Raw genomic sequence first — 54,825 nt, 5'->3', positions numbered from 1 at the left:
TCGCCGCGAACGCGAGCAACGAAACACCAAGCAGGGCGGATATAAATTTCGACATGACCTCAAAACCTCCAGAGGCTATAGCCATATCGGCGAACGGAAAACGCGCGCTGATATGGGTCCCTGTCGCCCTTGAATCGGCATATCGGAAACAACTGCGGCCAAATCATGGTGATGGGGCGACCAAAGATTGAATAAGCTTCCTGCCATCGACCGCTACATCGCGCGGCTCATTTTCTTCCCGATGCTCGGCACGCTGGTGCTGTCGGCAATGTTACTCGTGCTCGAAAAGATGCTGCGGCTGTTCGATTTTGTGGCGACCGAGGGCGGCCCGGTCAGCGTCGTGTGGCGGATGCTCGCCAACCTGATCCCCGAATATCTTTCGCTGGGCATCCCTATCGGGCTGATGCTGGGAATTTTGCTGGCTTTTCGGAAACTTGCGACGACCAGCGAGCTCGACGTGCTGAAGGGCGTGGGGATGAGCTTCGGGCGGCTGATGCGTATCCCCTTTGCCTATGCGATCGCGCTGGCGGCGCTCAATCTGGCGATCGTCGGCTTTATCCAGCCGGTCGCCCGCTACGCTTATGAAGGATTGCAGTTCGAGCTGCGATCGGGTGCGCTCGGCGCGTCGATCAAGGTCGGCGAATTCACCAAATTGGGTGACCGCATGACGCTGCGGATCGAGGAGAGCTACAACGACGGGCGCAGCTTGCGCGGCATTTTCGTCCGCGGCGAGCAGAGGGACGGGCAACGCGTGTCGGCGACCGCGGCGCGCGGGCAGTTTCTGGCGACCGACGATCCGAACACGATCATCCTGCGCCTGTCGCAGGGCGTGCTGATCCATGAATCGCCGAAATTCCCCGTTCCGCGCGTGCTGACTTTTGACAATCACGACCTGCCGATCCCGCTGCCCAAGATCGAGGCGTTTCGCCTGCGCGGCGGTGCCGACCGCGAAATGACGATCCCGGAGCTGTTCGTCGCGGGCAAGGACCAGAACCAGTCGGTGCAGACGCGGCTCGAATCGCGCGCGAATTTTCACTTCCGCATTGTCGAGGTCATGTCGATGTTCCTCATCCCGCTGATCGCGGTCGCGCTGGCGATCCCGCCAAAGCGGTCGACATCGTCGCTCGGCGTCTTCCTGTCGATCGTGCTGCTGGTGACCCAGCACAAGATCAACCAATATGCCGAAGACATGGGCGCGCGCGGCGTTGTCGATCCGCTGATCGCGCTGTGGGTGCCGTTCCTGTTATTCGCGGCGCTGGCGATCTGGATGTATTATGTCGTCGCGCATGTCCCCGGCGGCCAGCCGATCGGCGCTCTAGAGCGCGTCGCGGCCAAGGCGGCGCAGAAGATCCGGGGGATGCTCACGATGTTCCAGCGCAAGCCGCGGACGGCGGAGAGCCTGACCTAAATGCACCAGCTCCACTTTTTCCCGTCGCGGACGATGGCGCTCTATGTCGGCCGCCTGTTCCTCGTCCGCTCCTTTTCGATCCTCTTTGCGCTGGTGCTGATCCTCCAGACGCTCGACCTGTTAGGCGAAAGTGGCAAGATCCTGGCGGTCGCGGGCAACAGCGACTCGGACGTCTGGCGCTATGTCGGGATGCGGCTGCCGCAGATCATCGAGACCTTCCTGCCCTTTTCGGTGCTGCTCGGGACGATCCTGACCCTCATCACGCTCAATCAGAACAGCGAGGTCGTCGCGATGAAGGCGTCGGGCATGTCGGCGCACCAGGTGCTGGCGCCGCTGTTCCTTGCCGCGCTGCTCGTCGCCGGGGTCAGCTTTGCCTTCAACGAACGCATCGTCACACGTTCGACCGCGGCGCTCAGCGCCTGGCAAAAGGTCGAATATAAAAAGGTGCCGAAAGACAGCGGCATCCGTACCAATATCTGGGTCCGCGACGGCGACGACCTGATCAATGCGGCGACGGTCGATACCAGCGGGCCGGTGATCACGCTGGGCTATGTCACCATCTATGAACGCACCGGCGGCGTCTTGTCATCGATGCTGTCGGCCGACAGCGCACGCGCGGTGGCGGGCGGCGGTTGGGAAATGACCAATGCGCGGCGCTTCATCCGCCGGTCGGGGACGCTCGAACCGCTCGGCACGATCGTCGCGGCGAAAAATGTCCGCCCCGACCAGTTCACGCTGGCGCAGGTCGACGGCGACGCGCTGCCTTTTTGGGAGCTGCAATCGGCGATCGCCGATCTCGAGGCAGCGGGGCGTCCGGTCGGCGCGCTGAAGGGCGTGCTGTGGCACAAGATTTCGGGACCGCTGTCGGCGATATTGATGCCGCTGCTCGGCGCCGTCGCCGCGTTCGGCCTCGCTCGATCGGGCAAGCTGTTCATCCGCGCGATCCTCGGCATGGGCCTCGGCTTCGCCTATTTCGTCGCCGACAATTTCGCCCTCGCGATGGGCGATCTGGGGGCGTACTCGCCATTTCTGGCGGCGTGGGGGCCGTTCATATTGTTCGCGCTGATCGGCGAGATGATCTTGATCAGGACCGAGGAATAGCGATCGTTAGCGGCGGCTGGCGACCAGTTGCGGACCTATCCATCCTCGTCACCCCGGACTTGATCCGGGGTCCATGACGACGGTTCAGTTATGGATCCCGGATCAAGTCCGGGATGACGAAAGACAGCCAGCGAACGTCAACTCACCACCCCAAAGCCGCTTATCATCTGTCCGATGTCAGGCCCTCGCGCCTTTTGCCGAACCCGCCACCAGATTCGCGACCAGCTTCGGCAGGCTGTCGTAATTCGCACCATGATATTGCGAATCCGCGGGCAGCGTATCCTTCAACCGGCGATGCGCCTCGGCGAGCGAATGGTACGGCACGCCGGGCAGCAAGTGATGCAGCGCATGGTAGCGTAGCCCCACCGGCGCCCACAGCTCGGGCAGCAGGCCGGGCGGCGGGACGTTGACGCTGTCGAGGAACTGGCCGGTCACGGTCAGCACCGCGCCGTCATTTTCCCAGAGATGCGCAACGAGCGTGCGGACCTGGTTGAGAACCAAGGTCGCGGCGGCAATCGCGCCAAAGATGACGAGCGCGCGCAGCGGCACCCAGCCGAAGACGCCCGCGGCGATCAACAGGCTCGACCACGCCCACGCGCCGCCTTCCTGCCACGCCCATTGGCGGCGGAACTCGCCCTCGGGCGGCTTGCGGCGGAACAGCGGGTTGATGATCATCCCCGAATAGCGTTCGACGACGATCCGGCGCAGCGGCGGGATCAGGAACGACAGCGGGGTCAGCACCGCATAGCGAAACAGCAGCGCCAGCGGCGCGAACGCCGCAGCGATGACGAACAGCGGCACCGTCCACGGCTTCATCAGCGCGAGCGGCAGATATTCGGGATCGTCGACGGTGCCATATTTGGTGCGGTTGTGGTGCAGGCTGTGGATCCCCTCATACATGAACGACGGGATCAGCATCGGCACGCCGACGAGGATGTTCCACGCGAGGCGGAACCCCGGCAGCGCATTTTTGCGAATATGGGTGAGCTCGTGGATGAAGCTGCCCGCGCGATAAAGCGCGACGACGGCCACGACCGCGGCAACCAGCATCCACGCCGTCGAGGGCGCAAGGATCGCCGCCGCGATGCCGGCATAGCCGACAAAGGTCGACGCCAGCATGTCGGTCCAATAGATGCGCGGCGACGGCTGCACGAGATCGCGCGTCAGTTCCGACGCGGCACGGATCATCGCCATATCGTCGGCAATCGCCGACTTGGGCGTCTTGGTTGCCGACGGCGCGAAGGGAGTCGCGACCCGATCGGCGGGGGGATTGATCGTCGTCATAACGGTTCCAAAACCATATTTTCGTGGCAGCAAAATGGCCGAAAGCGGGTCGCCAGCGCCATGTCTATGCCCTAATGCGTCGCCACAAATATAGGTTCGGCATTTCAGGAAACCAGTATGAGCGGACATTCGCACGGCCCGATCACCATCCACCCGGTCAAGGACAAGGCCGATCTGCGCGAATTCGTCGAGCTTGCCTATCGCCTCAATCGCGGCGATCCGGCATGGGTGCCGCCGCTGAAGGGCGAAGTTTACGGCCTGCTGACCCCCGGCAAGAACCCCTGGTTCGAGCATGGCAAGGCCCGGTTTTTCCTGGCGCGCCGCGACGGGCGGACGATTGGGCGCATTTCGGCGCATATCGACGACCTCGCGCTTGCGCAGCCGGCCGAACAGGGCATGGGCCCCGGCACCGGCAACTGGGGCCTGCTGGAGGCGGAGGATGAGGAAAGCGCCCAGGCGCTGTTCGCGGCCGCCGAAGACTGGTTGCGCGCCCAGGGTATGCACCGTTCGCTTGGCCCCCTGTCCATTTCGATCTGGGACGAACCGGGCCTGCTGATCGAAGGCTTCGACAACCGGCCGACGGTGATGATGGGGCACAACAGCCCGCTGTATCGCGGCTGGGTCGAGGGTGCGGGATACCGTCCGGTCAAGCAGCTGCTGAATTATGACGTCGGGATCGTCGATGGCTTTCCGCCGCTGGTCAACCGCATCGTCGCGGCGGGCGAAAAAAATGCTCGCATCCGCATCCGCAAGGTCAACAAACGCCGGTTCGATGCCGAGGCGGCGTTGATCATGGGGCTGCTCAACGATGCATGGTCGGACAATTGGGGTTTCGTGCCGCTCACCGACAGCGAGATTGCCTATGTCGGCAAAAAGCTGAAGGACATCGTGTTCGAGGATCTGATCCGCGTCGCCGAAGTCGATGGCGAGCCCGTTGCCTTCATGATCGTGCTGCCCAACATCAACGAGCTGCTGATCGACATGGACGGGTCGCTGCTGCCCTTCAACTGGGCACGATTGCTGTGGTGGCTGCGCAAACCCAAAAGCCGCATCCTGCGCGTACCGTTGATGGGGGTCGCCAAGAAATTGCAGAACAGCCGCATGGCGAGCACGCTGGCGTTCATGATGATCGAATATATCCGCCGCGATGCGGTGCGCGATTATGGCACCGAGCGCGGCGATATCGGCTGGGTGCTCGACGACAATCAGGGGATGAACGCGGTCGCCGATGCGATCGAGGCCAAGGTCAACCGCGTGTATCAGATTTACGACAAATTGCTCTGACGGCTGGGACAGCTTTGCGACAAATGACCGCCATCGTGCGTTTGGGGCACGGAAAGGCTTTGTCATGGCAGTCCAATATCTTGCCGCCAACCGCTTCGGCCTGGGTCGCCGGTTCGACGATCCGCCGATCGACGACCCCAAGGCGTGGCTGACGCGCCAGATCGGCGATTATGACCCCGCGCCCCCCGCACTCGCGGCGCTGGCCGGGCGCGAGGCGATTGCCACCGCCTATGCCGAATATCGGGACGAACGACAGGCGATGCGGCGCGAGGCCAATGCCGCGGCGATGCGCGACGACGGGGATGCGATGTCCGACCCCATGCCCGACGCGATGCGTCGGATGTCGCGCGCCGGTTTCCGCCGTCATTATGTCGACGCCGCCGGGGCCCGGCTCGCCGCCGCGATTGCGACGCCCACCCCATTTGCCGAACGGCTGGTCCATTTCTGGGCCAATCATTTTGCAATATCCGCGGACAAGCAGACGGTCGTCGGCTTTGCGGGCCATTATGAAAATGCGGCGATCCGCCCGCATGTCATGGGTAAGTTTGCGGACCTGCTGATCGCCGCGGTGCGCCATCCGGCCATGCTGCTCTATCTCGACCAGGCGCAAAGTTTCGGGCCGGACAGCATCTTTGCGACGCGCATCCGCAACCGGGGCAAGCGGCAGGCGCCGGGGCTCAACGAAAATCTGGCGCGCGAGATATTGGAACTGCACACCCTCGGCGTGCGCGCCGGTTACACGCAAGCCGATGTGACGAGCTTTGCCAAGGCGCTGACCGGGCTGACCGTTGCGGGTCTCGGCCGCGGCGCCGGACAACGGCTGATGCCCGCCGACGCGCGGCCCGGCGAGACCTTGTTCGTCGGGCGGCTGCACCAGCCGGGACCGCAGACGATCCTCGGCAAATCCTATGGGCAGCCCGATGAAAAGCAGGCGGAGGCGGTGTTGCGCGACTTGGCCGTGCACCCGGCGACCGCGAAACATGTCGCAATCAAGCTCGCGCGCCATTTCACGGGCGACAATCCCCCGGCGGCGCTGGTCGACCGGCTGTCGGGCGATTTCCTCAGAACCGGCGGCGACCTGCCCTCGCTATACCGCACGCTGATCGCGTCACCCGAACCATGGGCGGCGGCGCCAACAATGTTCAAGTCGCCGTGGGACTGGACGGTGTCGATGTTGCGGGCATTGAAAAACCCCGCGCTCGGCGAGCGGCAGAATATCGCCGCGATGTTCGCCCAGCTCGGCCAGCCGGTGTGGCGCCCCGGATCGCCCAAGGGCTATGACGATATGGTCGCGACCTGGGCCGGGTCGGCGGCCTTGATGCAGCGCGTCGAACTCGCGAGCCGCGTCGCGGGGCGGATCGGCGACCGTGCCGACGCGCGCGTGCTGGCGCCGCTCATCCTCGCCGACGCGCTAACCCCCGAAACCGCCCAAGCCATCGGCCGCGCCGACAGCCCCGGACAGGGCATCGCCATGCTATTCGCCAGCCCGACCTTTCTGCGGAGATAGACGATGATCCTTTCACGCCGCTCGATCATCCTGTCGGGGATCACCGTCGCCGCCGCGGGGGCATTGCCCGGTTTCGCCTATGCCGCCGCGGGCACGCCGAAACGCCTTGTCTTCATCATCCAGCGCGGCGCCGCCGACGGTCTCGCTATCGTCGCACCGACGGGCGACCCCGCGCTGGCCGCCGCACGCCGCGCGATGGCCGACGAAACGGCCGGCGGCGCGAAGCTCGACGGCATGTTCACGCTGCACCCCGCGCTGGCCGCCACCGCGGGACTATATATGGGAAAACAGGCGCATTTCGCCCACGCCATCGCCACCGCCTATCGCGACCGATCGCATTTCGACGGGCAGAATATGCTCGAAGGCGGCGGATCGCGGCCTTATGGCCGCGACGATGGCTGGATCGGACGATTGCTGACCCTTCTCCCCCCCGCCGAACGCGATGCGATTGCGATTGCCCCGGCGGTCCCGCTCGCCCTGCGCGGCTCGGTGCAGGTCGGCACCTATGCGCCAAGCCGCCTGCCGCAGGCCGACGCCGACCTGATCGCGCGCCTCTCCGCGCTATACGCCAATGATCCGCTGCTTCATCCGCTGTGGGACAGCGCGATCAAGACGCAGGAATTGGCGGGCGACATCGGCGGCAACAATGGCCGCAATGGCGCCGACCTCGGCAAGCTGGCGGCATCGCTGATGCTGCCGGCCGATGGCGCGCGCGTGATGATGGTCGAAACCGGGGGCTGGGATACCCACAGCGGCCAGCGAGGCCGGCTGGCGGCGCAACTCCGCGGGCTCGACCAGCTGATCGGCGCGCTCCAAGCCGGGCTGGGGTCCGCGTGGAGCGACACCCTTGTCATCGTGGCGACCGAGTTCGGCCGCACGGTCGAGGTCAACGGCACCGGCGGCACCGACCATGGCACCGCATCGACCGCGATGCTGCTGGGCGGCGGCTTGAACGACGGCGGCAAGGTGTCGGCCGACTGGCCCGGCCTTGGCAACGCAGCGCGGTATGAAGGCCGCGATCTCAAGCCGACGCGCAGCCTCGAAAGCGTGATCGCGGGCGCGGTCGCGCATCATTATGCGCTCGACCCGGGGCGGGTGATGTCGACGCTGTATCCTGAGGCCTGAGGGTTAAAGAATGCCTGAAGGACTCCGTTGAACGAAGCCCTGCCGTGTCCCCGCGAAGGCGGGGACCCATCTCCGGTTGGCTCGATAAAGCACCGACTGGTGATGGGCTGCCGCCTTCGCGGGAGCTCACAGATTTTTCACTCAAAGTTTTGATTTACGCCAGCACCGCCCAGGTCGGCGCGTGGTCGCTGGCCTTCTCGCGACCGCGATGATCCTTGTCGACGCCCGCATCGACCAGCCGGTCGGCAAGCGCAGGGCTCAAAAGCAGGTGATCGATGCGAAAGCCGTGATCGCGCTGCCACCCGCCCGCCTGATAATCCCAGAAGGTCCAGATGCCGCCCGCCGGATGGCGGCTGCGGATCGCGTCGGTCCAGCCGTCACCGAGCAGGCGGAACCAAGCGTCGCGCGATTCGGGCTGCATCAGCGCATCGGTCGCCATCGCACGTGGGTCCCACACATCGTCGTCGTGCGGGATGACATTATAGTCGCCGGTCAGGATCGTCGGGATTTCGCTTTCGAGGAGGAATTTCGCGCGCTCGCGCAGCCGCGCCATCCAGCGCAGCTTATAGTCGAATTTTGGCCCCGGTTGCGGGTTGCCGTTGGGAAGGTAGATCGACGCGACGCGGATGCCATGGACATCGGCCTCCAGATAGCGCGACTGCTCATCCTCGGCTTCGCCCGCCAGCCCGCGCTGCACCTCGACCGGGTCTGCGCCCTTGGCAAGGATGGCGACGCCGTTGAACCCTTTCTGGCCGTGATAGAGGAAACCATAGCCCGCCGCCTCGATCTCCTTGGTCGGCATCGTCTCGTCGCTCGATTTCAGTTCCTGCAAACAGGCGATATCTGGCTGGGTTTCTTCCAGCCATTCGACAAGGCGCGGTAGACGGGCCTTGATCCCGTTGATGTTGAAGGTCGCGATTTTCATCGGCTTGCTATGGCAGCAAGCACGCCGCTGCGAAAGATGTCAGATAGAGAAGCTCGACCCGCACCCGCAGCCCGATGCCGCGTTCGGATTTTCGACCTTGAACGACGATCCGCCGAGCGAATCGACAAAATCGACGATGCAGCCGCGGACCAGGTCGATACTGACCGGGTCGACGACCAGTTTCACCCCGTCGGTTTCGGTCACAATGTCATCGGCGTCGATGTCGTCGGCCAGCCCGAAACGATAGGTGAAGCCCGAACAGCCGCCGCCATCGACGGCGAGGCGCAGCGCCGCGTCGGCGTCGCCCTTTCGGTTGGCGATCCAACGAACGCGCGCGGCGGCGGCGGGCGACAGGGTGATATCGGAAAGCTGCGAGGCCATGAACGCTAGATAGGCGCTTTATTCCAAATGAAAAGGGCGCCGCGACGGTTGACCCGCCTGGCGCCCCTCCTCTCCGACCCGGTTAAGCTTGTTATTCGGGACCGCCCATCGCGACATTCTTGCCCGTGATCGCGGCGATCGCCATCTGGTCCGACCGGACGAACGGCATCGGATTGACCGGCGCGCCTTCGATGCGGACTTCATAATGGAGGTGGTTGCCGGTCGAACGGCCGGTCGAGCCGACGAAACCGAGGACATCGCCCTTCTTCACCGACTGGCCGGGCGTCACGACATAGGACGACATGTGGCCGTAGCGCGTCTGGATGGCATTGCCATGTTCGACTTCGACATAATTGCCATAGCCGCCGAGACGCTGGGCGCGGCCGACGATGCCGTCGGCGGTCGCGTAAATCGGGGTGCCGTGCGGCGCCGGAATGTCGATGCCATTGTGGCGCGCAACCTTGCCGGTAACCGGGTGGACGCGCATGCCATAGGAGGATGAAAGCGACATCTTGTCGATCGGGCGGCGCGACGGCACCGCAACGCCGATCGAGGCGGTCAGGCCGGTGTCGAGGCGCTTCCACGCCTGGAAAATCGCGCGGGCTTCGCTGTCTTCGCCGGCCGACGGAACGCCCGCGGTGAAGCTGTCATCATCGGGTTCATCGGGAGCGATAATGCCGGCGTCGGCACTGGTTTCGGCGGCGTGGACGGCGGGCGTCGCCAGTCCGAAACATGCTGCCGCACAGAGAATCGCGACTTGCTGCAACTTCTGCGTCAGAAGAGTGTTTATCAAAATACGACCCCGCGTTTGCCATGTCGCCAAAGTCCGAAAATGGGCCTTGGTGCCGGTGTTTCTTGGTTTGGATGATTGCTCATCCCCCGCGGAAGCCTGTGTGCTGTTCCAATCCTTACGAAGCAATAACAGCGTAGAATTCTTGCGTTAAACCGGCGTCGTGGCGCGCCGAGTCGTTGAACGGAGGCTTCAACGCGCCGCGAAAACGCGATTTCACAAGGGCGTGCCACGTTTCAACGACATTGAATCCCCTTTCGTCGCACTTCCAGCCGAACCAGTCTGTGCCGGCGCGCACATGGCGAATTTCGTCGTTGTAAATACGCGATAAAATCTTCGCCGATGTCTCGTCGCCCACGGCACGGAAGCGCGCGACGGTTGACGGCGTGACGTCGAGCCCGCGCGCCTCCAGCACCATCGGAACGATCGCAAGGCGCGCCAGCGCATCGTCGGCCGTAACTTCTGCCGATTCCCATAAACCGGCGTGCGCGGGAAGGTCCCCGTAAAAACTGCCAAACTGGCGCAGGCGCCGGTCGAGCAGCGCGAAGTGCATCGCCTCGTCAGCGGCGACCGCGATCCAGTCGTCGACGAATGCGCGCGGAAATTCCGCGCCGAAGCGGCCGATCAGATCGACCGCCAGGTCGATCGCGACAAATTCGATATGCGCGAGTGCGTGGAGCAGCGCGATCCGACCGCGCGCCGAACCACCCTTGCCGCGCCGTGGCATCGCATTGGGGGGCAGCAATTCGGGCGCCGCGGGCCACGCCGGACGGTCGGGCATCGGCGTGTCGCAGCGATGCTCCAGGTCACCGCGCCGCCACGCGCGCGCAAGTCCGCGCGCCGCGCGGCGCTTTTCATGCGGGTCCGGCGTCAGCAGAACCGCGCGTGCGGCATCGCCCAGCGTCGACATGTCAAAGTGCTTTTGCCGCCTCCAGCACAGCGTCGGCATGGCCTTTGACGCGCACCTTGCGCCATTCCTTGGCGAGTTTGCCGTCGGCGCCGAACAGGAAGGTCGACCGATCGATCCCTATGTAGGTCCGCCCGTAATTCTGCTTTTCGACCCAGGTACCGAACGCCTCGCACCCCGTGCCATCCTCGTCGGAGGCAAGGCGCACGGTCAGGCCATATTTGTCGCGAAACTTGCAAAGCTTGGCCGGCGCATCGCGCGATACGGCGAGGACCTGCGCATTCAGATGCGCAAATTCGGGCGCTAGCCGGGTAAAGTCCTGCGCCTCGGTCGTGCAGCCCGGCGTATCCGCCTTGGGATAGAAATAGACAACCAGCGGTGCGCCGTTCATCGCGGCGAGGTCGATCACCGCACCGTCGGCATCGAGAAGCGTGACCGCGGGAATCGCATCGCCTATTTGGGGGCCGCTCATGATCCTGTCTCCTGCTGCGCGGGGGCGGCGGGCCGAATCGAGGCCCACCAGTTGGCAATCTCCTGCCGCGCTGCGTCGTGCGCGGCAAGCAGTTGCGGCCAGCCGGGTTCGCCACATGCGGCAGCGACGAGTTGCCGCGCCGCGGCGGTGGGGGGCTCGCCCTCGGGCGCGGTCAGCCGCAGCATGACAAGCATCCGCGCGAGCAGGCCGTGCGCGTCGCAAACCTCGGGCGGTGCCAGTCCTGCCGCCTTCAGGCACGCCAGCGCGGCCGCGATATTCGGATCATGGCACCGGCCACTGGCAAGCTGCGTCACCTGCATCGCAAATTCGAGGTCTACGAGACCGCCAGGACCACCCTTAATGTCGAGCGCACCCTGCGCAGGTTTATGCGCCGCGATCTTGTCTCGCATCGCCGCGGCGTCGGCGGCCAGCCGATCCACATCGCGCGGCGTGGCGAGCAGCGCGCCGATAATCTGCCGAAACTCCGCCATCGCGGCATCCGAACCATAGACAGGCCGCGCGCGGAGGAGTGCCATATGTTCCCACGTCCACGCCTCTTCGCGCTGGTAGCGTTCAAAGCTGTCGAGCGTAACCACCAGCGGACCCTGCGCGCCCTGCGGCCTCAGCCGCGTGTCGACGTCGTAAAGCTTGCCCGCCGCGGTCGGCACCGACATCGCCGCAGTCACGCGCTGCGCGAGGCGGTTGTAATAGGTCGTCGCGCCGAGCGGCCGCGGTCCGTCCGATTCGGCGAGATGGTCGCCGGTGAACAGGTAGATGAGATCGAGGTCCGACGCATGCGTCAACGCCCGTCCACCGAGCCGGCCAAGCGCGAGCACGACGAGTTCGCTGTCCGGGACACGGCCGTGCGCCTGGACAAATTCGGCGACCGTCGCATCGGCGAGCACTTGCAGCGCGGCTTCGGCCAGGTCGGAATAACCGCACGCGATCGCTAGCGGGTCGGTCGCCCCCGCGATGAGTTGCACGCCATAGGCAAAGCGCCGTTCGCCAACGCGGTCGCGCACCCGGTCGAGCAACCGTTCATAATCGAGCCCCGCCAGGCCCGGCGCCCATTCGGCCCGCAGCTCCGCCTTGTTCGCCGGGGCCTCGAACGCGCGCTTGTCGATCAGCCCTTCGATCAGTTCGACGCGCGCAGCCAAAGCCTCGGCCAGCGTCGGGGCGAGCGAAAGCGTCCGCGTCGCGATTTTAGCGAGGTCGGGTTGCGCCGCGAGCAGGTGGAAAAAGCCCACCGCGCTCGGCAGCCCGCCGACCAGCTTGTCGAAGCGCAGCAGGGTCGCTTGCGGGTCGGGCGCTGCCCCCAGCGCCTTGACCAGTTCGGGCAGCACCGTTTCGAGCGCGCCCTGCGCCGCCGGGCTTCGCAGCGCGCGCAGCTTGCCGCCGCGCCATTCGGCGATCGTGCGCAGCGCGGCATCGGGCGGATCGAATCCCGCCACGATCAATTCGGCCGCCAATCCGCCTTCGTCGCGCGGGAGGCCCCTCGTCGCCGCGCGTTCGGAGACCAGCCGGTCGTAGCAGACGCCGACGTCGGTCACGACGGGTTCGAGCACCGCAAGCAGCCCCGCACCGTCGGCCTCGCCGTCCAGCCGCGCGACGCAATCGAGCGCGGCCGGTTGCGTCGGCAGGCTGTGCGTCTGCTGATCCTCGATCATTTGCAGTCGATGTTCGATGCGGCGCAGCGTCGCGTAATGGCCCGACAGCCGATCGGCGACCTCTGGCTCGATCCGCCCCGCCGCAGCGAGCGCGGCGAGCGCGTCGAGCGTCGCGGGAACGCGCAGCGACGGGTCGCGCCCGCCATAGATCAGCTGGTGAACCTGCGCGAAAAACTCGATCTCGCGAATGCCGCCGCGCCCGCGTTTCAGGTCGAAACCGGGACCGAACGCCTGGCCTTGCGCAAAATGGTCGCGAATCCGGTCGCTCATCGCGCCGATTTCCTTCAATTGCCGGAAATCGAGGCTGCGCCGCCAGATGAACGGCTGGATCGCCGCAAGAAAGCCCTCGCCCAGCGCGCGGTCCCCGGCCGAAGCGCGGCTGCGAATGAAGGCGGCCTGCTCCCACGCGAGCGCTTCGGATTCATAATAGGAAATGGCCGCGCTTTCGGGGAGCACGATCGGCGTCACTTCGGGATGCGGGCGGAGGCGGAGGTCGACGCGCAGCACATGGCCGTCGCCAGTGCGCGCCGACAGGATTTCGGTCATCCGCCGGGCGATCCGCACCGCGGCCTCGCCCGGATCGTCGCGTGCGCGGCGCGGCAGCGTTTCGGGATCGAAGATCAGGATCGGGTCGATGTCCGACGAATAATTGAGTTCGTGGCTGCCCAGTTTGCCGAGCGCGATGACCGACAGGCCGCGCGGCGGCTCGCCCGGCACGCGTTCGGCAAAAGCCGCAGCAAGCGCGGCATCGCACGCACGGTCGGCAAAGTCCGACAAGAGCCGTGTTGTCGTCGGGACATCATGTTCGCCGGACAGGTCACCCAACGCGAGAAGCAGCGCCATGCGGCCGCGCCACTGGCGCAGCGTTCGCATGACGTCGTCGTCGACTGACGGTACGGCGACCGCCGCAAGCGCGGCATCGGTGCCATCTACGAGATATTGCGCCACCTCATCGGGGTATAGTTCGGCGAGCCGCGCAAGGAAGGGCGCGTGCGCGGTGAGCCGGTCGAGCGCCGACTGGCGGCTGGAAGCGTCCACGAGTGTCATCGTCGGCCGCTATCGCCCGGCACCCGCAACGTCGCAACCCCGCCGTTGCAAAAGATGGTTCAGGCCGGGATCGTGCTTTCGTCGAAGAACAGCACCTGCGAAATCGCCGCGCGCAGCGTCGCAGGCTGGTACGGTTTGGTGAGCAGGAAAGCCGGTTCGGGCCGGTCGCCGGTGAGCAGCCGTTCCGGAAAAGCGGTAATGAAGATGACGGGAACCTGGAGGTCGGCCAGGATTTCCTGCACCGCCTCGATCCCCGAGCTGTTGTCGGCAAGCTGGATGTCGGCGAGCACGAGGCCGGGTTGATGCTTTTGCGCCTCGTCAACCGCTTCGCGGTGCGTCGTCGCGACGCCAACGACGTCGTGGCCGAGTTCGCGGACGATCATTTCGATGTCCATAGCGATGATCGGTTCATCCTCGATGATCAGGATGCGCGCGCGCGTCTGGCGGTCGATTTCGTCGGTCGCATCGGCAATCAGCGCGCGCACCGTTTCGACGTCGCGGCCGATGATCCGCCCCGTATCCTCGAAATTGAAACCCTCGACGGCGGTCAGCAGCAAGGCCTGGCGGGCGAGCGAGGGGATACGGCGCAGCCGCGCGTCGGCGATCGCAATTTCGGTCCGCGCACCTTCGTCGCTTGCCGCGGCCTGTTCCGCGATCAGTCCGAAATTGTCATGCACCATGCGATAAAGCTGGATGCGCAAATCGGCACTGGTGTCGACGGCGCCCGGATTCGCGACCAGCGTTTCAAGCAGTCGGGCGACCAGCATATCGCCGCTCTGCTGGCTGCCCGAAATGGACCGGCCATAACGCCGCAGATAAGGAAGATGCGGCGCAACCGACTGACCCAATGACATATTCTACCTCCTGAAAGTGACGAAACAGGGGACGGACCGCCCTGAAAAGGGACATTTTCCCGCGCCTTCCCGCCCGCATCCGATATATTTCGACGTTATGGAACGATTTAGCCGCAAATTGGTTTCATGGGGAAGAAACAAACGCACCATTGCTCTTTGGTTCACGCGCGGTTAGCAAAAGGTCCCATGTCCAGCGGATGCCCCCATAATGTCGTCTAAATCCGGTTCGCCGCGCGGCGAAGCCTTGGGCAAGAACGCGGAAAAAAAATCTCCCGCCAAGGGGCAGGACGTCAACGGCGCCCTGCGCCGCGCCTATGAAACCACGGTGGACGAGACGATTCCGCAATCCTTGCTGGATTTGCTGAGCAAGCTCGACTGACGTCAGCGCCGATATCGCGCATCAAAATCGCGCTGGAACGTTGCAAACATCCCCGCGCCGATCGCACCGCGCATCCCCTGCATCAAGTCCTGATAGAAATGCAGATTGTGCTGCGTCATCAGCATCGCCCCCAGCATTTCGCCCGAACGCACAAGATGGTGCAGATAGGCACGCGACCAGGTCGCGCATACCGGGCAACCGCATGACGCATCGAGCGGTGCCTGATCCTCGGCAAATTTCGCGTTGCGTATGTTCAGCGGACCATCCCAGGTAAAGGCCTGCCCGTTGCGGCCCGAGCGCGTCGGCAGCACGCAATCGAACATATCGACCCCGCGCGCCACCGCGCCGACCAGGTCGTCAGGCTTGCCGACCCCCATCAGATAACGCGGCTTGTCGGCGGGAAGCTGGCCGGGGGCATAATCGAGGACGCCGAACATCGCCGCCTGCCCCTCCCCCACCGCGAGTCCGCCGATCGCATAGCCGTCGAACCCGATGTCGGTCAGCGCCGCCGCCGAGCGCGCGCGCAATTTCTCGTCGAGCGATCCCTGCTGGATGCCGAACAGCGCAGATCGCGCGGCATGGTCGTCGCCCGCGTCGAAACCGGCGCGGCTGCGCGCGGCCCAGCGCATCGAACGCTCCATGCTTTCCTCGGCGCGCTGGGCATCGACGCCGTTCGGCGGGCATTCGTCGAACGCCATCACGATGTCACTGCCGAGCAGGCGCTGGATTTCCATCGAGCGTTCGGGGGTCAGCATATGGCGCGACCCGTCGAGGTGGCTCTTGAACGCCACGCCCTCTTCGCTCTGTTTGGTCAACGCCGACAGGCTCATCACCTGATAGCCGCCGCTGTCGGTCAGGATCGGCCGGTCCCAGCCCATGAAATTATGGAGGCCGCCCAGCCGTGCCATGCGCTCCGCGGTCGGACGCAGCATCAGGTGATAGGTGTTGCCAAGTATGATGTCCGCGCCGGTGGCGCGCACTTCGGCAGGGCGCATCGCCTTGACCGTCGCGGCGGTGCCGACGGGCATGAACGCGGGCGTTCGGATTTCGCCGCGCTGCATCCGGATCACGCCGGTGCGTGCGACGCCATCGGTCGCGGCGATCGAAAAGGCGAATCTGTCGGTCATGGCGCGCGCCTATGACCGCGCGCGGTTCAAAAGTCGAGGTGGGCGATCAGGCCCTGGCTTCCTCACTCGACGGCTCTTCGGCTGCCGCCTTTGCCTTTTCCTTCGGCTTTTCCTTTTCAAAAATCTTGATCAGCTCGCGCTTCTTCGTATCGGACAAGCCCTTTTCGGCCTCCGGGAACATCTCTTCCTCTTCCTCGTCGATGTGATGGAGGTAGCGATCCTTCATCGTGCGAAAGCGGGTCAGCCAGCCCGTCGAGGAGAAGTCCATTTCGTAAAGTTCGGTCAGGAAATCTTCGATCTCCTTATGCTCGGCGACGCTGTGCTGCGCTTCATCGCGCAGGTCCGGGTTCGCCAGCATCGTCGCATAAAGCGACATTTCTTCGGATGCGGCGTGCGCGGTCACCTCCACGCGAAACGTCTCGAACAAATAGCGTCGCTCGTCGCTGTCGCCCTGCGTCGCGTCGATGCGGTCGAGCAGTTCGCGGTGGCGGTCGTGGTCAGCCTTGAGCCGGGCGAAGATTTTTGTTTCGGTCATGTCGGTCTCCGTGGGTGAACGATCGGAGATAATACGATCCAGCGTCGGCAGGGTTCCGGGTCAGGCCGCCTTCCAGTCGGCGGTGGTCGTGAATGACGGCAGCGCGAGCGCGCTCGTCTGCTGCGCCGCGGCCGCGATCAGATAGGGCGACACGCGGTGCCGCGTGCAAAGCCCGCCATTGCCGTCGCTGACCATCGTCTGTTCAAACTCGACGCCCTGCTGATGCTTCATCGACCGGCGGACGGTCGCGGTCACCAGCTGCCCCTCGCCGAAATCAATGACGAAGCGCGTGCCGACGGGAACATCCAATATCCCCTCGATAAAGGCGCCGGTCGCGGACAGGTTGCGGATGACCACGCCGTAACGATGGTTGTCGTGGATTGCCCCGACCTTGCGGAACAACGAGAAACGATCGTTGCGCTGGCGCGCCGGTCCCGTCGGCTTGATCGTCCACGACCCCGCCTCGGCATGTGCCAGCAGCTCATCGTGCGGGACGGCCTTGCTGTAGACATAGCCCTGGACGTGGCTGACGTTCAGCTTGCGAACCAGGTCGAGCTGGTCGAGCGATTCGATGCCTTCGGCGGTCGTTTCCATGTCGAGCGCCTCGGCAAGCGCGACGATCGCGGCGATGATCGCGCCGTTGCGCGACCCCGGAATCGTCGCATCGCGGACAAAGCTCTGGTCGATCTTGATCTTGTCGAAGGGCGCCGATTGCAGATAGCCGAGCGACGAATAGCCCGTTCCGAAATCGTCCAGCGCCAGGCGGACGCCCAGATTCTTCAGCGCGTCGAACATCCGGCTGGTTTCCGCCGAATCGGCAAGGAACACGCTTTCGGTAATTTCCAGTTCCAGCCGGTCAGGCGCCAGTCCGGTCGCTGCCAGTGCGTTCGCAACGACCTTTGGCAGGTCGGGGTTCGCGAACTGGATCGGCGAGACATTGACCGCGACCCGCATATCGCCCGGCCAGCGCGCCGCATCCTCGCACGCCTTGCGAAGCACCCATTCGCCAAGCGGCCAGATCAGATTGGCTTCCTCCGCGATCGGAATGAACACGCCGGGCGAAATCCGTCCGCGTTCGCGGTGCGTCCAGCGCACGAGCGCCTCGACCCCGGTCACCATGTCCGACCGCGAATTGACGACCGGCTGGTAACCAAGCTCGATTTCGCCGCGCGCGAGCGCATCGCGCAGATCTTCTTCGAGCACGCGCCGGTCTTCGGCCGCCTGGTGCAGGTCGCTCGAATAAAAGGCGAAGCGGCCGCGGCCATTCCCCTTTGCGGCATAAAGCGCAAGATCGGCGTTGCGGACCAGATCGTCGCTGCTGAGGCCATCGAACGGCGCGATCGCCACGCCCACCGACGCACCGATGATGCAGCGGCTTCCCTCGACCGAATAGGGCTGCGACAGGCTGGCGATGATATCGGCCGCCATGTCACCCAGCTTGCCGCGATCTTCGATGTCGGGAAGGATGATCTGGAACTCGTCGCCGCCAAGGCGGCTCACCATTTCCTTGTCCCCGACGATCTTCAACAAGCGTTCGGCGACCTGTTTCAACAGCGCATCGCCCGCCGGGTGGCCGAGCGTGTCGTTGACCTGCTTGAAACGGTCGAGGTCGAGCAGCATGATCGCGCACGACCGCTGCTGCTGCGCGAAGGCTGCAAGCGTCGCGTCGAGCTTTTTCGAGATGTGGAAGCGGTTGGCGAGCCCGGTCAGCGAATCATAGAGCGCAAGGCGCGAGGCATCCTCGGCCGATCGGCGCTGCGCGGTGACGTCGGTGCCGCTGCCGCGATAGCCCGTGAACTTGCCCGCCGCGTCGAACTGCGGCCGGCCCGAAATCGCCCACCAACGATCGTCGCCCTCAAAGGCGCTGCGCAGCGGCAGCTGCTCAAACTTGGACTGCCGGGTCAACAGGAATGGCAGCGTGCGCTGGCGTTCGCCATGGCTGTCGACGGGCAGGAACAGGTCGACAAGCGGCGTACCAAGCAGCGCGCCGCTTGTCCGCCCCATCAATCGGGCCACCGAATCGGTGATATAGGTTAGCCGCCCCTTGGCATCGGTCGACCAGAACCATCCCTGGCCGCTTTCCTCATAATTCTGGAGGAGCGCCAATGCTTCGTGGGTGTGCAGGTTCGGCGCGGCGTCGCCGCGCTGTTTGCCGATCCGCGCGCCCAGAACGCCAAAGAAGCCGCGCGGGACGTCTTCGACACTCTCTACCCGGTCGCCGGACTCGATCCGCGATGGCAATTCCATCCAATAAACTCTTCAGCTGATCCCCACAGTCCTGCCGCTATGCCGACAAGGCATTGCGATAGTGTAAATATCTAAGGGTCTGTCCGAACAGGCCATTTTTGAATGGCTTGACCGCGGACAAGGATTGTCGACCCGCGCGCCGCGCAAAGATGGTCAGCCGCGCTTTTCCGGCAGCAACAGGCTCGCGTCACCGTAGCTATAGAAACGATAATGATCCTGGATCGCGTGGGCATAGGCCGACTGCATCACATCAAGCCCCATCAGAGCGCTGACCAGCATGAACAGGGTCGATCGCGGCAGGTGAAAATTGGTCATCAGCCCGTCGATGGCCTTGAAACGATAGCCGGGCGTGATGAAGATCGCCGTATCCCCCGCGAAAGGCGCGATGATACCGTCGTCGCGTGCCGCGCTTTCCAGCAGCCGGAGGCTGGTGGTGCCCACCGCGATCACGCGGCCGCCCGCGGCGCGCACCGCATTGAGCCGGTCCGCGGTATCGGCGTCGATCCGTCCCCACTCGGCATGCATGACATGATCTTCGGTATGGTCGGCTTTTACCGGCAGGAAGGTGCCCGCGCCAACGTGCAGTGTCAGCGTTTGGGTCCCGACGCCGGCCGCGGCCAGCGCGGCCAGCAGCTCGGGCGTGAAGTGCAGCGCCGCGGTGGGCGCCGCGACCGCGCCATCTTCGCGCGCGAACATCGTCTGGTAATCGGCGCGGTCCGCATCGTCGGTCGCGCGTTTGCCGGCGATATAGGGTGGCAGCGGCATCGTCCCTGCGCGTTCGAGCAGCACTTCGACTGGTTCGTCGCCGGCGAAGGCAAGGACGAAGCTGCCGTCGGGCAAGCGTTGTTCGGCCAGCGCCATGACCCCCGCCCCGAAATCGACCGTCTCGCCAACGCGCAGCCGTTTGGCGTTGCGGACGAACGCCTGCCAGCGGCGGAGGTCGATCCGCTTGTGGAGCGTGGCGCCGATTTTGGCGTCGCCGCGACGGCCCTCGAGCTGCGCCGGGATGACACGCGTGTCGTTAAAGACGAGGCAGTCGCCGGGGCGCAGCCATTGCGGCAGGTCGCCGACGCCCGCATCGACGATCCGGTCGCCATCGACGACCAGCATCCGCGCCGAATCGCGCGGGCGGGCCGGACGGAGCGCTATGCGCTCGTTCGGCAATTCAAAATCAAAGGCGTCGACGCGCATGGCTGGGGTCCGATTCCGGCGGGCGCGCCCTCGCGCTTACGGGTTGATCGGGGCGTTGAGTTCGTCGACGGTCGGTGCGGCCGTCGGCGCGGGAACCGCTTCGACCAGCGCCGACGCCGGCGGCACCGGCTTGTTGTCGGCCGCGACCGACACCTGGACCATGCGCGACATCACCGCCGGCGGCTCGCCCTTCTGGATCGCGTCGACATATTGCATCCCCGACACGACACGGCCGAAGGCGGTGTAGCGACGGTCGAGCGCGAAGCGCGGCTGGAGCATGATAAAAAACTGGCTGTTCGCGCTGTCCTCGCTCTCGGCGCGCGCCATCGACAATGTGCCGCGCAGGTGCGGCGTGACGTTGAATTCGGCCTTGAGGTCGGGAAGCTGCGAGCCGCCCTGCCCCGTCGCCGTCGGATCGCCCGTCTGCGCCATGAAGCCGTCGATGACGCGGTGGAATTTCACCCCGTCATAAAAGCCGGCGCGCGCTAGCTGTTTCAGCCGGTCGACATGGTTGGGCGCGACGTTGGGATAGAGCTGGATCACGACCCGCCCGCCCGTCGACAGGTCGATATTGAGCATATATTCGGGATTGCCGATATATTGGTCGGGGGTCATCGCGGGCACCGCAGGGACTTCGGTCGCGGCGGGTGCGTCGGTCGCCGCAGACGCTGCGGGCGGCGCGTCCACCGGCGCCGGGGCCGGGCTTTCCGGCGGCGCGGGCTGGCTTTCTTCGGGGTTCGGCGCGGGCGCGGGCGGCGCCTCCTGCGCGATGGTCGCGCCTGCAAGGCCGAACGCCATCACGGTAAGAACCAAGGGGCGGAAGGATGATTTCATGCTGGATCGGCCTTTAGACTATAAACTGGATTTGCGCCCCGATGGCGCGCCGTAGCCGGAAAAAGCTGAACGCTCAATGATCGCTGTTCGCTTATTCGGCGCGCCGGCGACGTTTCACATATCAACGATCGCCCTGGAGCAGGCCCCGCTCGGCGATGCGCGCGACGACGGCATCGCGCACCGACGGCGTCACGAATTTCTGGATGTCGCCACCAAAGATCGCAATTTCCTTGACCAGCCGCGACGCGATCGGCTGGAGTCCGACGTCGGCCATCAGGAAAACCGTTTCGATCCGGTCGTTCAATTGCTGGTTCATCCCCGCCATCTGATATTCATACTCGAAATCGGCGACGGCGCGCAGTCCGCGGACGATGACGCTCGCGCCCTCGCGCTCCGCAAAGTCCATCAGCAACGAGTTGAAGCCGACGACCCGGATATCGCCGCCCAGCCCGGCGACTTCTGCCTTCACCATTGCGATGCGTTCGTCATCGTCGAACATCGGCGATTTGGTGATGTTCGTCGTTACGCCAATGACCAGCCGGTCGACCAGCTTCGCGCCGCGCCGGATGATGTCCATATGGCCGAGCGTGATCGGATCGAACGTGCCCGGATAAACCCCCACCCGCATCAACGATCCCTTTCCACGACATAGCGCGCGATGGCGCGGAGCAGCGCGGCTTCTGCGCCAAACCCCGCCAGATGCTGGATGGCCTGTTCGACAAGCAACGTCGCCTGTTCGCGCGCGCGTTCCAGTCCCATCAGCGTTACAAAGGTGGCCTTGCCCGCCGCTTCGTCCTTGTGCAGCGCCTTGCCCGCGAGTTGCTCGTCGCCCTCGACATCCATGATGTCGTCAGCGATCTGGAACGCCAGGCCGATGTCGCGGGCATAGCCGCGCAGCGGCGTGCGGCTGTCGGGCGGGATGCGCGCCAGGATCGCGCCTGCCTCGACCGAAAAGGCGATCAGCGCGCCGGTCTTGAGTTGCTGGAGCCGCGTCACCGTCGGCAGGTCGAAATTGGCGGTTTCGGCGGCGAGGTCCATCATCTGCCCGCCCGCCATACCTGCGGGACCGGCGGCGCGCGCAAGTTCGCAGCAAAGCTCACCGCGCACGAACGGATCGGCACTGGTCAGCGGATCGCAAAGCCATTCAAACGCGAGCGCATGGAGCGAATCGCCCGCGAGCACCGCGGTCGCCTCGCCGAACGCCTTGTGCGCCGTCGGCTTGCCGCGGCGCATGTCGTCATCATCCATGCACGGCAGGTCGTCGTGGATCAGCGAATAGACGTGCATCGCCTCCACCGCCGCGCCGACCCGCAGCGTCAGCGCGCGATCGACGTGGAACAGGTCGCCCGCGGCGCGAACCAGCAACGGGCGCAGCCGCTTTCCCCCGGCAATCGCGGCGTAGCGCATCGCTTCGTAAAGCGGACCGCGCGGATCGGCGGGGACGGGCAGCAACTGGTCGAACAGCCGGTCGATCCCCTCGACCACCTCGGCCTGGGTGCTCAGCAGCAATTGCGTTCCGCGCGAAATATCGCTGTCGACGGACGCCATGGCGGATCAGCTTTCGCCGAAGGATGTGGTCCCGGCCGGGCGACCGTCGGCGCCGAAGCTGACCTGCTCGATCCGCGCCTGCGCGGCGGCGAGCCGCGCCTCGCAATGACCGCGCAGCGCGTGACCGCGTTCATAAAGCGCCACCGATTCCTCCAGACTGACGTCGCCGCTTTCAAGCCGCCGCACGATCGTCTCCAGTTCGCCCATCGCGGCTTCAAACGAGAGCGATGCGATGTCAGCGGCGGCGGGGTCGAGGGTGTCCGTCATGCTCCTGCTTTGGCCCCTTCGCCCCCCCGCGGTCAAGTGCGGTCAAGCTTGACGCCAACCCGCGCCGCGATAGGCTGGCGCCATGTTCATCGGCCATTTCGCCCCGGCGCTGATCGCCGCAGCCCGTCCGGGGGCGGCGGGGCTCGGCACCTTGTTCGTTGCCGCGCAGATCGTCGACATCGGTTTTGCGGTGCTGCTGGTCCCGGGGATCGAGGCGATGCGGATCGTCCCCGGCATCACAGCGATGAACCCGATGGACCTTCACGATATGCCCTACACGCACAGCCTGCTCGGGACCTTGATCTGGGCGGCGGCTTTCGGCGCGGTCGTCGGGTTCGCCACCCGGCGAAAAGCTGCGGCGATCGGCGCCGCGCTGGTCGTCGCATCGCACTGGTTTATCGACCTGCTCGTCCATATTCCCGACCTGACCCTCTATGGCGCACCGCCGAAGTTCGGACTCGGCCTGTGGGATCATCCGCTGATAGCGATGCCGCTGGAGATTGTGCTGATCGGCGGCGCCATATTTTATTATGCGCGCCGGACCGATGCGCCGCGGGGCGACGGGCGGCTGTGGGCGCTGGTCGGCTTGCTCCTGCTGGCCCAAGCGGTCGACTGGTTCGGGCCGAAGGCGCCCGTCTATTCGCTCGCGATCCCGGCAACGATGCTGGCCGCCTATGCGCTGATCGCTGTCGCCGCAGCATGGGCGGGCGCCGGTCGTCGCGCCAGCACGACCACCGCCGCCAGAGTTTCGTGATGACCCAGCAATTCGTCGCCAGCTATGCCGCCACCGCGATCATCTTCGGCATCCTCGATGCCCTGTGGCTGCGCATCATGGTGGCAAAAATCTATCGCCCCGAAATCGGGGCGCTGCTGATGGATGGATGGCGTCCGGCGCCTGCCCTCATATTTTATGCGCTCTACATGCTGGGCATCCAGATCTTCGCGATCGCACCCGCGCTGGCGGCGGGCAAATGGCAGGTCGCGGCGCAATGGGGCGCGCTATTCGGTTTCTTCTGCTACATGACCTATGACCTCACCAACCATGCGACGATGAAAATCTGGTCGACCAAGGTAACCTTGCTCGACATCGCCTGGGGCACGTTCGCGACGGGGTTTGCTGCCGGCGCTGCGGCGTGGGCCGTGCTCGCTTGGTGGCCCGAAAGCCGCTGACCCCCATCACGCAGCGCAATCACAATTCCGTTTTTTGCAATTGCTGGCGCTCGCATCGCCAGTCATGCTGCACCGCACAAGAAGAGAGGGGCTCGAAGGCAAGTTTTGTTCAATAGACAAGGACTTGCATCATGAAAAAGATCATTCTTCCCGTCCTCGGCCTGCTCGCGCTGGTGCCGTCGGTAGCGATCGCAAAGGACGCAGCGACCAAGCGTTTCGAGCATGAAGGCGCGACGTACAGCTATACCGTCAAGCAGGTCGGCGACACCCGCGTGATCAGCGGCGTCGAGGAACGCACCGGCAAGCCGTTCACGCTGCGCGTCGGCAGTCACCGCGTCCGCGGCACCGTCGGTTCGCAGCAGGTGAGCTTCACGCTGCGCGACGTCGAGCCGCTCAAGGCCGAGACGACCACGCTCGCTTCGCGCTAATCCCTCGTTTCGACCGCAGACCCCATGATGTTTTCGCATCATGGGGTCTGTTCGTTTTGCGCTGGTGTCGCTAAAGGCGCGCCATGACTCAGCCATCGCCCGCCATCACCCCCGAAATCGTCGCCGAGCATGGGCTTTCGCCCGAGGAATATGATCGCGTCCTCGCCGCGATCGGGCGCGAACCGAACCTTGTCGAACTCGGCATCTTTTCGGTCATGTGGTCCGAACATTGCAGCTATAAAAGCTCGCGCCTTCATTTGAAGAAACTGCCGACCGAGGCGCCTTGGGTGATCTGTGGCCCCGGCGAAAATGCCGGGGTGATCGACATCGGCGAAGGGCCGGACGGCAAGAAGCTCGCCGCGATCTTCAAGATGGAGAGCCACAACCACCCGTCGTATATCGAACCCTATCAGGGCGCGGCGACCGGGGTCGGCGGCATTTTGCGCGACGTGTTCACGATGGGCGCGCGTCCGGTCGCGAACCTCAACGCGCTGCGCTTCGGCCGCCCCGATCATCCGAAGATGAAGCACCTCATCTCGGGCGTCGTCCACGGCATCGGCGGCTATGGCAATTGCGTCGGCGTCCCCACCGTCGGCGGCGAGGTCAATTTCCACAAGGCCTATGACGGCAATATCCTCGTCAACGCGATGACCGTCGGCGTCGCCGAACAGGACAAGATCTTTTATTCGGCTGCATCGGGCGTCGGCAATCCGATCGTCTATGTCGGGTCGAAAACCGGCCGCGACGGCATCCACGGCGCGACGATGGCGAGCGCGGACTTCGGCGAGGATGCCGAGGAAAAACGCCCGACGGTACAGGTCGGCGACCCCTTCACCGAAAAACTGCTGATCGAGGCGTGCCTCGAATTGATGGCGTCCGATGCGATCGTCGCGATCCAGGACATGGGCGCCGCGGGCCTGACCTCCTCGTCGGTCGAAATGGCGTCGAAGGGCGGCGTCGGCCTCCATCTCAAGATGGACGATGTGCCGCAACGCGAAACCGGCATGACAGCCTATGAAATGATGCTGTCCGAATCGCAGGAACGCATGTTGATGGTGCTGAAGCCCGGCCGCGAGGATTTCGCCGCCGCGATCTTCCACAAATGGGAACTCGACTTCGCGGTCATCGGCACCGTCACCGACACCGGGCGCATGGTGCTCGAACATCATGGCGAGATCGTCTGCGACATCCCGCTCGCGCCGCTCGCCGACGATGCGCCGCTCTACGACCGTCCGCACGTTCCGACCCCGAAGCAGCCTGCGCTGACGAACGTCCCCGAAACGCAGGACGTTGCCGCCGACCTCAAGAGGTTGATGGGCACCCCCGACATCGCCAGCCGCCGCTGGATCTGGGAGCAGTACGACAGCCAGGTCGGCGCCGACACGGTGCAGACCGGCGGCGACGCCGCGCTCGTCCGCATCCACGGCACCAACCGCGCGCTCGCCATGTCGACCGACTGCACCCCGCGCTATTGCTACGCCGACCCCGTCGAGGGCGGCAAGCAGGCGGTCGCCGAAACCTGGCGCAACATCACCGCAGTCGGCGCGACCCCGCTCGCGATCACCAATTGCCTGAACTTCGCGAACCCGCAGCGCCCCGAAATCATGGGCCAGATCGTCGGCTGCCTCGATGGGATGGCAGAGGCGTGCATCGCGCTCAACTATCCGATCGTCTCGGGCAACGTCAGCCTCTATAACGAATCCAAGGCGACCGGCGGCGGCAGCGCGATCCTGCCGACCCCCGCAATCGGCGGCGTCGGCGTGATCGAGGATCTGAACAAGGCAGTCGGCATCGGCTTCAAGCGCACCGGCGACATCGTGCTCGCGGTCGGCGAACGCGCAGGTCATCTGGGCCAGTCAGCGTGGTTGCGCGAAATCCACGGCCGCGAAGAAGGTCCGCCGCCCGAGGTGAATCTCCGCTGCGAAAAGCGCACCGGCGATTTCATCCGCCACGCGATCAACTCCGGCTGGATCACCGCCTGCCACGACGTCTCCGACGGCGGCATGGCGGTAACGCTCGCCGAAATGGCGCTGAAATCGAACATCGGCGTGCTAGTGAGCGAGGAACAGCCCTTCGGCGTCGCCGAAAGCTTTTTCGGCGAGGATCAGGGTCTCTACCTCGTCACCGTCTGCGACACCTGCCTCGCCGACTTCCTCGACGCTGCGGGCCGCGCCGACGTGCCGGTCGATCCCGTTGGCCGCACGATCAAGGACCGCATCGTGTTCGAGCTGCCCGATAGCGACCACGAAGTGACGCTCGCGGAACTGCGCGAGGCGCACGAAGGTTTCTTCCCGACGTTGATGGGAGCCGACGCGGCGCTCGCATAAAGGAAAGAGAGGGGCCCATGAGCATCCATATCGGCATCGGCGGCTGGACCTTCGAGCCGTGGCGCGGCCCCTTCTACCCCGCCGGCCTCGCGCAGAAGCGCGAACTCGAATATGCCGGTCAGCATCTGACCGGGATCGAGATCAACGGCACCTATTACGGCAGCCAGAAGCCCGAAAGCTTTGCCAGTTGGGCGGCGGCGGTGCCCGACGGCTTCAAGTTCAGCGTCAAGGCGTCACGCTTTACGACCAACCGCAAAGTCCTGGTGGACGGCGCAGCGTCGATCGAGAAATTCCTGACGCAGGGGCTGACCCGCCTTGGCGACCGGCTCGGCCCGATCCACTGGCAGTTCATGGCGACCAAGAAATTCGTGCCTGACGATTTCGCGGGCTTTCTCGACCTGCTTCCCGAGACGCAGGACGGCCTGCCGCTGCGCCACGCAATCGAGGTGCGGCACGAGAGCTTCCGCGATCCGGCGTTTGTCGAGATGCTGCGCGAGCGGAATATGGCGATCGTCTATGCCGACAGCGATGAATTTCCGTGCATCGACGAGCAGACCGCCGACTTCACCTATGCGCGGTTGCAGCGCAGCGAGGAGGATGTCGAAACGGGCTACGACGCCAAGGCGCTCGACGGGTGGGCAAAGCGGGCGAAAGACTGGGCCAAGGGCGACCGCGACGTCTATCTCTTCTTCATATCGGGCGCGAAGGTCCGCAACCCGGCGGCCGCACAGGCGCTGATCGCGAGGCTAAAATAGAGCCTCCCTGTGGCGAAGCCATGGGGAGGTGGCAGCGCGAAGCGCTGACGGAGGGGCTATGACGCCGCTCCTCCACCACTCGCTTCGCGAGCGGTCCCCCTCCCCATCGCTGCGCGACAGGGAGGATCTAATTCAAGCCGCGACGGCCTGCTGCGCCGCCAGGAAATTATACGGATCAATTCCGCGGCTGCGATAGGCGCGGTGCGCTTCCTGATACAGCGTCGGCTCGCCGATCCCCAGCCGCGCGCGCGCCGCGTCCAGCGGTTCGGCCAGCAGCGCCCGGATATCCTGCTCGATAATCGCTTTCGCGGCCTTGCCGTGGCGCTGGCCCTGACGGATCGCGCCGAACACCGGAGCATCGGCTTTCACACCGCGCTTCACTTCAAAACCACCGGCATAGGCGATGAAGAAATTGCCGTAATTGCCCGTCTGGCCGTAAGTGAAACCGAGCACGCATTGTTCACCGAGCGCGTCGCGGCCATAGCCGGTCAGGATGTGGAACAGGTCGTGCGTGTCGCGCAGGCGATTGGCATACCATTGCACCTGGTCGTCGAACTTGGGGCGGCCCATTTTGTCAGCCTCGGCCACCAGCCCCGCTGCCGACAGCCCCTCGCGCCGCATGAACGTGACATAGGCGTGGCCGACGCTGCCCTCGGGCAGTTCGTCGATCCAGCTGTGATCGTCGAGCAGGTCGGGCAGATAGGGTTCGCTTTCCATCAGCTTCCGTCCGAAATCGCTTGTCACAAAGGCGCGCGCGTCGTCCATGAAACCCTTACGCGGCAGATTTTCAAAGATGTGGAACACCTGTTCGGTGTCTTCCTTGTCCTTGATCAGCTTGCGGAAGTGCTGGAACGCCTTGAACGGGCGGAACTTCTGCGGCTGGCGATCGGGATGGGAGAAGATGGTGGGGATGGTCATGGCGGTTCCCGTGCGAATCACTGATGGTGTCCAGATAGCACTACTGACACAGATGTCAATAATGACTTAACCGCTGGACCCGGGCAATTGCCAGCTGTAATAGGTAAATAATACAGTGGAGGGCCTATGAGCGACGACCGAGAGACTGCGCCGACCCGGCTCCTCACCCTCGACGCGATGCGCGGCTTTGCCGTGATGGGCATATTGGCGATGAACATCGTCGCCTTTGCGATGCCTGAAATGGCCTATGTCTCGCCTAAGGCCTATGGCGGCGAGACATCGTCCGACATCGCCGCCTGGGCGATCGGTTTCCTGTTGTTCGACGGCAAGATGCGCGGCCTCTTTTCGATCCTGTTCGGGGCGAGCATGCTGCTGATCATCGACCGCGCCGAATCCGGCGGGCAGGACCCCAGCACGGTGCATTATCGCCGCATGGCGTGGCTCGCCGTGTTTGGACTTTGCCATTATTTCTTCATCTGGTGGGGCGACATATTGTTCCTTTATGCCGCCGTCGGCTGCATCGCCTTCGGCTTTCGCCATTGGGACGCGCGGCGCCTGATCAAATGGGCAATCGGGCTGTTCACGCTCGGCACGGTGCTGACGTCGCTGTTCTTCGGCGCGCAGCTCGCGGTCGCCAGCGCCGCCGACAACCCCGTGTCGCCGATGGCCGAGGCCGGGCGCGACGTGCGCGACGAATATGCCAAGATCGACGGCGAAGTGACCGAGGAACTCGCGCTCTATCGCGGCCCCTATCTACCGATTCTCAATTCGCGACTCGATACCGCAATCAACCCGTTCATCGGCGTGCTGATGACGATATGGGAAACGCTGCCGCTGATGATGCTGGGCATGGCGCTGTTCCGCAACGGCTTCCTCACCGGGGCGTGGACAGCCGCCGACTATCGCCGGACCGCGCGGCGCTGGTTGCTCCCTGGCGTGCTGCTCACGCTGCCGGTCGGCTGGCTCCAGTGGCGATCGGGCTTCGACTATATCGTTGGCGTCAACGCCTTCATGGGCTGGGCGGGGCCGGGGCGGTTGATGATGACGATCGCTTATGCCGCGCTGCTCATCCTGCTGATCCAGCGCCTCGGCGCCAGCGTCGGAATCGCCCGCGTCGCCGCGACGGGCCGCGCTGCCTTTTCCAACTATCTTGGCACCAGCATCGTGATGACGACGATCTTCTATGGTTATGGGTTAGGCTTCTTCGGCGACGTCGGCCGCTGGACGCTCTATCTCTGGTCCATTGCGATGTGGGCGCTCATGCTGCTGTGGTCGAAACCGTGGCTCGACCGCTATCGCTACGGCCCGCTCGAATGGCTGTGGCGCAGCCTTGCGCGCGGGCAGTTCCAACCGATGCGAAAAAATAGCTTGGGTCAGTAGCCGACGGCGCGGCCGAAACCCGCCGGGCGACGCTGGACGAGCGGGTTCGCTTCGCGCTCCAGCGCACCAAGCGTCTCTTCAAACAAGCGGCGCAGTTCGACGACGCGCGGCAGATATTCCTCGGGGCTGGTCTGGCTTTCGACGCAGCGCCGGGCAAACATTTCGATATCTTCCGACAGCGCGCCGAGTTTCTCTCCCCCGAACTGGCGCGCTTCGCTTTTCAGCGTGTGCGCGGGCATCACCAGGCCGCGCGCATCGCGGGCGCGCATCGCCTCTTCGATCGCGGCCACCGATTTGGTGCCATCTTCGCGAAAATAGCCGAGAATCCGGACAAACGCTGCCCCCAACTGGGTGCGCGTGGCGCGAAACTCATCCCAATCGACCAGGATTTCGTCCAATGCTTTTGTCCCTTGGTGTTCAAATTTGGCCGTGGTCCCAACTGCTCCATGGCGAAGTTGGGTAAAAAAGACGTTACGGTGCCAGCGACGATGCGCAGCGAAACGTCCCGCTTTGGATCAGCGTCGGACGCGCCAGCGCCCCTCGCTTGGGTCCGCGGCTCCGGCTGCAATCCGCCAGCCATGCTCTGCGGCCAGCGCCGCCACTTCGCGCCCCGCCTGCGGATCGTCGGCAATCAGCAGCACGTCGGTCGCGCCTCGCATCGCGCGCGCCAGCCGCAGCGCGGGCCAGGGGCATCGCATACCCCGTGCGTCGACGACCAGCGCACCCGATTCGTCAGCCATCATCACTCGTCATAGGGGTTGCGCGAATTGCGGAAGTTGAGCCGTACGGGTACGCCCTGAAATCCCAATTCCTTGCGCATGCCATTGACCAGATAGCGTTCGTAACTGCCCGGCAGCGCATCGGTGCGAGTGCCGAACACGACGAAGGTCGGCGGCCGCGTCCGCGCCTGCGTGATATAGCGCAGCTTGATGCGCTTGCCGCCGGGGGCCGGCGGCGGGTTGTTTTCCACCGCGCCCTCGAACCAGCGGTTCAACCGCGCGGTCGAAACACGGTTGGTCCAGATCGCGCGCTGTTCAAAGGCGACGCGGACAAGCGTGTCGATCCCCTTGCCCGTCGCGCCCGAGATGGTGAGCACAGGGACGCCCTTGACCTGGCTCAGCCCGTCGTCGAGCGCACCCCGCACGCCATTATACAGCGACGAAGGATCTTCGGCCACGTCCCATTTGTTGAGCGCGACGATCAGCGCGCGTCCTTCCTGAAGAACCCGGTCGGCGATGCGCAGATCCTGCGCCTCCAGCCCCTTGGTGGCGTCGAGCAACAGCACGACGACCTCGGCGAAATCGACCGCGTGGAGTGCGTCGGCGACCGACAATTTCTCCAGCTTGTCGACCACCTTGGCACGTTTGCGCATCCCCGCGGTGTCGAACAGCTGGATCTCGTGAACCTCGCCGTCATTTTCCCACTGCCAGTCGACGCGGATCGAATCGCGCGTAATCCCCGCCTCGGGCCCGGTAATCAGGCGGTCCTCGCCGATCATGCGGTTGATCAGCGTCGACTTGCCCGCATTCGGGCGGCCGACGATCGCCAGTTTCATCGGGCCGAGCGGCGCGTCTTCATCCTCTTCGCCGTCCGAGGGCGGCGGGAAAGCTTCGGCTTCGGCAGCGTCGAACCCCTCGACGATCGGGCGCAGCGCGTCGAACAGGTCGACGACGCCTTCGCCATGTTCGGCGCTGAGCGCGATCGGATTGTCGAAACCGAGCGAATAGCTCTCCATCAGGCCGTTCTCGCCCTGTTTCCCCTCGGCCTTGTTGACGAGGAGGATGATCGGCGTGTCCTCGCTGCGCAGCCAGCGCGCGATTTCCTCGTCGAGCGGCGTCACCCCGGCGCGGCCGTCGATCATGAACAGCGCGGCATCGGCCTCGCGCACCGCCTTTTCGGTCTGGACGCGCATTCGGCCGGGCAGGGTCGCGGCGTCATAATCCTCGAAACCCGCGGTATCGACGATGCGAAACTCCAGCCCCAGAAGCTGGCCGTCGCCCTCGCGGCGGTCGCGCGTGACCCCGGGCTGGTCATCGACCAGCGCAAGGCGCTTGCCGACCAGCCGGTTGAACAGCGTCGATTTGCCCACATTGGGCCGCCCGACAATGGCAATCGTCGCGAATCGCGACATGTCCCTATTCCTTCACCGGGCCGCCCCGGCCCGGACGCTGTATCAGCGCCAGGCCGTGATCTGCCCATCGTCCGCAAGGACGTACAAGATATTGTTCGCAACCACGGGGGGCTGCGACAACGACGATTTGAACTCGGTCGAACCGAGGAGCGATCCATCGGTCGGCGAAAATTCGGACAGCATCCCTTCGCTGTTGACCGCGATCAAACGGCCCCCGGCAAGGATCGGGCCGGTCCAACGGATCGGGTCCTTTTTCTTCTTTTCGGTCTCGACGCGGAACCGCGCGAGCTGTTGCAGCCAGCGCACCTTGCCGTTCGCGCGCGACACGCACAACAACTTGCCATCGTCGGTCATCGCATAGACCCATTCGCCGACCACATAGGGCGTCGAAATACCTGCAATCGATATTTCCCAGCTCCGCTGCCCCGTGACAAGTTCATAACTTGCCATGCGGCCGCCCTGGCCGAGCGCAAAGACCCGGCCCCGGTCGACGACCGGATCGGCATCGACGTCGGTCAGCGTCGACACCGACAGCGCCATCGATGTCCGCGCGAGCGCATCTTCCCACAGGTCGCGGCCGTTTTCATAGCGATAGGCCTGAACCTCGCCCGACGAGAAGCCAGCGACGATCGTTCCCTGCCCGGCCGCCGGCGATGCGGCGCCGAACACGCTGCCCGCCTCCATCGACGCGGTTGCCTGCCACTGCACGGCGCCGGTCGCCGCGTTGAGCGCGAAAATCTGGTTGTCCTGGCTGATCACATAGACGCCGCCGAAGGCGATCGTCGGCGCACCGCGCAGCGGACCCGCGGGCTTGACCTTCCAGATCACCGACCCGTCGGCCACATTGAGCGCCGCGACGTCGCCGACGCCGCTGGTGGCGTAGACGACATTGCCGTCGACCCCGGCGCCGCCGCCGAACAGCGAATCCTTGAAATCCTTGCCCGTGCTGCCAATTGGTGTGCGCCACAGCGGCGCGCCGGTATCGGCGGCAAGCGCGGTAACCACCGCATCGGTGTCCACGACGAACAGCCGATTGTCGGCGATCACCGGCGAGGCCGCAAGGCGCTGCTTGTTGGTGCTGCCGGCGATATTGGCCTGCCACAACTGGCTGCGCGTGGCAGCGAGCGCCGGATGGCCCATCGACTTCGACGCATTGCCGCCCGATTGCGCCCAGGCGGCGTTGACCGCCGGTTCGGGCAGCACCACGGCGATTTCTGCCGTGATCGGGTCGACCTTGATGCTGTTGTCGTTCGACAGGATCGACACGCGGTCGCCGATCGTCGGCGTCTTCGGTCCGCCGTCGCCCTTGAACACGCCGCAACCGGCGAGCGGCAGCGCGAGCAGCGCCGCATAGAGTCCGTAACGCGATGTCCGCATATTAATTGGCTTCCTCAGCTTTTCCGGCTGCCGCTGCCTTCGGCGCGGCATTGCCTTTCTGGTCCCCGGCGGCGCTTGACGCCGCCTGTTTTGTTTCGGCGGCGGCGCTGTCGGCCGCCCGGTCTGCGATGGCATCGACACCCAGCATCCCCGCCATCTGCACCGATCGCGACTGGAGCGATTTGGCAACGTCGGGCAATTTGGCGATACGGCCATACAGCGCGCCAGCCTGGTCGAACTGGCCGAGTTGGTAATGCGCGCTGGCCGTCAGTTCGGCGGCGCTGGCGAACCAGCTCGACGCCGGGTCCTTTGCGTCGACCATCGGCTTCATGCGGGCGATCACCGCTTCGGGTTTCAGCGTGTCAAATTCAAACGCGGTCTGGCGGATCAGCGCCAGGTCGCGCAGCGACTGGTCCAATTTGGTGTCGGCCGCGACCTTTGCCATCAACGCGGCGGCGGCCTTCAGGTCGCCCCCCTGCGCCTTGATGTTCGCTTCCTGCATCTGCGCCACGGCGCGATAGGCGGGATCGCCCTCGGCGGCGAGCTTCTGCAACGCGGTGGCCGCGGCCCGCGGCTGGTTCGTCTCCAGCTTTTCAAAGGCGGCGACGAGCTCCTCAGCGCGTTCGCCGCGCGCGGCTTCCTGCCGGTTGTTCCAGAACAGATAGCCGCCGAACGCCAGCAGCGCGGCCAACACACCGCCGATGATCCAGCGACCATAACGCTGCATGATCGTGTCCAGCCGGTCCTTGCGGACGGCTTCGTCGACTTCCTGCAACAGCGCGGCGTCGTTCGTCGGGCTCAGGGCCAATCAAACCTCCATATCATCATCATGGCTCTGGGCCGGTCGCTTCCTTAGCGACGGCACCGAAAAAGGCCAAGCGTTTCACTTTGCGCGGATCGCCGGGCCTTCAACCTGCGTAGGTCTGATCCTCGGTCGGGAATGAACGGGACCTGACTTCTTCGGCATAGTCCTTGACCGCGCCTTCGACGACGCTCGCCATATTGCCGTACCGTTTCACGAACTTCGGAACGCGCTCGAACATGCCGAGCATGTCGTCGGTGACCAGTACCTGGCCGTCGCACTCGGCCGACGCGCCGATACCGATCGTCGGGCAATCGACCTTGTTCGTGATCTCGATCGCGATCGATTCGAGCACGCCTTCGATCACGATCGAAAAAGCGCCCGCCTGCGCCACAGCGATGGCATCTTCGACGATCGAACGGGCTTCCTCCTCGCTCTTGCCGCGCACGCCATAACCACCAAGGATATTCACCGCCTGCGGCGTCAACCCGACATGGCCCATCACCGGGATGCCGCGCTGGGTGAGAAATTCGATCGTCGGGGCCAGCACCTTGCCGCCCTCGACCTTCACCGCGGCCGCGCCCGTTTCCTTGAGCAGCCGCGCGGCATTGTCGAATGCCTGCTGGGGACTGCCTTCATAGCTGCCGAAAGGCATGTCGACGATCACGGCGGCGTGATAGCTGCCCCGCACGACCGCGGCGCCGTGCAGCGCCATCATGTCCATCGTCACCCCGACGGTATGCGGCAAACCATAGATCACCTGCGCCAAAGAATCGCCGACCAGCAGCATGTCGCAATGCGGATCGAGCAGCTGCGCCATGCGGACGGTGTAGGCGGTCAGCATCACCAGCGGCTCGCCGCCCTTGCGCTGGCGGATGCGCGGCACGGTGAGGCGCTTCATCGGCTGCGGCGTCGGGTTCGCGCGGCTGGTCGAGGTGTCGAAGGTGAGCGTCTTGGGGAGCGTGGACATGGGGCGCGGCTTAGCGACTAAAGCGACCCGACGAAAGCGCCAAAGCCGGACGATGTCTTTCCTGATTGACTCCATGTTAAAAATATTAGACATAGAGTTCATATTATATGACATGGAGTGATGACATGACGTTTCGCGAAAAGACGCATTGGGTGTCGCTGGTGGTCATCGCGACCGCCTTTGGCTGGTATTTCTTCAGGCTGCACACCGCGCTGCCCCGCGGGCCCGGCAATATCGCGGCGAGCGGCGGATTGCTCGCCGTGGTGACCATTGGCATCATTCTGGCAATGTCGATCATCATCGGCGTGATCGCGGCGCGCAGCCCGCGGGAGGCTCACGCCGCCGCGGACGAGCGCGAGCGTGCGATCCACTGGCGCGGGACGCATTATGCCTATTATCCGATAGTGATCGGTGTCTGGCTCTGTATCGGAATGATCTTTGCAGGCTATTCGATGCCAACCTTGCTCAACACCCTGCTGGCGGTGGTGGTGCTGGCCGAAATGGTGCGCATTGGCGTGCAACTCTATCTTTATCGCCGGGATGGCTGAGCGATGGCGCTACCTTTCACCAACGACATCCGCACACTGCGTTTTCTGGCGGGCGAAATGACCCAGGGCGACCTTGGCGATCGCGTCGGCGTGACGCGGCAAACGATCGCCGCCATCGAGCAGGGCAAATATTCGCCGTCGCTGGAGGTCGCGTTCCGTATCGCCCATGTGTTCGAGAAACCGCTCGAAGCGGTGTTTCAGTGGAACGACCATAAGGATTGAGCCAGCGCGGCCGCGCGGGCCCGGTCCCCGTCTCTCCCCGGGGGCGGCGGGCCGGGCCTTGGCCGCCAGCGAAGAAGCCGCGGGCCTATCGCTCGCCGGTTTTCCGCACCGCGGCGACCGCTTCGCGCGAATTGTCGCTGAACAGCCCGTCGATGCCGGTTTTCAGATAGGCGGTGATTTCACTCGCAAGGTCGCCATGGCCCGCCGGGTTGACCCCGCCCTTGTCGCCGAGCGGCAGGAAATAATTCTCGCGGCGAAAGGTCCAGGGATGCACCTTCAGCCCCGCGGCGTGCGAATCGCGGACCAGGCGCGTCGGATCGCCAAGCCGGCCCAGCGCGCCGCGCGGGATGACCATCGCCTTGTTGGGACCGATGCCGTCGGCATAACCCGCAACCATCTTCAGCCCTGCGGGCGACGCCATTGCGGCATAGCTGGTGTCGGGGCGGTCGGCGGGACCACCCTCCGCATCCATCAACTGGATCAGTGGCAAGTCGCTTTTGGCGCGCAGGTCCATCAGATTGCCGACCTCGAAGCTCTGGATGAACACCGGCGCGGCGCGCCCGCGATAGCCGAAGCGATCGAGCATCGCGAGCAGGGGCGCTTCGTGCGGAAGCCCGATCGACACGAAATAGCTGGGATGCTTGGTTTCGGGATAGACGCCGACGGGTGACTTTTTCTCCTCTTTTCGTTCGGCGTTGACCTCGGCCAGCAGCGTCAGGATTTCCTCGAAGGTCGGGATGTCGAACCGGCCGTCATATTCGGTGCTGCGCAGCTTCGGCAGCCGTTCACGCGCGCGCAGTGTCTTCAGCTCGGCGAGGGTGAAATCCTCGGTGAACCAGCCAGTGACCTGGGTGCCGTCGATCGTTTTCGTCGCCTTGCGTGCGGCAAATTCGGGATGATCGGCGACGTCGGTCGTTTCCGAAATCTCGTTCTCATGCCGCGCGACGAGAACGCCGTCGCGGGTCAGCACCAGATCGGGCTCGATAAAATCGGCGCCCTGATCGATCGCGAGGCGATAGGCAGCGATCGTGTGTTCGGGCCGCTCGCCCGACGCGCCGCGGTGCGCGATAACGATCGGTGGCTGGCCGTCCAGGGTCGGTTGCACGGTCATATCGTCAGCCGCGCAGCCCGCCGACAGCATCAGGGCGACCAGCGCCAGCGGCCAGCGGATCATGCCGCAAAACGCGCCTGCCAATCGCTGGCCGAAAAGCCGACGCTGGTGGTGCCGTCGACCTCGACGACGGGGCGCCGGATCATCGCCGGCTGGTCCAGCATCAGCGCCTTCGCCGATGCCGCGTCGAGCCCTTCCTTCTGCGCATCGGGCAGCTTGCGAAAGGTCGTTCCTGCCTTGTTGAGCAGCTTTTCCCAGCCGAGAGCGTCGATCCATCCTTGCAACCGCTCCGCGTCGAGTCCGTCCTTGCGCACATCGTGAAAATGATGGGCGACCCCTTGCTCGTCGAGCCAGCGGCGCGCCTTCTTCACCGTGTCGCAGTTTGAAATGCCATAAAGAATCAGCGTCATGATCGCAGGCCTAGCAGGTGGCGATGGCATATTCGAGACGCGAAAAATGGGGCCGCGTCACGACGGCAGCGGACGGTCGGCGATGCGCGTGTTGGCGCTCGCCAATTTACCGCGCAGCGCCCGCGCGAAGCCTTCGTGGAGCGCGCTGGCGATGTCCGGGTTGGCCGCCAGATAGGCGCGCAGCGCGGTCGCCGGGACGAACCACAGCCGCGCGTTGCTGCCGAGCAGCACCGTTCCGGTCGCGTGCGCGCCGTCGAGCACCGTCGCCTCGCCGATCAGCGCGCCCTCGGACAGCTTCCCGACCTCGATGCCGTCGCGCAGGATCGTCGCCTGTCCTTCGCCCAGGTAGAAAAGGCTTGGCGCGGCCTGATTTTCGCGGATCAGCACTTCGCCGCGACGCGCCGAAATCCAGTGGCCCTGATCGATCAGGTGGCGCGCCGGCACCGGGCCGAGTCCCGCGAAATGCTGGCGGCGCAGTTCCTCTTCCTCCGCCGTGAAGCGGACCTTCGCGCCGCGCAGCCACAATCGCGCGAGAATGCCGATGTTGACGACAAGGATCGCGATCACCAGCAGGCTGGACCCCACATCGGGGCCGCGGAACAGCGCCAGTGGAAGCGCGACCAGCGCCGCGGCCGCAAGCCCCATGCGGACATAGTCGATCCGCACGACAAAGCTTGTCGCCAACAGGAGCAGGAGCGCTCCGTAAAGAAACCATGCGGAATCGAAATTCGCCATAGCCGATCGCTTCGCGTCGAGACCCGCCGTCAGGTCACCGGATGTATAACGTTGCAGATAGCCGTTCGCCTTGGCTGCGCCCCTCCCGCTTCCAAAGCCCGTAACAAACTATCAGTTCGCGACCGCGAAGAAAAGCATAGGTGCGCAAATGTCACGATAATGCTAATTTTCGGCTTTGCGCGTGCCGGTAACATTGCTTCCGGGCGGCTTCCGCGCCATGGGGCGCACGATTCGAAGATGAAAAGACAGGCAGATGACGAAAAATTGGCAACCGCATAGCTGGCGCTCGCACGAGGCCCGCCAGCTGCCCACCTATCGCGACGCCGACGCGCTCGCGGCGGCGGAACGCGAACTCAGCAACTACCCGCCGCTGGTCTTTGCCGGCGAAGCGCGCGACCTGACGGCGGAACTGGGTAAGGTTGCCGAGGGCAAGGCGTTCCTGCTCCAGGGCGGCGACTGCGCTGAAAGTTTTGCCGAATTTCATCCGAACAATATCCGCGACACCTTCCGGGTGCTGCTCCAGATGGCGGTCGTCCTGACCTTCGCGTCGAAGATGCCCGTGGTGAAACTCGGCCGCATGGCAGGCCAGTTCGCCAAGCCGCGTTCGGCCGATATGGAGGACATCGACGGTGTCTCGCTGCCCAGCTATCGTGGCGACATCATCAACGACATCGCGTTCGAGGAAACGGGCCGCGAACCCGATCCGCAGCGGATGGTCAAGGCGTATAACCAGTCGGCGGCGACGCTGAACCTGCTGCGCGCCTTTGCAAACGGCGGCTACGCCAATCTGCACCAGGTCAACGCCTGGACGCACGACTTCATGGACCGCAGCCCGTGGGCGAAGAAATATCAGGAAACCGCCGCGCGCATTTCGGAGGCCCTCGCCTTCATGGAAGCGTGCGGCGTGACCCCCGAAACGGTGCCGCAGATAAAGGGCACCAGCTTCTACACCAGTCACGAAGCGCTGCTGCTCCCCTATGAGCAGGCGCTGACGCGGCAGGACAGCCTGACCGGCGGCTGGTACGACACCTCGGGCCATTTCCTGTGGGTCGGCGACCGCACCCGCTTCGAGGGGTCGGCGCATATCGAATATCTGCGCGGTATCGGCAATCCGGTGGGCATGAAGTGCGGGCCGAGCTTGGAACCCGACGTCCTGCTGCGCCTGCTCGACACGCTCAACCCCCATCATGTCGCGGGGCGCATGACGCTGATCACGCGCTACGGCCACGACAAGATCGAGGCGCACCTGCCCAAGCTGGTGCGCGCGGTGAAGGAATCGGGTCACCCCGTCGTGTGGTCATGCGATCCGATGCACGGCAATGTCATCAAGACGCCCAACGGCTACAAGACACGCCCGTTCGATCGCATCCTGGCCGAAGTGCGCGGCTTCTTTGCCGTGCACCGCGCCGAGGGCACGCATGGCGGCGGCATCCATATCGAAATGACCGGGCAGAATGTCACCGAATGTACCGGCGGTGCGATGGACGTGACCCAGATGGATCTGGCCGATCGCTATCACACGCATTGCGATCCGCGCCTGAATGCGGGGCAATCGCTGGAACTGGCGTTCCTGCTGGCAGAAATGCTCAATCAGGAAATGGCCGACCGCGCCAAGCAGGCGGCCTGAGGCCAACCGTTATTGAGTGTGCCCCCGCGAAGGCGGGAGCCATCTCCCGCCGCTTAAATCCGAAAAGTCCGGTGATGGGTCCCCGCCTTCGCGGGGACACACGGTCCTGTTTCAGGACCGTTATTTTTCGGTCCCGCTCCACGCCTTGGTATCCGCAAACGCCCGCCCCAGAGCGACATGCAAATCGGCGTCCTCGGCGGCGCCGCCGAGCGGGATCTTGTCGGAGAAATTGTCCGCCGGGCGGTGGTAGTCGCTGCCCAGGAACGCTTCGAGCAGCTTCATGTCCGAAAAGCTGCCGCCGACCATCAACGAGGTCACGCCCTTGGCCCCCAGCGCCCAGCCGTCCTGCCGCTGGATGAAGGCATCGGCCTCGCCATCGCCGTCAAGCTTGCGGCCTAGTCTGGTCGCTGCGTCGCGCACCACCGCATCATAGGCGGGCTTGCCGCGGCCGATCGTCGCAACGGGCGTGCCGCGCGGCGAAATCGCGATCGTGTCGACGTTGAGCGCGACGGTGATATCGGACAGCGGCACCACCGGATGGTCGGCGAAATAATGTGCGCCAAGCAGCCCCTTCTCTTCGGCGGTGGTCGCCAGGAAATAAATGTCGCGGTCGGGACGCGCGCCCTTGCCCAGCCGCTTTGCGACCTCGATCAGCACGGCGATGCCGCTGGCATTGTCCACCGCGCCGTTACAAATTCGATCGGCCGCGCCTTCGGGTGCGCAGATGCCCAGATGGTCCCAGTGACCGAGGAACAGCACCGCCTTGCCGTCCGGCTTTGCGCCGGGCAGTTTGGCGATGACATTGTGGCTGGCAAAGGGACGAACCGCCGATTGCGCCGCGAAGTCCGCCGTTACCGGCAGCGCGGCGCCCTTGTAATCGGGCGATTTGGCCGCCTCGCGCAGCGCGGCGCCATCCTGTCCCGCCGCCTTGAGCAACGCGTCACCGGCTTCGGGGGACAGAAAGCCGCTCACCGGCGCGCCCGCCTTGGCGCTGGCAAGGCGCATATATTTGCTGCCAAGGCTTTCGCGCAGCGCCGGCCAAGGCACCGCGCCAGTCGAAATGACCAGCACTGCGCTCGCCCCCGCATCGGCGAGCATCTGCCGCCGTTCGCGATAGCGCGGCAGCTTGTCGCCGAAGGGCGCATTGTCGAACAGCATGATCGCCAGCTTGCCCGCGACGTCGGCATTGACCTTGCCCGTGCCGTCCACACCATAGCCGACAAAGACCGCCGGAACGCCCACCAGCGACACCGACGCGTCACGCCCTGTCAGGATGATGCCGTCATCGCCGATCGCGAAATCGCGCCCGTTGGCTTTGAACTTCGCGGACCCGCTCAGCGCCTGCGTCTCGACGAAGGGCACAGGCTGGAGCCAGGGTGTGGTGCTGTCCGGCACCGGCACCAGTCCCGCCTTCGCCCATTCGCCGACGACATAGGCGATGGTGCGGTCTTCGCCCTCGGTGCCCGGCGCGCGGCCTTCAAAGGCATCGCCCGCGAGTATCCGGATATGTTCGGCAAGCTGCGCCTCGGTGACCGGAGCGTCGGCCTTCGCAGGCGCGGCTGAAGCGGCGGGCGCGATGGCGAACAGGGCGATGGCCGCGACGGCGGCGTGGAAGCGGGTCGTTTTCATGGAGCCGCCGCATGGCATTTCCGCTGCCGCGCGGCAAGACGCGTTCGTCGAAAGACGAATGACGGTCACCCCAATTTACCCGTCAAAGGGGTTTACCCTCGTGCCCGCGCCAGCAGGGCCCGCGCCGCCGCGACATGCATATCCTCGATCATTCGCCCTTCGTGCCGCTGCGCCCCGCCCGTCGCCGCAGCAACGAGCGCCTCGGCCGCCGCTACCTCGCGCGCCGATGGTGCAAAGATGGCATTGCACGGATCGACCTGCGACGGATGGATCAGCGTCTTGCCGTCGAAACCCAGCCGCCGCCCTTCGGCCGCTTCGGCCGCAAAACCCGCGGCATCGTCGATCGCATTATAGACGCCGTCGAAACACCATATGCCGCCCGCGCGCGCGGCGAGCACGATCGCCTGGATCGCGTGGCTCATCGCGCCGCGGTCCATGCCGTCGGGCAGCCCGAGTTCATGCGCAAGGTCGTTGAGCCCGGCGATCAGCCCGGCGACTGCCGGGTCTGCGGCGATGCCCCGCGCGGCATAGATCGCCGCGGGCGTCTCGATCATCGCCAGCACCGGCAAGCCGATGCTGCGCAGCGGGTCGAGATCGGCAGGGCTATCGACCTTGGGCAGCACGACCATGTCGAGCGGAAGCCCGGCGATCGCGGCAAGGTCGGCGGCCTGTTCGGGGCTGCCCGCGGCGTTGACGCGCACCGCAACCCGTTTACCCGCATAACCCGCCATCACCGCTGTTCGCATGGCGGCCCGCGCGTCCGGCTTGCGGTCGGCGGGCACCGCATCCTCCAGATCGATGATCAGCATGTCGGCCGGAAGCCCGCCTGCCTTTTCCAGCGCGCGGGCGTTCGAGCCGGGGACATAGAGCAGCGAGCGCGGCGGATATTCACTTGGCGTCATGCGCTTTTCTGTGGCGCAACCCCGCCGTTGCCGCAATAAGGAAGGGGGTTTGCAAAGGCCAATTTTGCAAAAAGGGGATGATCGATGGGTTATGTTGCTATCGCGGCGGTCGTGCTGGCACTGGTGTTCCTGTTGTGGGCGCTGACGCCCGTTCGTCAGGGCTATGCCTATACGATCGAACGCTTCGGCCGCTTCACCCATACCGCACAGCCCGGGCTCAATTTCATCATGCCGATCTTCGATCGCGTCGGGCGCAAGGTGAACATGATGGAACAGGTGCTCGATATTCCGGGCCAGGAAATCATCACCAAGGACAATGCGATGGTCGCCGTCGACGGCGTCGTCTTTTTCCAGGTGCTCGATGCCGCAAAGGCGGCTTATGAGGTCAGCGACCTGTATCTGGCGATCATGAACCTGACGACGACCAACCTGCGCACGGTCATGGGGTCGATGGACCTCGACGAAACGCTGTCGAAACGCGACGAAATCAACCTTCGCCTGCTGCATGTCGTCGATGACGCGACGACGCCGTGGGGGGTCAAGATTACCCGCGTCGAGATCAAGGACATCCGCCCGCCCGCCGATATTTCCAACGCGATGGCGCGGCAGATGAAGGCCGAGCGCGAGAAGCGCGCGAACATCCTGGAGGCCGAGGGAATGCGGGCATCGGAAATCCTGCGCGCCGAGGGCGAGAAGCAGGGCCAGATCCTGCAAGCCGAGGGGCGCCGCGAAGCCGCCTTCCGCGACGCCGAGGCGCGCGAACGTGAAGCCGAGGCCGAAGCCAAGGCTACGCAGATGGTGTCGGACGCGATCGCGGGCGGCAATGCCCAGGCGATCAACTATTTCATCGCGCAGAAATATGTCGAGGCGGTCAGCCAGTTCGCGACCAGCCCGAATGCCAAGACGATCCTGTTCCCGGTCGAGGCAACGCAGTTGATCGGCACGCTCGGCGGCATCGGCGAACTCGCCAAGGATGCGCTGGCAAACCGCGACGGGGGGCAGTGACATGCCCGACTGGCTGGCCGATCTCGAACCGCATTGGGCATGGCTTGCGCTCGGCGTGCTCCTTGCCGCCGCCGAGATCGTCGCACCGGGCTTCTTCCTCATATGGATCGGTTCGGCGGCAATCGTCACCGGCCTGCTCGCCTGGATGCTGCCGATTGACAGCATCCCGGTCCAGCTCGGCATTTTCGCCGTCCTGTCGTTCGTCGCGCTTTACACAACGCGCCGCTGGTTGAAGGCGAACCCGATCACCACCACCGACCCGCATCTCAACCAGCGCGCCAGCCGGTTGGTCGGCGAAGTGCTGACGGTGACCCAGGCGATCGAGGATGGCCGCGGGCGCGCCAAGGTTGGCGACGGCGAATGGCCGGTGCGTGGGCCGGACGCGCCCGAAGGGACCAAGGTCCGCGTCGTCAACGCCGACGGCGGCGTGTTGGTGGTGGAAACGGCCTAGCCGCTCCCTCGCTCTCCGGCATCGGGCGTCAGCCGCCGCGCGGCCGCCCATAAATCGCCACGACATGCCCCAGCGCATCGCTCTCGCCGATCCGGCAGAAGCCCAGCTTTGCGGACACGCGTTCCGACGCCTCATGGCCGGGATCGATGATGCAGCGCACTTCCTGTGCATCGAGATGGGCGTCGGCCCAGCCGAGCGCCGCGCGCATGGCTTCGGTCGCATAGCCGGCACCCCAATGGTCGGCGTCGAACGCCCAGCCCGCCTCGGGCAAGCCCTCCAGTTCAGCTATACCGCGGCCGAAATAGCTTAGGCCGCCCATGCCGACCAGCTTGTCACTCGCCTTGTCGGCAAACACCCAGTAACCGAACCCCATCACCGGCCACAGCCCCGCCGAGCTCAGGAACTTTCCCCAGCTTACGTCGGGTGCGCGCGGTTCGCCGCCGATGAAGCGCGTGACGCGTGCGTCGGCCCACATGGCGATGTGGACATCCTTGTCGGACAGCCGCCCGGGGCGCAGGCGCAAACGGTCGGTTTCGATGACGGGGGGCGCGGTGAAGGCTCTGATGGACATGCGCGCGGGTGTGCCGAAGCGCGCCCGACGGGTCAATCGGGGTTGAGATAATGGTCGAACAGGTCGTGGAGCACCGCCTTGCCATCGACCTGCTGCCGCGCGCGCAGCACGGCAAGCGTGTCGACACGCGCCAGCACGTCCACATGGCGCAACACGCCGTGATAATGTGGCCGGTCGGTGAAATCGTGGAACAGGAAGATGCAGTCGGGTTTGCAGTGGATGATCGCCTGCAACAGGCAGGCGACGCGAAAGCGCCCGTCGATCAGAACTGCATCGGGGCTGCCCCCCATGCTTCGCCAGATTTGCGTATGATAGCGCGGCCAGTCGCGAAGCCGGCTTTCATCCACGGGATAACCCCATTCGCCGACCGGCCCGATGTCGATATGGACGGGAGTGAATTCCACCGCCTCGCGCGCGACGTCGTCCTGCACCCGGGCGAGCCAGGCGGGATCGCTATCGACGCTGACGATCCGGCGCACCTGCCGCGCCGCGACGACGGTGCTGCCGCCGCACCCGAATTCGAGCAGCGACGAAAGCCCCGCCAATTGCAGTTCAAACTGCGTGACTTCGGCCGCGGTCATATGTGGCTGCATGGTCCCCTCCACCGCCAAGGGGATATGGAACAAGACCCGCTTCGTCCAGTCCGGGAAATGGAGCAAATGTCCGCTTCCGGTCGAAACCGGCCATTCGCCAACGCAGCCCGCGCGAACCGCACAAAAGAAAACCGGCGCGGATTGCTCCGCGCCGGGTTCCCTCGGTTAACTCGTCAGAAAGGACGCAGCGTCAGGCGACGCGGCGCACCTCATTGCCTTCGTCGTCGATGTCGCGAAGGACATAACCGCGGCCCCAGACCGTCTCGATGTAATTTTCGCCGCCGCAAGCCAGCGCCAGTTTCTTGCGCAGTTTGCAGATGAAGACGTCGATGATCTTCAGTTCGGGCTCGTCCATCCCGCCATAAAGGTGGTTCAGGAACATTTCCTTGGTGAGCGTCGTGCCCTTGCGCAGGCTCAAAAGCTCCAGCATCTGATATTCCTTGCCGGTCAGATGCACGCGCGTCGTATCGACCTCGACCGTCTTGGTGTCGAGATTGACCGCCAGCTTGCCCGTCTTGATGACGCTCTGGCTGTGCCCCTTCGACCGGCGGACGACCGCATGGATGCGCGCGACCAGCTCGTCACGGTGGAACGGCTTGGTGACATAATCGTCGGCACCGAAGCCGAACGAGCGCACCTTGCTGTCCATTTCGGAAATGCCCGACAGGATCAGCACCGGCGTCTGCACCTTGGCAGTGCGCAGCTTTTTCAGCACGTCATAGCCGTGCATGTCGGGCAGGTTCAGGTCGAGCAGGATGATGTCGTAATCATAGAGCTTACCCAGGTCCAAGCCTTCCTCACCGAGATCGGTGGTATAGACATTGAAGCCTTCGGTCGTGAGCATCGTGTCGATCGCTTTCGCGGTCGTCGGCTCGTCCTCGATCAGCAGTACGCGCATTGGGCACCCCTTGACTGTTTCCCACGATGATCCCGCGAACCGATCCGCGTGACCATCAAGGATGTCACCGACCAACCCCCGTTGCAGGACTGCCGGAACATTAACCACGAAACTAATGAAGGGAAAAGGTTAATTTTGACTTAACCCGCAGAAGTCCACGAGTCGCGGCCAATTTGCAACAGTCGTTCAGCCCGGCTTCGCGTCGTGATGAAGTGCCATATGCCGGGCGTGAGCGCCTGTGCAGCTGACCTTCAGCGTGTCGACCAGATGATCCGAAAGCGCCTTCACGCGCGCCGGGCGCAGCCGTGACGGCGGCGACAGCAGGTGCAGGTGGGCCTGCGGCATCGACCAGTCGGTCAGGATCGGCACCACCGCCCCCGACGCCAGTTCGTCGGCGGCGATGAAGTCGGGCAGGACCGCGATTCCGCCCCCGGCAGAGACCAGCGGCACCGCGATGTCGCCATTGTTGGCGAACAACGGCCCCGTCGGCAGCACCGTCACCTCTTCGCCCTGGCGATGGAAGTGCAGCGGCATCGCACGTTGCCGGTGACCATAGCCGATCAGCCGATGCCCCGACAATTCGAGCGGATGTTTGGGTGTGCCGTGCTTTTCCAGATAGGCGGGACTGGCGATCACCGATGCCGCGACGGGCGCGATCGTGCGCGCAAGCAGGCTCGAATCCGCGAGCGGCGCGATGCGCAGCGTCAGGTCGATGCCCTCTGCCACCGGATCGTTGCGCGCATCGCTCAGCAAGACTTCGATTTCCACCGCCGGATGACGTTCGAGGAATGCCGCGATCGGCGGGCCGAGCACCTTGATTCCAAAGCTCATCGGCGCCGCGAGCCGGATCGGCCCCGCCAGGTCGACCCGGTCGCCGCGCGCCGCTTCGGTTGCTGCGGTGGCCGCTGAAACCATCGCCCGCGCTTCGTCGAGCAGCCCAGCGCCGGCGGTCGACACGGTCACGACGCGCGAGCTTCGATGAAGGAGCGTGATGCCCAGCGACGCCTCGAGCCGCGTCACCGCTTTTGATACGCTCGCTTTTGACAGACCCAGCGATGCCGCAGCCGCGGTAAAGCTGCCGCCTTCCGCCACAGCAACAAAACAGGCCCAGCCTTCATAGTCGGGAAGCGCCATGCGGTAGCCTCTAAATGGAAACGATGGTTTTCCATCTACGCTATTTCGGAAACAATCGAAATGCCTATTTTGTCCTCAACAGACGAACGCCGCCGGGCACGATGATCCGGAAGGCCGACGACAGAAAGGACAAGGCCAATGATCGACATTCGCAAATTCGATACGCTGGGCCACGCCGACCATGGCTGGCTCGACGCCCGTCACCATTTCTCGTTCGCAAACTATCACGACCCGAAACGGATGGGCTGGGGCGCACTGCGCGTCTGGAACGATGACGCCATCGCAGCGCAATCGGGTTTCCCTCCGCATCCGCACCGCGACATGGAAATCATCACCTATGTCCGCACCGGCGCGATCACGCACCGGGACTCCATGGGCAACAGCGGCCGCACTGCGGCGGGCGATGTTCAGGTGATGAGTGCCGGCACCGGCGTGACGCACAGCGAGTTCAACCTGGAGGATGAGGAAACGACGCTGTTCCAGATCTGGATCATGCCCGACCGCGATGGCGGCAATCCGGGCTGGGGCGCGCGCCAATTCCCCAAGAATGATCGCTCGGGCCAGTTCGTGACGCTCGCCAGCGGCATCGAGGCAGACGATGACGCGCTGCCGATCCGCGCCAACGCCCGCGTTGCTGCGGCGACGGTGAACGCGGGGGAGCAAGTCTCCTACGACCTCGAAGCTGGACGCCACGCCTATCTTGTCGCCGCCAAGGGCCGCATCCGCGTCAACGGCGAGGACGCCGCCCCCCGCGACGGCATCGCGATCCGCGATGTCGGCACGATCCAGGTCGAGGCCCTCGACGACGCTGAACTGGTGCTCGTCGACAGCCTCTAACGAAGCCCTTGGGCCGCCGACATCCCCCTCCCCGGCGGCGGCCCACTCCCGCCGCGAGCCGCCCCAAAAGCGGGTGGCTCGCGGCCCCCTTCTCCCTCCCCTCACATCAAATCCAAGGAGCAATGCCATGACCAATATCCTTCGTATCGACGCCAGCGCCCGCACCAGTGGGTCCACCACGCGCCAGCTCGCCGACCAGCTCGTGAACCAGCTGATCGAACAGGGCTACGGCGCCAATGTGGTCCACCGCGACCTCGCGCTCACCCCGCCCGCGCTACTGACCGAAAGCTGGGTCGGCGCCAATTTCACCGACGATGCCGACCGCAGCGAAGAACAGCGCGCCGCGCTTGCCAGCTCGGACGAACTGATCGCCGAACTGGAAGCCGCCGACACGATCGTCATCGGCGTCCCGGTCTATAATTTCGCGATCCCCGCATCGCTCAAGGCCTGGATCGACCTGATCGCCCGCGCTCGCCGCACCTTCCGTTATACCGAAGCCGGTCCCGAAGGCCTGCTTAAGGGCAAGAAGGCCTATCTGGTCGTGGCATCGGGCGGCGTCCCGGTCGGCAGCGACTATGATTTCGCCACCGGCTATCTGCGCCACGTCCTCGGCTTTGTCGGCATCACCGATGTTTCGATCATCGCCGCCGATCAGCAGATGATGGACGGCGGAGCACTGAACCGCGCGATCGCCGCGATCGGCGAGCTGAAGCAGGCTGCCTGAACCGATGCGCCGTCTTCCGAGCCTATTCCTTTCGCATGGCTCGCCGATGATGGCGCTCGAGCCCAGCCCGGCGCGGGATTTTCTCGCCGGGCTGGGTACCCAGCTCCTGCCCCCGCGTGCGGTCCTCATCGTGTCGGCGCATCATGATGCCGCCTACCAGGGCGGCCGCGCGACCGTCACCGCATCGCCCGCCCCGGCGACGATCCACGATTTCGGTGGCTTTCCCGACGAACTTTTCGCGATGCGCTATCCAGCTCCGGGCGACCCGGCGTTGGCGAGCCGCGTCGTCGAATTGCTCGCCCGCCATGGCCTTGCCCTCACCGCCGATCCGGAACGCGGGCTCGACCATGGCGCATGGGTGCCGCTCTCCCTCATCTACCCTGACGCCGACATCCCGGTCGTTCAGCTCTCGATTGCCTCGAACGCCTCGCCCGAATGGCATTATGTGCTTGGCCAGGCGCTCGCCCCGCTTCGCGACGATGGGGTGCTCGTCATCGGATCGGGCAGCATCACGCACAATCTCCGCGCGCTATTCTCTGCGCGCCTGCCGATCGACGCGCCCGCGCCGACATGGGTCACCGATTTCACCGACTGGATGGCGGACCGCATGGCGGCGGACGCCATCGACGATGTGCTTCACAGCGTCGAACGCGCGCCGCACGGCGCCGACAATCACCCGACGCCCGACCATATATTGCCGCTGTTCGTGGCGATGGGGGCGGGCGGGGTACCGTTCAAGGCCGAACGGCTGCACCACAGCGTAACCTACGGTCTGCTCGCGATGGACGTTTACGCTTTCGACTAAGCGGCGGCCCGCCTATAGCGCGCCATGCTCCTTTCAGATCGTGTCCTTTTCCTCGACGGCGAGGCTCTCGTCATCGACAAGCCCGCCGGCCTGCCGGTCGACGCCCCGCGCGACGGCAGCCTCAGCCTCGAAAATCATCTCGACCTTTTGAAGTTCGGCTTCAAACGTTGGCCGCTCGCGGTGCACCGGCTCGACCGCGACACCTCCGGCTGCCTGCTCCTTGCACGCAACCCCAAAGCGCACGGCCGTTTCACCCGCGCGTTCGAGGGCCGCGAGGTCGAGAAACAATATCTGGCGATCGTCGACGGCGTGCCCCGCGGCGATGGCGGCACGATCGACCTGCCGCTGTCTAAAATATCGACCGCCGAAGAGGGCTGGCGGATGGTCGGCGACCCGAAAGGCAAACCGTCGGTTTCGCATTGGGAGAAGCTCGCGGTCGTCGGCGACCGCGCGCTGCTCCGTTTTCGACCCGAAACCGGGCGCACCCACCAACTCCGCGTCCACGCGCTCGAAGGACTTGGCTTCGCGCTCGTCGGCGATCCCGTCTATGGCCGCGGCGGCACGAAAACGCGCACCCTGCTCCACGCGGAGCGGCTGGTGGTAAAACGTGACGTCAAGCCGCCAATAATTGCCGAGGCGCCCTTCCCCGACGCCTTCCTCGCGCTGGGTTTCACCGCGCCGGAGGGAGCGGAGCCGACGCGTGGCTGACGTGCCCGACAGCGCGATCAGCGAGAAATTTCTCGCGGGCACCGGGCCGGGCGGTCAGAATGTCAACAAGGTCGCGACCGCGTGCCAGTTGCGCGTCAACGTCTATGCGCTGGGGCTCGACCCCGACGCCTATAAGCGGCTGAAGACGTTGGCGGGCAGCCGAATGACCGGCGACGGCGAACTCATCATTCTTGCGCGCCGGTATCGCACGCAGGAAGCGAACCGCGCCGACGCACGCGCGCGGCTGTCCGAACTGATCGACGCCGCGCTGGTGCGTCCCGAACGGCGCATCAAGACCAAGCCGAGCAAGGCCGCAAAGGCCCGCCGCATCGACAGCAAAAAGGCGCGCAGCACGGTTAAGGCCGGGCGCGGACGGATACGCGGCACAGAGTAAACGGCATTTTTACAAACTTCGCCTAGGCCTGTGCGCGTCCAGCAAGCGGAGCCGCACATGAGTGAAATTCTTCGATCGGTCCTGATGGGGCTCGGCTGCCTCAGCATCCTCGGCTTTGTCAGTTGCAGCATGATGGGCGCTGGCGTGATCGTCGCGGCCGACCGCGCCGCCGACGAAATTCGCGCCGACCAGGCCCGTGACCAAGGTGAAAAATCGCCTTGGGACAAATAGTCGCGCGCTGACCCAGCCGCCCGCTCTGCCCGATTGACAGCCGCGCCGCACGCCGCAACCGTCGCGCAATGACCAGCCTTTATCGCCTCGACGCGCCTGCGAGCGCGACCGCCGCGGCGTTCGGCGCCGACGCGGGTGACGACCCGTGGACGGGCGACTATGTCGCGCCGGGCCGCCCTGCGCCGGTGATCGTCAGCGACGGGCGCGGCGGATCTCGCCGTTTTCTGAGCCCGCGATTATGGGGTGTGCCGCCCCCGCCGCAGGGCGACCGGCCGGTCACCCTCGTCCGCAACCTGCAAAGTCCCTTCTGGATCGGGACCCTTCGCCACGCTGAACTGCGCTGCCTTGTCCCCGCCACCGCTTTTGCCGAATGGACGGGCGATGCCGGGACGCGGCGCCAGCTGTGGTTTTCGGTCCCGTCGCGGCCGATTTTCGCCTTTGCGGGCATCCTCCGTCAGGGCGAGGACTGGCCCTGCTTTGCCATTCTCGCGACCGAGCCGAACCGGCTGGCCGCCTATCATAATGCCAAGTCCATGCCCGTGATCGTGCACCCCGACGACCATGCCACCTGGCTCGACGGCGAATGGCGCGCGGCGGTGGCGCTCGCGGCGCCCTTTCCGGGTCGCATGATGACAGTTGGCGAGGCACCACCTGTATAGGGGAACTTCACCATATTGCTTCACTTTGAGGTAACCAGTGAGCCCTTAGAAGCGAGGCGATCTGGAATAAGCATCAGGACCAAAACCGTGTTGGGGAATCGCACCATCGAAGCCAGGAAGGCCGCCACCTCTGCCCGTCGCGCCGAACGCGCGCCGGTTCAGGCCCGCGCGCGTTACCGCGAACCGGGACTGAACCCGTTCGACGTCGAACTGTTCGACCTGTCGTCGACCGGTTTTCGCATGGTGACCTTTTTCCGGCCGCAAGTCGGCAAGCATGTATGGGTCAACTTGCCCGGCCTCCAGCCGCTCGAGGCGATCGTGCGGCGCGCCGATGGCAATAGCTACGGCTGCGAATTCGTCCATCCTCTCCACCCGTCGGTGGCGAAGCATTTGCAGGTAAAGCTGCGCTGACGCGCAGGGCGCTGGTCAACCCGCCGCGGTTTCCGATTTTTTCAATATATGGCTCCACTCGGCGGGCGTCACGCGCCCGACCGACAGCCGCGACTGGCGGATCAGGTCCATATCGGCCAGTTTCGGATCGGCCTTGATCGCCGCGAGCGTCACCGGATGCGCAAGCGCACGCACCGGCGCAACGCGCACCACGACCCAGGGCGAACCCTTGTCGGCGGTCGGATCGGGAAAGCTCGCCTCGGTGATCTCCATGATCCCGACGCATTCCTTTCCGATATTGCTGTGATAGAAAAGCGCCTGGTCGCCGACCTTCATCGCCATCATGTTCAGCTTTGCGGTGTGGTTGCGCACGCCGTCCCAGATGCCCGTGCCGTCGCGCACCAGCTGGTCCCACGCATAAGCGTCGGGTTCGGATTTCATCAGCCAATATTGTTTGCTCATGCCCGCGGGCTTAGCCGAGCGATTGGCGCCGCGAAACCGGCTTTTTCCCTTTAACCGGGAACGCACAGCGCCTAAATCGCGACTCATGACGCGCCGCATCGGCGGCGCCCCTTTATCAAATGGACCTTGTTCGCATGACTGCTGCCGTTCCCGTTATTTCCATGTCGCTCCCGGCCGATCAGTTCGCAAAGGATTTCGGGGCGTCGTTTGAACGCTTCGGCTTTGCGATGATCACCGACCACGGCATCGACCCCGCGCTGATCGACGAAGCCTGGGCCAAGGCAAAGGCTTTCTTCGCGCTGCCCGAGGAGACGAAGCGCGCCTATCATATTGCGGGCGGTGGCGGCGCGCGCGGCTATACGCCGTTCGGGACCGAGATCGCCAAGGGTGCGAAGGAAGTCGACCTCAAGGAATTCTGGCACGTCGGGCGCGACCTGCCCGCCGGTCACCGCCTGGCCGCGCAACAGCCGAACAATATCTGGCCGACCGAGGTTGAGGGTTTCCGCACCGCTTATGACAAGCTCTTCGCCGAATTCGATCGCGTCGGCGGACGCCTGCTCTCAGGCATCGCGCGCTATCTCGGGCTCGCCCCCGATTTCTTCGACGACACGGTCGCCGACGGCAACAGCGTGATGCGCCTGCTGCACTATCCCCCCGTCGAAGCCCCCGCAAAGGGCATCCGCGCCGAGGCGCATGAGGACATCAACACGATCACCCTGCTGCTCGGCGCCGAAGAGGCGGGACTTGAAATCCTCGACAAGGACGGCAGCTGGCTTCCGGTGTCACCGCCGCCGGGGGCGATGGCGGTCAATGTCGGCGACATGCTACAACGGCTCACCAACAACAAGCTGCCCTCGACCACGCACCGCGTCCGCAACCCCGACGCAGGACGGGCGAGCGTCGCGCGCTATTCGATGCCCTTCTTTCTGCACTTTCGCTCGGACTACCCGATCGAAACGCTCGAAAGCTGCATCGACGCGGCGCACCCCAACCTCTATCCGACGCCGATCACCGCTGACGACTATCTGCAACAGCGGCTGCGCGAGATCGGGTTGAAGAAATAGGACCGCGCCATCCCCGGACCTCGTCCGGGGTCCCTCACTGAACCCGCGCCGCACACCCCCGATCGCGTTCGGCGAAACGATGAAACGGCGCCACCTCCCATCGAGGACACCGCCCGCAACGCGGCTTGACATGTGTGCAATTATTTCCGATATTTCTGTTATGACAGAAATATCGGAAAATGAATCAAGATTGTCGCCCGCGGCTACCGAGTTTATCCTGCATTGGGGCAATCTCGGCGGGCAGTGGGGCGTTAACCGTTCGGTGGCACAGATCCACGCACTGCTTTTCATTTCGGACCGCGCGCTCCATGCGGAGGAGATTGCCGACATGCTCGGGCTCGCGCGCTCGAACGTGTCCAATTCAATCAAGGAACTGCTCGGCTGGCGGCTGATCGAACGCGTCCCCCTGCTTGGCGACCGGCGCGACCATTTCACTGCCGAAAAGGATATCTGGGAAATGGTCACGCGCATCGCCGCGGGACGCAAGGCGCGCGAGGTCGATCCCGCCGAAGCGGCTCTGAAAGCCTGCGTCGCGCGCGCGGCGGACGATCCGGGGTTGAGCGCGGCCGCCAAGGCCCGCCTCACCGACATGCTCGATTTCGTCACGACGATGGGCCGCTGGCACGACGAGATGCTGAGCGTGCCCAAACCGGCGCTGATGCGACTGATCAAGCTGGGCGCCGGGGTGACGAAATTGATCAACTGGCGGCCCGGTCGCGGCAAAGACAGCGACGGGGACGCGCGGTAGGAGACGGGCTATGTGGGGCGGTGTGCAGCGTAAGCCGGTCGAAGCGGTCCCCGCCCTGTCGGCATGCGGCGATGACGCGCTCTACGACTATCGTTTCCGCCGCCTCTTCCCCGGCGCCGCGTGGGACGCGCTACCCGCCGACGTCCGCAACCGTTTTTCCAAACGCCTCACCGGGCGGGCAGTCGCTGCCTACAGCGGCGAAATCGTCTGGACGCGCCTGTCCGTCGCCGGCTGGCTCCTCGCACAGTTCTGCCGCCTGATCGGCGCACCGCTGCCGACGGAATCCAGCGGGCCCGACCCCGCTGCCGTCGCGGTCAGCGAGGATCGCGCGAGCGGCGGCCAATGCTGGACGCGGCTCTATGGACGCTCGCGCGGCTATCCGCAGGTGATCCACAGCGCGAAAAGCTTTGCCGGCCCGACCGGGCTCGAAGAGCATATCGGCGGCGGGTTCGGCATGGCGCTGACCGTCAGGGCGGAGGCCGACGCGCTGATCTTTACCTCCGACCATTATTTCTGGCGGCCGGTGGCGGGCTTCCGCTTTCGCCTCCCCCGCTGGCTCGCACCCGGCACGACGGTTGTGACGCACCAGCATCTCGGGTCTGGCCGCTTTGCCTTTGACCTCAAGCTGACGCACCCGCTGTTCGGCAAGGTCGTGAGTCAGCATGCGCTGTTCCGCGAGGGCTGATCTGCGCGTCCTCATCATCGGCGCTACAGGTGTGTTCGGCAGCCGGCTCGCCGAACTGGCTGCACGCGAAGCAGGCTTCGCACTCACCCTCGCGGCGCGCAATCGGGCGCCGCTTGACGCGCTCGCGGCGCGGCTCGGGGAGCT

62 protein-coding genes (1 of these 62 only partly in view) are annotated in these 54,825 nt (G+C 64.8%); 28 read left to right on the top strand and 34 right to left on the bottom strand.

The annotated features are described in order from the left end of the window. Positions 1-55 carry the beginning of a DUF2141 domain-containing protein gene (locus tag A3E77_RS18890; protein WP_293649052.1) on the bottom strand. The gene continues 419 nt to the left of window position 1, outside the view, so the window shows 55 of its 474 coding nt (coding positions 1-55); its start codon is at positions 53-55; its stop codon lies beyond the left edge, outside the window. 132 nt (positions 56-187) lie between these two features. Here A3E77_RS18890 and lptF point away from each other — a divergent pair, with 132 nt between their 5' ends. Both lptF and lptG read left to right on the top strand, forming a co-directional pair. Next, the gene (gene lptF, locus A3E77_RS18885) at positions 188-1,408 is read left to right on the top strand and encodes an LPS export ABC transporter permease LptF (protein ID WP_293649049.1); all 1,221 of its coding nucleotides are present in this window, start codon (positions 188-190) and stop codon (positions 1,406-1,408) included. Further along, on the top strand, positions 1,409-2,509 hold the full coding sequence (lptG, locus tag A3E77_RS18880) for an LPS export ABC transporter permease LptG (RefSeq protein WP_293649046.1): 1,101 nt from the start codon (positions 1,409-1,411) through the stop codon (positions 2,507-2,509). A gap of 177 nt (positions 2,510-2,686) precedes the next feature. On the opposite strand, the gene A3E77_RS18875 is transcribed toward lptG, so the two are convergent. Then, entirely contained in the window at positions 2,687-3,793 is a 1,107-nt protein-coding gene (locus A3E77_RS18875) for a fatty acid desaturase family protein (RefSeq protein WP_293649043.1), read from the bottom strand. 117 nt (positions 3,794-3,910) lie between these two features. On the opposite strand from A3E77_RS18875, the gene A3E77_RS18870 reads away from it, so the two are divergent. From A3E77_RS18870 to A3E77_RS18860, 3 genes are all read left to right on the top strand, one after another. Then, positions 3,911-5,077, top strand: a complete 1,167-nt coding sequence (locus A3E77_RS18870; RefSeq protein WP_293649040.1) for an N-acetyltransferase — start codon at positions 3,911-3,913, stop codon at positions 5,075-5,077. A 64-nt stretch (positions 5,078-5,141) separates the two neighbouring features. Then, positions 5,142-6,584 (top strand): DUF1800 domain-containing protein, encoded by a 1,443-nt coding sequence (locus A3E77_RS18865; protein WP_293649037.1) that lies wholly within the window; start codon positions 5,142-5,144, stop codon positions 6,582-6,584. 3 nt (positions 6,585-6,587) lie between these two features. Then, positions 6,588-7,709 carry a DUF1501 domain-containing protein gene (locus A3E77_RS18860; RefSeq protein ID WP_293649034.1) on the top strand — a complete coding sequence of 374 codons (1,122 nt, stop codon included), beginning with the start codon at positions 6,588-6,590 and terminating at the stop codon, positions 7,707-7,709. Between the two features lie 154 nt (positions 7,710-7,863). On the opposite strand, the gene xth is transcribed toward A3E77_RS18860, so the two are convergent. From xth to A3E77_RS18825, 7 genes are all read right to left on the bottom strand, one after another. Further along, positions 7,864-8,634 (bottom strand): exodeoxyribonuclease III, encoded by a 771-nt coding sequence (xth, locus tag A3E77_RS18855; protein WP_293649031.1) that lies wholly within the window; start codon positions 8,632-8,634, stop codon positions 7,864-7,866. A gap of 39 nt (positions 8,635-8,673) precedes the next feature. Next, the gene (gene erpA, locus A3E77_RS18850; RefSeq protein ID WP_293649028.1) at positions 8,674-9,015 is read right to left on the bottom strand and encodes an iron-sulfur cluster insertion protein ErpA; all 342 of its coding nucleotides are present in this window, start codon (positions 9,013-9,015) and stop codon (positions 8,674-8,676) included. Between the two features lie 91 nt (positions 9,016-9,106). Beyond that, positions 9,107-9,808, bottom strand: coding sequence for a M23 family metallopeptidase (locus A3E77_RS18845; RefSeq protein ID WP_293649025.1), 702 nt, complete (start codon positions 9,806-9,808; stop codon positions 9,107-9,109). Positions 9,809-9,923: 115 nt separating this feature from the next. Then, positions 9,924-10,715 (bottom strand): ferritin-like domain-containing protein, encoded by a 792-nt coding sequence (locus A3E77_RS18840; protein ID WP_293649022.1) that lies wholly within the window; start codon positions 10,713-10,715, stop codon positions 9,924-9,926. A 1-nt stretch (position 10,716) separates the two neighbouring features. Further along, positions 10,717-11,184 carry a peroxiredoxin gene (locus A3E77_RS18835; protein ID WP_293649019.1) on the bottom strand — a complete coding sequence of 156 codons (468 nt, stop codon included), beginning with the start codon at positions 11,182-11,184 and terminating at the stop codon, positions 10,717-10,719. Then, positions 11,181-13,898 (bottom strand): bifunctional [glutamine synthetase] adenylyltransferase/[glutamine synthetase]-adenylyl-L-tyrosine phosphorylase, encoded by a 2,718-nt coding sequence (locus A3E77_RS18830; protein WP_293649016.1) that lies wholly within the window; start codon positions 13,896-13,898, stop codon positions 11,181-11,183. The genes A3E77_RS18835 and A3E77_RS18830 overlap by 4 nt, the downstream gene beginning before the upstream one ends. 59 nt (positions 13,899-13,957) lie before the next feature. Continuing rightward, positions 13,958-14,752 carry a response regulator gene (locus tag A3E77_RS18825; RefSeq protein WP_293649013.1) on the bottom strand — a complete coding sequence of 265 codons (795 nt, stop codon included), beginning with the start codon at positions 14,750-14,752 and terminating at the stop codon, positions 13,958-13,960. Positions 14,753-14,996: 244 nt separating this feature from the next. On the opposite strand from A3E77_RS18825, the gene A3E77_RS18820 reads away from it, so the two are divergent. After that, positions 14,997-15,131 (top strand): NepR family anti-sigma factor, encoded by a 135-nt coding sequence (locus A3E77_RS18820; protein WP_293649010.1) that lies wholly within the window; start codon positions 14,997-14,999, stop codon positions 15,129-15,131. Between the two features lie 2 nt (positions 15,132-15,133). On the opposite strand, the gene tgt is transcribed toward A3E77_RS18820, so the two are convergent. From tgt to A3E77_RS18780, 8 genes are all read right to left on the bottom strand, one after another. Further along, positions 15,134-16,258 carry a tRNA guanosine(34) transglycosylase Tgt gene (tgt, locus tag A3E77_RS18815; protein WP_293649007.1) on the bottom strand — a complete coding sequence of 375 codons (1,125 nt, stop codon included), beginning with the start codon at positions 16,256-16,258 and terminating at the stop codon, positions 15,134-15,136. Between the two features lie 46 nt (positions 16,259-16,304). After that, positions 16,305-16,793 (bottom strand): hemerythrin domain-containing protein, encoded by a 489-nt coding sequence (locus tag A3E77_RS18810; protein ID WP_293649004.1) that lies wholly within the window; start codon positions 16,791-16,793, stop codon positions 16,305-16,307. A gap of 60 nt (positions 16,794-16,853) precedes the next feature. Continuing rightward, the gene (locus tag A3E77_RS18805) at positions 16,854-19,040 is read right to left on the bottom strand and encodes an EAL domain-containing protein (protein WP_293649001.1); all 2,187 of its coding nucleotides are present in this window, start codon (positions 19,038-19,040) and stop codon (positions 16,854-16,856) included. 153 nt (positions 19,041-19,193) lie between these two features. Then, entirely contained in the window at positions 19,194-20,231 is a 1,038-nt protein-coding gene (gene queA / locus A3E77_RS18800) for a tRNA preQ1(34) S-adenosylmethionine ribosyltransferase-isomerase QueA (RefSeq protein WP_293648998.1), read from the bottom strand. 36 nt (positions 20,232-20,267) lie between these two features. Next, positions 20,268-21,029 (bottom strand): peptidylprolyl isomerase, encoded by a 762-nt coding sequence (locus tag A3E77_RS18795; RefSeq protein ID WP_293648995.1) that lies wholly within the window; start codon positions 21,027-21,029, stop codon positions 20,268-20,270. Between the two features lie 157 nt (positions 21,030-21,186). Beyond that, positions 21,187-21,693 carry a pantetheine-phosphate adenylyltransferase gene (gene coaD / locus A3E77_RS18790; protein WP_293648992.1) on the bottom strand — a complete coding sequence of 169 codons (507 nt, stop codon included), beginning with the start codon at positions 21,691-21,693 and terminating at the stop codon, positions 21,187-21,189. Beyond that, the gene (locus A3E77_RS18785; protein ID WP_293648989.1) at positions 21,693-22,613 is read right to left on the bottom strand and encodes a polyprenyl synthetase family protein; all 921 of its coding nucleotides are present in this window, start codon (positions 22,611-22,613) and stop codon (positions 21,693-21,695) included. Before A3E77_RS18785 ends, coaD begins: the two co-directional genes overlap by 1 nt. Before the next feature lie 6 nt (positions 22,614-22,619). Beyond that, positions 22,620-22,880 (bottom strand): exodeoxyribonuclease VII small subunit, encoded by a 261-nt coding sequence (locus tag A3E77_RS18780; protein ID WP_293648986.1) that lies wholly within the window; start codon positions 22,878-22,880, stop codon positions 22,620-22,622. Positions 22,881-22,962: 82 nt separating this feature from the next. On the opposite strand from A3E77_RS18780, the gene A3E77_RS18775 reads away from it, so the two are divergent. The 5 genes from A3E77_RS18775 to A3E77_RS18755 all read left to right on the top strand — a co-directional run bounded on the left by A3E77_RS18775 (position 22,963) and on the right by A3E77_RS18755 (position 27,560). After that, on the top strand, positions 22,963-23,634 hold the full coding sequence (locus tag A3E77_RS18775; RefSeq protein WP_293648983.1) for a hypothetical protein: 672 nt from the start codon (positions 22,963-22,965) through the stop codon (positions 23,632-23,634). Continuing rightward, a complete protein-coding gene (locus A3E77_RS18770; RefSeq protein ID WP_293648980.1) occupies positions 23,634-24,050 on the top strand; it encodes a DUF2177 family protein in 417 nt (138 codons plus the stop codon). The genes A3E77_RS18775 and A3E77_RS18770 overlap by 1 nt, the downstream gene beginning before the upstream one ends. Before the next feature lie 131 nt (positions 24,051-24,181). Beyond that, positions 24,182-24,478, top strand: a complete 297-nt coding sequence (locus tag A3E77_RS18765; protein WP_293648978.1) for a hypothetical protein — start codon at positions 24,182-24,184, stop codon at positions 24,476-24,478. 83 nt (positions 24,479-24,561) lie between these two features. Next, positions 24,562-26,805, top strand: coding sequence for a phosphoribosylformylglycinamidine synthase subunit PurL (gene purL / locus A3E77_RS18760; protein ID WP_293648976.1), 2,244 nt, complete (start codon positions 24,562-24,564; stop codon positions 26,803-26,805). Between the two features lie 17 nt (positions 26,806-26,822). Beyond that, entirely contained in the window at positions 26,823-27,560 is a 738-nt protein-coding gene (locus tag A3E77_RS18755) for a DUF72 domain-containing protein (protein ID WP_293648973.1), read from the top strand. A 132-nt stretch (positions 27,561-27,692) separates the two neighbouring features. Here A3E77_RS18755 and A3E77_RS18750 read toward each other — a convergent pair whose 3' ends face one another. After that, positions 27,693-28,478, bottom strand: a complete 786-nt coding sequence (locus tag A3E77_RS18750; RefSeq protein ID WP_293648970.1) for a Coq4 family protein — start codon at positions 28,476-28,478, stop codon at positions 27,693-27,695. Between the two features lie 126 nt (positions 28,479-28,604). On the opposite strand from A3E77_RS18750, the gene A3E77_RS18745 reads away from it, so the two are divergent. Continuing rightward, complete coding sequence (locus tag A3E77_RS18745; protein ID WP_293648967.1) at positions 28,605-29,858, top strand: DUF418 domain-containing protein; 1,254 nt, start codon at positions 28,605-28,607, stop codon at positions 29,856-29,858. On the opposite strand, the gene A3E77_RS18740 is transcribed toward A3E77_RS18745, so the two are convergent. The 6 genes from A3E77_RS18740 to panB all read right to left on the bottom strand — a co-directional run bounded on the left by A3E77_RS18740 (position 29,852) and on the right by panB (position 35,138). Next, a complete protein-coding gene (locus A3E77_RS18740) occupies positions 29,852-30,256 on the bottom strand; it encodes an Hpt domain-containing protein (RefSeq protein ID WP_293648964.1) in 405 nt (134 codons plus the stop codon). The genes A3E77_RS18745 and A3E77_RS18740 overlap by 7 nt on opposite strands. 117 nt (positions 30,257-30,373) lie before the next feature. Continuing rightward, the gene (locus tag A3E77_RS18735; RefSeq protein WP_293648961.1) at positions 30,374-30,598 is read right to left on the bottom strand and encodes a sulfurtransferase TusA family protein; all 225 of its coding nucleotides are present in this window, start codon (positions 30,596-30,598) and stop codon (positions 30,374-30,376) included. A 2-nt stretch (positions 30,599-30,600) separates the two neighbouring features. Continuing rightward, positions 30,601-31,989 (bottom strand): ribosome biogenesis GTPase Der, encoded by a 1,389-nt coding sequence (gene der / locus A3E77_RS18730; protein WP_293648958.1) that lies wholly within the window; start codon positions 31,987-31,989, stop codon positions 30,601-30,603. A 42-nt stretch (positions 31,990-32,031) separates the two neighbouring features. Next, entirely contained in the window at positions 32,032-33,366 is a 1,335-nt protein-coding gene (locus A3E77_RS18725) for an outer membrane protein assembly factor BamB family protein (RefSeq protein ID WP_293648955.1), read from the bottom strand. A gap of 1 nt (position 33,367) precedes the next feature. Continuing rightward, the gene (locus A3E77_RS18720) at positions 33,368-34,174 is read right to left on the bottom strand and encodes a tetratricopeptide repeat protein (RefSeq protein WP_293648952.1); all 807 of its coding nucleotides are present in this window, start codon (positions 34,172-34,174) and stop codon (positions 33,368-33,370) included. Between the two features lie 100 nt (positions 34,175-34,274). After that, entirely contained in the window at positions 34,275-35,138 is an 864-nt protein-coding gene (gene panB / locus A3E77_RS18715) for a 3-methyl-2-oxobutanoate hydroxymethyltransferase (RefSeq protein ID WP_293648950.1), read from the bottom strand. 125 nt (positions 35,139-35,263) lie between these two features. On the opposite strand from panB, the gene A3E77_RS18710 reads away from it, so the two are divergent. After that, the gene (locus tag A3E77_RS18710) at positions 35,264-35,686 is read left to right on the top strand and encodes a hypothetical protein (RefSeq protein ID WP_293648948.1); all 423 of its coding nucleotides are present in this window, start codon (positions 35,264-35,266) and stop codon (positions 35,684-35,686) included. 3 nt (positions 35,687-35,689) lie between these two features. Then, entirely contained in the window at positions 35,690-35,908 is a 219-nt protein-coding gene (locus tag A3E77_RS18705; RefSeq protein ID WP_293648945.1) for a helix-turn-helix transcriptional regulator, read from the top strand. Positions 35,909-35,993: 85 nt separating this feature from the next. Here the strand turns inward: A3E77_RS18705 and A3E77_RS18700 are convergent, their stop codons facing one another. Genes A3E77_RS18700 through A3E77_RS18690 form a run of 3 tightly spaced genes read right to left on the bottom strand, consistent with a single transcriptional unit; the run spans position 35,994 to position 38,164 of the window. Next, the gene (locus A3E77_RS18700) at positions 35,994-37,082 is read right to left on the bottom strand and encodes a glycerophosphodiester phosphodiesterase (protein WP_293648942.1); all 1,089 of its coding nucleotides are present in this window, start codon (positions 37,080-37,082) and stop codon (positions 35,994-35,996) included. After that, entirely contained in the window at positions 37,079-37,429 is a 351-nt protein-coding gene (locus tag A3E77_RS18695) for an ArsC family reductase (protein ID WP_293648939.1), read from the bottom strand. Before A3E77_RS18695 ends, A3E77_RS18700 begins: the two co-directional genes overlap by 4 nt. A gap of 57 nt (positions 37,430-37,486) precedes the next feature. Beyond that, positions 37,487-38,164 (bottom strand): Crp/Fnr family transcriptional regulator, encoded by a 678-nt coding sequence (locus A3E77_RS18690; RefSeq protein WP_293648936.1) that lies wholly within the window; start codon positions 38,162-38,164, stop codon positions 37,487-37,489. Positions 38,165-38,417: 253 nt separating this feature from the next. Between A3E77_RS18690 and A3E77_RS18685 the strand changes: the two genes are divergently transcribed. After that, complete coding sequence (locus A3E77_RS18685) at positions 38,418-39,791, top strand: class II 3-deoxy-7-phosphoheptulonate synthase (protein WP_293648933.1); 1,374 nt, start codon at positions 38,418-38,420, stop codon at positions 39,789-39,791. Between the two features lie 120 nt (positions 39,792-39,911). Here A3E77_RS18685 and A3E77_RS18680 read toward each other — a convergent pair whose 3' ends face one another. Both A3E77_RS18680 and A3E77_RS18675 read right to left on the bottom strand, forming a co-directional pair. Beyond that, positions 39,912-41,420, bottom strand: a complete 1,509-nt coding sequence (locus A3E77_RS18680; RefSeq protein ID WP_293648930.1) for a M28 family peptidase — start codon at positions 41,418-41,420, stop codon at positions 39,912-39,914. Between the two features lie 92 nt (positions 41,421-41,512). Further along, a complete protein-coding gene (locus A3E77_RS18675) occupies positions 41,513-42,322 on the bottom strand; it encodes an HpcH/HpaI aldolase/citrate lyase family protein (RefSeq protein WP_293648927.1) in 810 nt (269 codons plus the stop codon). An 84-nt stretch (positions 42,323-42,406) separates the two neighbouring features. Here A3E77_RS18675 and A3E77_RS18670 point away from each other — a divergent pair, with 84 nt between their 5' ends. Beyond that, entirely contained in the window at positions 42,407-43,327 is a 921-nt protein-coding gene (locus tag A3E77_RS18670; RefSeq protein WP_293648924.1) for an SPFH domain-containing protein, read from the top strand. A 1-nt stretch (position 43,328) separates the two neighbouring features. After that, entirely contained in the window at positions 43,329-43,778 is a 450-nt protein-coding gene (locus tag A3E77_RS18665; RefSeq protein WP_293648921.1) for an NfeD family protein, read from the top strand. A gap of 28 nt (positions 43,779-43,806) precedes the next feature. Here the strand turns inward: A3E77_RS18665 and A3E77_RS18660 are convergent, their stop codons facing one another. The 4 genes from A3E77_RS18660 to A3E77_RS18645 all read right to left on the bottom strand — a co-directional run bounded on the left by A3E77_RS18660 (position 43,807) and on the right by A3E77_RS18645 (position 46,974). Then, positions 43,807-44,349 (bottom strand): GNAT family N-acetyltransferase, encoded by a 543-nt coding sequence (locus A3E77_RS18660; RefSeq protein ID WP_293648918.1) that lies wholly within the window; start codon positions 44,347-44,349, stop codon positions 43,807-43,809. 32 nt (positions 44,350-44,381) lie between these two features. After that, complete coding sequence (locus tag A3E77_RS18655; protein ID WP_293648915.1) at positions 44,382-44,942, bottom strand: hypothetical protein; 561 nt, start codon at positions 44,940-44,942, stop codon at positions 44,382-44,384. 190 nt (positions 44,943-45,132) lie between these two features. Further along, entirely contained in the window at positions 45,133-45,840 is a 708-nt protein-coding gene (gene ctrA / locus A3E77_RS18650; protein ID WP_058804653.1) for a response regulator transcription factor CtrA, read from the bottom strand. Positions 45,841-46,026: 186 nt separating this feature from the next. Beyond that, on the bottom strand, positions 46,027-46,974 hold the full coding sequence (locus A3E77_RS18645) for a LysR family transcriptional regulator (RefSeq protein ID WP_293648912.1): 948 nt from the start codon (positions 46,972-46,974) through the stop codon (positions 46,027-46,029). Positions 46,975-47,112: 138 nt separating this feature from the next. Here A3E77_RS18645 and A3E77_RS18640 point away from each other — a divergent pair, with 138 nt between their 5' ends. The 8 genes from A3E77_RS18640 to A3E77_RS18605 all read left to right on the top strand — a co-directional run bounded on the left by A3E77_RS18640 (position 47,113) and on the right by A3E77_RS18605 (position 51,743). Continuing rightward, the gene (locus tag A3E77_RS18640; protein ID WP_293648909.1) at positions 47,113-47,811 is read left to right on the top strand and encodes a pirin family protein; all 699 of its coding nucleotides are present in this window, start codon (positions 47,113-47,115) and stop codon (positions 47,809-47,811) included. A gap of 127 nt (positions 47,812-47,938) precedes the next feature. Next, complete coding sequence (locus tag A3E77_RS18635; RefSeq protein ID WP_293648906.1) at positions 47,939-48,535, top strand: FMN-dependent NADH-azoreductase; 597 nt, start codon at positions 47,939-47,941, stop codon at positions 48,533-48,535. Between the two features lie 4 nt (positions 48,536-48,539). Next, complete coding sequence (locus tag A3E77_RS18630) at positions 48,540-49,340, top strand: DODA-type extradiol aromatic ring-opening family dioxygenase (RefSeq protein WP_293648903.1); 801 nt, start codon at positions 48,540-48,542, stop codon at positions 49,338-49,340. A 24-nt stretch (positions 49,341-49,364) separates the two neighbouring features. Then, positions 49,365-50,048, top strand: coding sequence for an RluA family pseudouridine synthase (locus A3E77_RS18625; protein WP_293648900.1), 684 nt, complete (start codon positions 49,365-49,367; stop codon positions 50,046-50,048). Beyond that, positions 50,041-50,442, top strand: coding sequence for an alternative ribosome rescue aminoacyl-tRNA hydrolase ArfB (arfB, locus tag A3E77_RS18620; RefSeq protein WP_293648897.1), 402 nt, complete (start codon positions 50,041-50,043; stop codon positions 50,440-50,442). The genes A3E77_RS18625 and arfB overlap by 8 nt, the downstream gene beginning before the upstream one ends. A 57-nt stretch (positions 50,443-50,499) precedes the next feature. After that, positions 50,500-50,673, top strand: coding sequence for a hypothetical protein (locus A3E77_RS18615; protein WP_293648894.1), 174 nt, complete (start codon positions 50,500-50,502; stop codon positions 50,671-50,673). A gap of 68 nt (positions 50,674-50,741) precedes the next feature. Further along, the gene (locus A3E77_RS18610; RefSeq protein ID WP_293648891.1) at positions 50,742-51,332 is read left to right on the top strand and encodes an SOS response-associated peptidase family protein; all 591 of its coding nucleotides are present in this window, start codon (positions 50,742-50,744) and stop codon (positions 51,330-51,332) included. 87 nt (positions 51,333-51,419) lie between these two features. Then, positions 51,420-51,743 carry a PilZ domain-containing protein gene (locus tag A3E77_RS18605; RefSeq protein ID WP_293648888.1) on the top strand — a complete coding sequence of 108 codons (324 nt, stop codon included), beginning with the start codon at positions 51,420-51,422 and terminating at the stop codon, positions 51,741-51,743. A gap of 15 nt (positions 51,744-51,758) precedes the next feature. Here the strand turns inward: A3E77_RS18605 and A3E77_RS18600 are convergent, their stop codons facing one another. Then, positions 51,759-52,184 (bottom strand): EVE domain-containing protein, encoded by a 426-nt coding sequence (locus A3E77_RS18600; RefSeq protein WP_293648885.1) that lies wholly within the window; start codon positions 52,182-52,184, stop codon positions 51,759-51,761. A 134-nt stretch (positions 52,185-52,318) separates the two neighbouring features. On the opposite strand from A3E77_RS18600, the gene A3E77_RS18595 reads away from it, so the two are divergent. The 3 genes from A3E77_RS18595 (at position 52,319) to A3E77_RS18585 (ending at position 54,681) form a co-directional block, all read left to right on the top strand. Next, positions 52,319-53,248, top strand: coding sequence for an isopenicillin N synthase family dioxygenase (locus A3E77_RS18595; RefSeq protein WP_293648882.1), 930 nt, complete (start codon positions 52,319-52,321; stop codon positions 53,246-53,248). Positions 53,249-53,408: 160 nt separating this feature from the next. Then, positions 53,409-53,996 (top strand): GbsR/MarR family transcriptional regulator, encoded by a 588-nt coding sequence (locus tag A3E77_RS18590; protein WP_293648879.1) that lies wholly within the window; start codon positions 53,409-53,411, stop codon positions 53,994-53,996. Positions 53,997-54,006: 10 nt separating this feature from the next. Continuing rightward, positions 54,007-54,681, top strand: a complete 675-nt coding sequence (locus A3E77_RS18585) for a DUF4166 domain-containing protein (RefSeq protein WP_293648876.1) — start codon at positions 54,007-54,009, stop codon at positions 54,679-54,681. The last annotated feature ends 144 nt before the right edge of the window (positions 54,682-54,825 follow it).

It is taken from the genome of Sphingopyxis sp. RIFCSPHIGHO2_12_FULL_65_19 (genome assembly GCF_001830555.1).
Classification (GTDB): Bacteria; Pseudomonadota; Alphaproteobacteria; order Sphingomonadales; family Sphingomonadaceae; genus Sphingopyxis.
Note: the sequence above shows the minus strand (reverse complement) of the source record. Positions and strands in the feature narration are given on the sequence as shown.

Coding starts and splice junctions, on each gene's coding strand:
- lptG (WP_293649046.1), top strand. CDS start 1,409: ATGCACCAGCTCCACTTTTTCCCGTCGCGGACGATGGCGCTCTATGTC.
- A3E77_RS18875 (WP_293649043.1), bottom strand. CDS start 3,793: ATGACGACGATCAATCCCCCCGCCGATCGGGTCGCGACTCCCTTCGCG.
- A3E77_RS18870 (WP_293649040.1), top strand. CDS start 3,911: ATGAGCGGACATTCGCACGGCCCGATCACCATCCACCCGGTCAAGGAC.
- A3E77_RS18865 (WP_293649037.1), top strand. CDS start 5,142: ATGGCAGTCCAATATCTTGCCGCCAACCGCTTCGGCCTGGGTCGCCGG.
- A3E77_RS18860 (WP_293649034.1), top strand. CDS start 6,588: ATGATCCTTTCACGCCGCTCGATCATCCTGTCGGGGATCACCGTCGCC.
- xth (WP_293649031.1), bottom strand. CDS start 8,634: ATGAAAATCGCGACCTTCAACATCAACGGGATCAAGGCCCGTCTACCG.
- erpA (WP_293649028.1), bottom strand. CDS start 9,015: ATGGCCTCGCAGCTTTCCGATATCACCCTGTCGCCCGCCGCCGCCGCG.
- A3E77_RS18840 (WP_293649022.1), bottom strand. CDS start 10,715: ATGTCGACGCTGGGCGATGCCGCACGCGCGGTTCTGCTGACGCCGGAC.
- A3E77_RS18835 (WP_293649019.1), bottom strand. CDS start 11,184: ATGAGCGGCCCCCAAATAGGCGATGCGATTCCCGCGGTCACGCTTCTC.
- A3E77_RS18830 (WP_293649016.1), bottom strand. CDS start 13,898: ATGACACTCGTGGACGCTTCCAGCCGCCAGTCGGCGCTCGACCGGCTC.
- A3E77_RS18825 (WP_293649013.1), bottom strand. CDS start 14,752: ATGTCATTGGGTCAGTCGGTTGCGCCGCATCTTCCTTATCTGCGGCGT.
- tgt (WP_293649007.1), bottom strand. CDS start 16,258: ATGACCGACAGATTCGCCTTTTCGATCGCCGCGACCGATGGCGTCGCA.
- A3E77_RS18810 (WP_293649004.1), bottom strand. CDS start 16,793: ATGACCGAAACAAAAATCTTCGCCCGGCTCAAGGCTGACCACGACCGC.
- A3E77_RS18805 (WP_293649001.1), bottom strand. CDS start 19,040: ATGGAATTGCCATCGCGGATCGAGTCCGGCGACCGGGTAGAGAGTGTC.
- queA (WP_293648998.1), bottom strand. CDS start 20,231: ATGCGCGTCGACGCCTTTGATTTTGAATTGCCGAACGAGCGCATAGCG.
- A3E77_RS18795 (WP_293648995.1), bottom strand. CDS start 21,029: ATGGCGTTCGGCCTTGCAGGCGCGACCATCGCGCAGGAGGCGCCGCCC.
- coaD (WP_293648992.1), bottom strand. CDS start 21,693: ATGCGGGTGGGGGTTTATCCGGGCACGTTCGATCCGATCACGCTCGGC.
- A3E77_RS18785 (WP_293648989.1), bottom strand. CDS start 22,613: ATGGCGTCCGTCGACAGCGATATTTCGCGCGGAACGCAATTGCTGCTG.
- A3E77_RS18780 (WP_293648986.1), bottom strand. CDS start 22,880: ATGACGGACACCCTCGACCCCGCCGCCGCTGACATCGCATCGCTCTCG.
- A3E77_RS18775 (WP_293648983.1), top strand. CDS start 22,963: ATGTTCATCGGCCATTTCGCCCCGGCGCTGATCGCCGCAGCCCGTCCG.
- A3E77_RS18770 (WP_293648980.1), top strand. CDS start 23,634: ATGACCCAGCAATTCGTCGCCAGCTATGCCGCCACCGCGATCATCTTC.
- A3E77_RS18765 (WP_293648978.1), top strand. CDS start 24,182: ATGAAAAAGATCATTCTTCCCGTCCTCGGCCTGCTCGCGCTGGTGCCG.
- purL (WP_293648976.1), top strand. CDS start 24,562: ATGACTCAGCCATCGCCCGCCATCACCCCCGAAATCGTCGCCGAGCAT.
- A3E77_RS18755 (WP_293648973.1), top strand. CDS start 26,823: ATGAGCATCCATATCGGCATCGGCGGCTGGACCTTCGAGCCGTGGCGC.
- A3E77_RS18750 (WP_293648970.1), bottom strand. CDS start 28,478: ATGACCATCCCCACCATCTTCTCCCATCCCGATCGCCAGCCGCAGAAG.
- A3E77_RS18745 (WP_293648967.1), top strand. CDS start 28,605: ATGAGCGACGACCGAGAGACTGCGCCGACCCGGCTCCTCACCCTCGAC.
- A3E77_RS18735 (WP_293648961.1), bottom strand. CDS start 30,598: ATGGCTGACGAATCGGGTGCGCTGGTCGTCGACGCACGGGGTATGCGA.
- der (WP_293648958.1), bottom strand. CDS start 31,989: ATGTCGCGATTCGCGACGATTGCCATTGTCGGGCGGCCCAATGTGGGC.
- A3E77_RS18725 (WP_293648955.1), bottom strand. CDS start 33,366: ATGCGGACATCGCGTTACGGACTCTATGCGGCGCTGCTCGCGCTGCCG.
- panB (WP_293648950.1), bottom strand. CDS start 35,138: ATGTCCACGCTCCCCAAGACGCTCACCTTCGACACCTCGACCAGCCGC.
- A3E77_RS18710 (WP_293648948.1), top strand. CDS start 35,264: ATGACGTTTCGCGAAAAGACGCATTGGGTGTCGCTGGTGGTCATCGCG.
- A3E77_RS18705 (WP_293648945.1), top strand. CDS start 35,690: ATGGCGCTACCTTTCACCAACGACATCCGCACACTGCGTTTTCTGGCG.
- A3E77_RS18700 (WP_293648942.1), bottom strand. CDS start 37,082: ATGATCCGCTGGCCGCTGGCGCTGGTCGCCCTGATGCTGTCGGCGGGC.
- A3E77_RS18695 (WP_293648939.1), bottom strand. CDS start 37,429: ATGACGCTGATTCTTTATGGCATTTCAAACTGCGACACGGTGAAGAAG.
- A3E77_RS18690 (WP_293648936.1), bottom strand. CDS start 38,164: ATGGCGAATTTCGATTCCGCATGGTTTCTTTACGGAGCGCTCCTGCTC.
- A3E77_RS18685 (WP_293648933.1), top strand. CDS start 38,418: ATGACGAAAAATTGGCAACCGCATAGCTGGCGCTCGCACGAGGCCCGC.
- A3E77_RS18680 (WP_293648930.1), bottom strand. CDS start 41,420: ATGAAAACGACCCGCTTCCACGCCGCCGTCGCGGCCATCGCCCTGTTC.
- A3E77_RS18675 (WP_293648927.1), bottom strand. CDS start 42,322: ATGACGCCAAGTGAATATCCGCCGCGCTCGCTGCTCTATGTCCCCGGC.
- A3E77_RS18670 (WP_293648924.1), top strand. CDS start 42,407: ATGGGTTATGTTGCTATCGCGGCGGTCGTGCTGGCACTGGTGTTCCTG.
- A3E77_RS18665 (WP_293648921.1), top strand. CDS start 43,329: ATGCCCGACTGGCTGGCCGATCTCGAACCGCATTGGGCATGGCTTGCG.
- A3E77_RS18660 (WP_293648918.1), bottom strand. CDS start 44,349: ATGTCCATCAGAGCCTTCACCGCGCCCCCCGTCATCGAAACCGACCGT.
- A3E77_RS18655 (WP_293648915.1), bottom strand. CDS start 44,942: ATGCAGCCACATATGACCGCGGCCGAAGTCACGCAGTTTGAACTGCAA.
- ctrA (WP_058804653.1), bottom strand. CDS start 45,840: ATGCGCGTACTGCTGATCGAGGACGAGCCGACGACCGCGAAAGCGATC.
- A3E77_RS18645 (WP_293648912.1), bottom strand. CDS start 46,974: ATGGCGCTTCCCGACTATGAAGGCTGGGCCTGTTTTGTTGCTGTGGCG.
- A3E77_RS18640 (WP_293648909.1), top strand. CDS start 47,113: ATGATCGACATTCGCAAATTCGATACGCTGGGCCACGCCGACCATGGC.
- A3E77_RS18635 (WP_293648906.1), top strand. CDS start 47,939: ATGACCAATATCCTTCGTATCGACGCCAGCGCCCGCACCAGTGGGTCC.
- A3E77_RS18630 (WP_293648903.1), top strand. CDS start 48,540: ATGCGCCGTCTTCCGAGCCTATTCCTTTCGCATGGCTCGCCGATGATG.
- A3E77_RS18625 (WP_293648900.1), top strand. CDS start 49,365: ATGCTCCTTTCAGATCGTGTCCTTTTCCTCGACGGCGAGGCTCTCGTC.
- A3E77_RS18615 (WP_293648894.1), top strand. CDS start 50,500: ATGAGTGAAATTCTTCGATCGGTCCTGATGGGGCTCGGCTGCCTCAGC.
- A3E77_RS18610 (WP_293648891.1), top strand. CDS start 50,742: ATGACCAGCCTTTATCGCCTCGACGCGCCTGCGAGCGCGACCGCCGCG.
- A3E77_RS18600 (WP_293648885.1), bottom strand. CDS start 52,184: ATGAGCAAACAATATTGGCTGATGAAATCCGAACCCGACGCTTATGCG.
- A3E77_RS18595 (WP_293648882.1), top strand. CDS start 52,319: ATGACTGCTGCCGTTCCCGTTATTTCCATGTCGCTCCCGGCCGATCAG.
- A3E77_RS18590 (WP_293648879.1), top strand. CDS start 53,409: ATGACAGAAATATCGGAAAATGAATCAAGATTGTCGCCCGCGGCTACC.
- A3E77_RS18585 (WP_293648876.1), top strand. CDS start 54,007: ATGTGGGGCGGTGTGCAGCGTAAGCCGGTCGAAGCGGTCCCCGCCCTG.